Genomic DNA, 57,671 nt, shown 5'->3' on the forward strand with positions numbered 1-57,671 from the left:
CTGTTTTTGGTCAAGTCATCGAAGGTTTAGATGTGGCAGATCAAATCAATATCGTTAGCACAAGTAACGATGTTCCTATTACTGAAATTGTTATCAATAGTGTGACTGAAGCGAATTGCCCAGCAATGTAAATATCTTAAGCTCTTCTGATTAGAACACTTCAAATGCCTATAACTAATTAAGTTGTAGGCATTTTTATTTTCTTCATAAATATGCGTTAGTTCAAACCTAAATAGCAAAATTAGCGCTACCTCCCCATTTGGTATTAAAACTACAAAACCACACAAAACAAGTATGAATATATGATTTTCATCACAAAAAGCAGTGCGTTTGGTTGTTACTTTAACGACAGAAAAGAATTTTATCATTTATAAACTTACGCGTTAAAGAGGTCCATTATGGCTACTAAATTTTTTATCCCAAGTGTTAATGTAATTGGTCAAGGCGGTGTTGACGATGCAATTAATGACATTAAAACCTTAGGGTTTAAGCGTGCATTAATCGTGACTGATACACCACTGGTTAAAATCGGATTGGTGGAAAAGGTCACCAGTAAACTCATTGATAATGGCATTGCCGTTTTTGTGTTTGACGGAGTGCAACCTAACCCAACTATGGGGAATGTTGAGGCTGGTTTAACCATGCTAAAAGCTCACGAATGTGACTTTGTGATTTCTCTAGGCGGTGGTTCTCCGCACGATTGCGCCAAAGGCATTGCTTTAGTGGCAACTAATGGCGGTAACATTAGTGACTATGAAGGGTTAGACATGTCAGCTAAGCCGCAATTACCGCTTGTTGCGATTAACACAACTGCTGGTACTGCTAGTGAAATGACGCGTTTTTGTATCATTACCGATGAGAAACGTCATATTAAAATGGCTATCGTCGATAAAAATACTACGCCAATTTTATCAGTTAACGATCCTGAGTTAATGATAGAAAAACCTGCTGCATTGACAGCTGCAACAGGTATGGATGCTTTAACCCATGCAATTGAAGCATATGTTTCTATCGCTGCAACACCAATCACCGATGCTTGTGCAATCAAAGCTATTGAGTTAATCCAAGCAAACTTAATTAATGCTGTTGAGCAAGGCGATAACATTGATGCTCGCGAGCAAATGGCTTACGCACAGTTTTTAGCTGGAATGGCATTTAACAATGCTAGTTTGGGCTATGTTCACGCTATGGCTCATCAATTAGGCGGTTTTTACGACTTACCGCATGGCGTTTGTAATGCATTGCTATTACCACATGTACAAGCGTACAACGCAAAAGTAGTACCTGCGAAGTTAAAAGATATTGCCAAAGCAATGAGCGTTGATATTGCAGAACTGAGTGATGAGCAAGGTGCAGAAGCGGCAATTGATGCAATAAAAGCTTTATCTGTCGCAGTCAATATTCCGGCTAACCTGACTGAGTTAGGCGTTAACCCTGAGGATATTCCTGTCCTTGCTGACAATGCACTAAAAGATGCTTGTGGTTTTACTAATCCTAAACAAGCAACCCACGCTGAGATTTGTGAAATATTTACTAACGCACTATAAATATAAAGTGACTACACTATACATAACAACTATATGACCTGACGATTATATTGAGTTGTATGGTATTGAGTAGTCACATTTTAATATAGAAATAGCATTAGTTAGCGGCTTTATTAGATATTCGATTAAATAATTTGCGATAACTAAAGCCGCAAGATAGCCATAAATGTCGCTTTATAAAGGAATCACTATGCACATTTGAATGTAAATGTGCATAGGTTTCTACTTGGAAAGTTTTATAGTTGAATTTTCAGCGTTCAATATATGTAGAACAAGCTGCGCGGTACAAAAAACAGGCGTCAGCGCACTTCACGAAAATCATTAAGCAACTGATATTTAACAACTAAAAAAGTTAACGCCAGAACATTTGTTAACTAGATCTAACTTCTATAAATAACCGTTGACCAAAGTTAAATTAGCGGTCTATGATGAATTACATTCTTAAAAAAGTAGGTAAGCTATGACAGCAATCACTCACGTGTACAACTACACCGTAAGATGTCCTCATTACAAAGAAAACGAAAAACCAGCCAGCTGGTTAAATCATATCGAAATCAATCAATCTAGTGAAATCGCATTAAACAGAATCACAAAGTGGCATGATGAACCTGGTACAAAAGCTTTTGAAAACGGTGAGTTTGTCGTAAGAAAATCCAACACCGATGATACTTATTACGCGATGCAAAGTGACCGAATGTTCAACAATGCTCATTCCCTTGTTACCTTTAAAATATTTTTAGATAAATGTTGTCAGGATGCAGATCCTGAAAAGATTATCGCTCACCTTATTGAAGACTATAATGGTCGCCTTGCTAAAGCACAGGATTCATAGTCACAACTTTCTACGTAGCGATTCATTCATAAAACAACGTAGTTAAACTGATGCCGACAAGTTTTCGCTTGTCGGTTTTGTTTTTAAGGTCACATAACTAATCACTGTTAAATAAAGTGATCGATTTCTCATTTATAAAATCTCATCTAATATTCGGTCACACTTTGATGAACTATTTAAGACGAACATTCACTGTTTAATATATAAACACGTCTATATAAATTTCTTAGTCTCCAACTAACATCAAATCCAAACACGCTCTGCCGACTTAAACTGATGTTCAAAGATTTAGCGTAAACGCTATGTTGTTGATTTAACTCTTATGGCTAGTTAGCCACACAAATCAACTCATTCTCAATGATGCAATCAACCAAAATTAACTAAGTCACTCCTTGGGTAATTAGGCTATTGATATAAGAAATTTTACCCAATTCTATTTAATCTCAAGTAAAGGAGCATCACGTGATGCAAGCAGTTCCAAATATCGTCATCATAGGTGGCGGCGCAGGCGGTATGGAAATCGCCACAAAACTTGGCCGTAAAGTTGGCAAAAAAGGCAAAGCAAAAGTCACCTTAATTGACTGCGCAGAAAGTCATGTTTGGAAACCCTTATTACATGAGGTCGCAACAGGTGCACTTGATATTGGTCTTGATGCCATTAGCTATCGAGGCCATGCATCAGATCATGGTTATCATTTTCAGCAAGGGGCGATGATAGATATTAATCGCGAAGAAAAGCACATTATTCTTGCTCCAATTAATGATGAAGAAGGCCAAGAACTACTTCCAGCACGTAAAATCCCATACGATTATGCAGTTATCGCCATTGGCAGTGTTGCTAATGACTTTAAAATTCCGGGTGTTAAAGAACATAGCTTGTTCTTAGACAACACTGAGCAAGCCATGTCTATTCGTAAAATTTTACTGAATAAATTCATGCGTTATGCAAGCCATCATCAACTTGACGAAAAAATCAAAATTGCAGTGGTTGGCGCAGGTGCAACGGGAGTTGAAATGTCAGCCGAAATGCATCACGCAGTTGAACAGCTAAGTGGCTTTGGTTATAAAATTGATACAAGCCTACTTGAAGTGACATTAATCGAAGCTGATGAACGTATTCTGCCAAAAGTCGATAAAGTCGAAATATCAAACTCTGTCACCCGCGAGCTTAAGCAGCTGGGTGTGAATGTGATGACCGATACTCGTATCACGGAAGTGAGTCCAGAAGGTTTATCAACCACTAATGGCAACCTCATTCCTTCAGATATGGTTATTTGGTCAACCGGTGTAAAAGCACCTGACTTTTTGAATAATATTGGTGGCCTTGAAAGCAACCATATTAACCAAGTAATGGTGAAGCAAAACATGCAAACTACACTTGATGACACCATTTTCTCAATTGGCGACTGTGCAGCTTGTCCGCAAGACGATGGCAGCTGGGTGCCTCCTCGCGGTCAATCAGCTAGGCAAATGGCATTGATGACAGCAGACAACATCATTTTGATGTTGGATGGTAAAGAGCCCATTAATAAATACGTATATAAAGATTTAGGTTCACTGGTTAACTTATCAAAGTTTCATACAGTGGGTAACTTGATGTCATTCATGGGTGGCGGTGTGTTAGTGGAAGGTAAGATTGCACGCTTTGTATATACTTCGCTATACCGTCGTCATTTGATTGAATTACATGGTGTGGTAAAAGGCACCTTGATGATGCTAGCCAAGGGTATTGGTCGAATTATTCACCCACACTTAAAACTACATTAGTATAGCGTTTTAGCACCTAGCTTAAATTTGTATCGAGTTTAGTCGTAATCACGATAAATTAAAAAGCCAGCTCCAATCTCATTGAAGCTGGCTTTTACATACCAAGCAGGTTAAGCCGCATTGGCTCTAATACCGTGAGGAACTGGCAATCCTCTTTCATTGATGTTGACGAATACCACTTTATCCACAAAAGCGATTGGCGCATTATTAAAGCTATTCCTTACTTTACAGCGAAGAGTGATCGAGCTTTGTCCCAAACTAATCACTTCCATTCCAAACTCAATCACATCCCCAAGCTTTGCTGGACTCATGAAGTTAATCTCAGAAACCAATTTAGGCATTAACAATTTACTGTGCATTTCACAGCGGGCAAAAAGCGATGTTTCTTGATTCAACCAACTTAATAATTGGCCGCAACAAAGGTTTTTATCAGAATTTAAATCAATAGGTTTTACAATATGACGGCTTATATATTCCATTATATTGATCCTTACATTATGAATACCCCTAAAGAGGTAGCAAAAACGATACCATTATATTAAGTAATTGATATTAAATAACTTACAAAAACACACTTTTAGAATATTCATATTATTGAACTAACTAGAAGCAGATTTTATAACCTTTGCACCAAAAAAAAGCATAACCTCTAATGAGTTATGCTTTGTAAGCTATTCAAGGTTACAGCTTTCGTTTACTTGACTATCGTTTACTTGACTATCGACTACTTAATGACCAATTACTTAACAACCGATTGTGGTAAGCAAGTTTTTAACGCATCAATGAAAGTTAAAATGTCTTGTCGACTGATATCTTTATGCGTAACAAAACGTAATGAGTAAGTAGCACTAATCAGTATCCCCTGCTGCGCTAATAACAAGGTTAAATGGTTTACATCGTAGCGTTTATCTAATTCTGCAAAAACCATATTGGTCTGTACTTGTTTAACATCAACACTTAATTCAGGCATTTCAGCTAAATGTTGCGCGAGTAAAGCAGCATTATCATGATCCTCAGCTAATCGCTCGACTTGATCCGTAATTGCAAGTTCTGCTGCAGCAGCAATTACCCCAGCTTGACGCATTCCGCCACCGAGCATTTTACGCCATCGCACGGCTTTGTTAATTAACCGCTCATCACCTAATAAAATTGAACCTATAGGTGCTGCTAAGCCCTTTGATAAGCAAATAGACACAGAATCAAAGTATTGAGTAATCTCGCTTATTTGAACATTTTGAGCAACCGCAGCGTTAGCAACGCGCGCGCCATCTAAATGGATTTTCAAACCTCGATTGAACGCTAAAGTTTGCGCATCGGCTAAGTATTGTAGCGGTAACACTTTACCACCAATGGTATTTTCAAGACTCAACAAACGAGTTTGCGCAAAGTGAACATCATCAGGTTTTATTGCTGCTTCAATGTCGGTAAATAAGATACTACCATCAGCTTGATTATTAAGAGGCTGGGGCTGAATACTTCCTAACACCGCAGCACCGCCACCTTCAAACTTGTAATTGTGAGCTTGTTGACCACATAAATACTCGTCACCGCGCTCGCAATGACTCATAAGCGCTAATAAGTTCGCTTGAGTACCCGAACTTACGAATAAGGCGCTATCAAAGCCAAAACGCTCTGCAGCCATATCTTGTAAACGGTTAACGGTAGGGTCATCACCATAAACATCATCACCAACCTCAGCTTGAGCCATGGCTTTACGCATAGCATCTGTAGGTTTAGTCACGGTATCACTTCGAAAATCTATCATGTTTATTCTCAACTACATCAAGCTCGTTTAAAAGCAGTTTAAAATTATAAAAAACTCATTCTACCTTAAAAAATATTACCCGCGCTGAGTTAAATGTTGCAAACAAAAAAGCCAGCATTTAATGCTGGCTTTATTTATGTGTATTCAATGTTACTGAGCTGGCATATCTTTTAAATGTAGATCCATTTGCGGGAATGGAATCTCAATATTCGCAGCATCTAGCGCATTTTTAATTTGCTCTAGTAACTCAAAATGAGCTGGCCAGTAATCAGCAGTATTAACCCATGGGCGAACCACAAAGTTAATAGAACAATCTGCTAGTTCACCAAGTGCAACTGTGTAAGCAGGGTCTTTAAGTACATATTGATTACTGTCTAATACAGAAGAGATAACTTTCTTGGTTTCTGCAATGTCAGAGGTGTAACCCACGCCGATAACCAAATCAACTCGACGTGTTTCTTTAGTTGAGTAGTTGGTAATTGTGCCGTCCATCATCGCTGAGTTTGGCGCAATAATAGTTTTATTGTCACCTGTGCGAAGTTTAGTAGAGAAAATAGTAATTTCTTCAATCACACCAGCAACACCAGCTGCCTCAACAAAATCACCTACACGGCACGGACGGAAGATAACCATCAACACACCAGCGGCAAAATTTGACAATGAACCTTGAAGCGCTAAACCAACAGCAAGACCTGCGGCACCAATAACAGCGACAAGAGAAGCAGTTTGGACTCCAATCTGCCCTAAAGTTGCAATGATGGTAAATACAAACACCAATCCCCAAACTAAATTGCCAACAAATGAAGCCACTGTTTCATCGATTTTACGGCCTAACATCATTTTTGTTGTTAGTTTTTTAGCCACATTAGCAAGATATTTACCGACGATAAATATCACAATCGCCATGACAACTTTAAGACCGTAAGTCATTATAAACTCAGGTGCTTGATCCATTAGACCTTCAATATTATCCATTGTTGTACTCCCTTAATAAAAATTATTTTTTAACTACAAATTCTACACGTCTATTTAATTGTCTTTGTTGAGCAGTGTTGTTTTCAACCGCGGGTTCAAGACTGCCTTTACCTAGCACTGTTAACCCGCTTGGCTCAAAATCAAACTGATTAACTAATACCTTTTTTACAGACAACGCTCTTTGCAAAGACAGGTTTAAATTAATTTGTTCAGAGCCGACATTATCAGTATGCCCAACCAATAAAATATTTTGGCTTTCCCGTAAAAGAGGTAACATTTTTTCAATTGTTGGCAATTGTGTGGTTAGAACATCTTCATGGCCAAAATCAAAATAAATTTTTAAACCTTGTTTTGAAGAAACATGACTGATTTTATTTTGCTGCATATCCAAGTTTTGTAATTCACTCTTGGGGATTAAATCAGAAATTTCTTGGCACCCATTAGCTAACACCACAACACCCATTGGAGTCTCTGGACAGGCATCTTTTTTATCAGGTACACCATCTTTATCGGTATCTTCCCAAGCAAAACTTGGCAGGCTGAGACATGTACACACTAACAAGAGTAATAATTTAAAAAACATACAACCTCCAACCTTGTTAGTTACCTGAATTACCGCCAGCAATTGTTACCAAAACATTAACAACTTTCCTCACAACTTGCTTTAGCAACGTAAATCCAATGAGTTGCATTTTATAGCCTTGTTAAGACTTTGAAAAGCAATTACCACATCTAAACACAAGTATAGATTCAATTCTAATACTCGTTCATTGTTCGTTTAAGGTTAAGTACTAAATTATTTGTCATCTTTGCTCCAACTCCACCGCCAATACTTTTAAAGAACAATATTTACAAAACCCCACCGAACCACAACACACGTAACTCAGAATTTGTATTAAATGGTAATTTTGTACAAGTATTTACTCTGCCAGATGCCCCACTAGCATTGACTTCTAGGGGCTTTAAAGGGTATATAAGGTTAGCTTTTTGAGGTTTTCATGATTAAAACATTAAAAAGACGATATTTAATATAATAAATAAACAACAAAGTGATTAATTTTATAGCAACTAAATTGAAACACTAAAAGGCTTAAGCCTGAAAATATCAATACGTTGAAATTAATTACCATTGCAGACAACAATTTCTGTGGCGACCTTTGTCCCGCAGGCAATCACAAGCTTAAGGTGGAAGACTTAATGAGCAATGCAAAACCACAGGGGACCATGCTTGGTCACCCCAAGGGGCTTTTCCTGCTGTTTACAACAGAACTCTGGGAAAGATTCAGTTACTACGCAATGCGCGCCATTCTGGTGTTATATCTTGTAGATAAAGTTCAAACAGAAGGTGGACATGGTCTTGGATGGACACAAGGTGATGCAATCTCACTTTACGGTACTTTCACCGGTCTTGTTTATTTAACCCCACTCATCGGTGGTTGGTTAGCTGATAATTATTTAGGACAACGTAAAGCCATCATGATTGGTGGTGCATTAATGGCAGCCGGTCAATTCATCCTCGCTTTCCCACATAGCTGGATCCCTGGTGCTGAAACTACAGCATTCTATTTTGGTTTATTTACCCTAATCATTGGTAACGGTCTATTCAAGCCAAATATCTCTACTATGGTTGGTGACTTATACGAAGAAGGCGATCATCGTCGTGATGGGGCATTTACTATCTTCTATATGGGTATCAACGTTGGTGCATTCCTTTCTGGTATCATTGTAGGTTCTGTTGTTGCGGCTTACGACGGTAACTTCCAAATGGGCTTCCTTTGTGCCGGTATTGGTATGGTACTTTCTTTAATCATCCAATTTATTTTTGCTCAAAAACTATTGGGTGATATTGGTCGCTACCCTGCAGCTAAACTTGAAAAAGAAAAGCAACAGGAAATGGGTGAAGTGCGTAAAGAGCCACTGACTAAAATTGAACGTGACCGTATTAAAGTCATCATGGTTATGGGTCTATTTACCATCATTTTCTGGGCTGGTTTCGAACAAGCCGGTGGTCTAATGAACTTATTCACCAACGACTTCACCGATCGTATGATTGGCGGCTGGGAAGTTCCTACTACATGGTTCCAATCCCTTAACGCAATGTTCATTGTAATCTTTGCACCTGTGATTGCCTCTATCTGGATCCGCCTCGGTAAGAATGAACCAAACTCACCAGTTAAATTTGCATTAGGTCTGGTGTTACTGGGTATTGGTTTCTTATTCATGATTGGTGCTGTACTTGAAATGGGCGGCGACGCAAATGCTAAATCAAGCATGTGGTGGTTAGTCGGTGCATATTTCTTCCATACAATGGGTGAGCTATGTTTATCTCCAATTGGTCTTTCTATGGTAACTAAACTTGCTCCTCTGCGTATTGCTTCGCTTATGATGGGTGCATGGTTCCTATTCGTTGCTATTGCGAACAAAGTAGGCGGTATCGTTGGTTCATTCATTGGACATGGCGGAGAGAAAGAAGAGCAATTAGCAAACGCTATGGCCATCTTCGCAGGTATCGCAATCACCTCTGCTGTATCAGGTATCATTCTTTACTTTATGGCTGACAAGCTTGTTGACTGGATGCATGGCGCTGAAGGACACAATGAAACTGAAGAACAAGCATTAACTGAAGAAATGGCAGTTACCGCTGAACATGAAGCAATTAAACCTAGCTAAGTACTAAGTTTATTGTTCATAAAAAACCTCGCAATAGCGAGGTTTTTTTATGTTCAAACGACATGTAAATTTACGGTTATCTTATGCATACAATCTACAGCTACAGCTACAGCTACAGAAACATCAGATAACTTCTAGCTCCATAAAACCACCTGCTGGCAATTCTTCATCATAAAATAATCCATCAAATTTATTCTTCATTAATAGATTCCGGTGATGAGAAATATTACTCGCAATACAAATTTTCTCATTTGGCATCAAAGTTCTAAACTGCATGCTCGGCTTATTCCACTCAACAGTACCAAGCTGTAAAGATTCAGAAAGCGCAAGTGGCGCTAAACCATTATCATTTCTTAAGTAACACCTCAACCCGCTACCAGCTTGGCCGATGGCGACTCGAAAGTTCATCAGCTCAATCGCGACATAAACAATATCCACGTAAAGATTCAAACCTGAGTTAACCATTCTATCATTGAGATAACTCAACATATTAAATGGCTCAACCAAGGTCGAACTGAGACCATTTCTATACAATTTTAATTTTTGATTTACGAAACTTCTAAGTAGTACACAACCAAAAGCCGCGCGATTATCTTCAGGGTGAAAGTGAGCCATATACATGATCAAATGATTATCACCGACCATAGTCGAATCAATAAAGTAGGCACTGACGTCGCTATTTTTACACAAGCTATAATGAATTTGAGCCTTGGGATAATGGACATTAGAGGCTGGAAATAATTGCTGCTGAACACTTTTAGCAGCTTCTGCATTATGTTCAAGCAAAGTGAAGTTATCACTGAGCTCTTGATAGGATAAATCTTGACTCATTTTTGCAGCTGAGTTCATCACCGCGTCGCTATCAGTAAAATCTAACGGACCAAATTCTATGCTGTCAAACGATTGCTCAGGTGAATTAGCTGGTGAAATAGCTTGCTCTATTGCTTGTTCAATAATCTTAAAATCAGCAACAGGTTTAACTAGATAATCGCTAGCACCGTAACGCAAAGCTTCGACTACATCAGCCATTACATTGTTGCCAGAAATCACAATAGACGGAATTGCAGGATTTATTTTGAGGATTTGCTTTAACATACCAAGTCCACCTAACCTTGGCATGCTTAAATCAGCAATGACGATATCGACAGTATGTGATTTAAATTCAATGACGCCTTCGTCACCATCACAGGCTTCAAATACAACGGCACCTTGTTGGGTTAAAAAATCCGCGAGTAATTGTCTAAAAACTGAATCATCTTCAACTAAAAGCACTGCGACATCTGTTAATGCCATACAACTCCCTCGGCAGCTAACTGCCGAAGAAGCTTTATACTTCGGCAGGGTTACTCGAGTTCAGATAGGTATTCTTCGAGTAACTCATCGTCATCTTGTTTAGAAGGCACATTACCGTCATAAACTTTGTAATCCATATACTGAAAATAAGCTTCTTTGACAAAGGTATATGGATCAAGCGCATTATCTAATAAACGTTCTTGATCAATAGCAGAAGCACGAGAATCGAGATTTTTTAATCCCCATTTTAAAATAGATTGCCACAATAAGAACTCTGATAAAGGAAAGTATAGACTATCAACCCAATCTGTCGCGAGTTCCCTTGTCACATACGGACCAAAAAAAGGCGCCATAAAATAAGGGCCATTGGGGACACCGTAATAACCTAACACTTCATTAAAGTCGTCCTGTTTTCGAACCATTCCCATCATGTCAGCTACATCCACAACCCCTAGTAAACCTAAGGTTGTATTCACTGTAAAACGCCCTCCAGCATTAGCTGCCCAGCCCCACTTCCCCTGTAAAGCGTTATTTACTAAAGAGCTTGGTTCTTCGAAATTGCGGACAAAATTATTTACACCAGACTTAACGGGAGATGGCAGATAATCGTTGTATCCATGAGCAATAGGACGAAATAGATGTCTATCTAAAATAAGGTAATTAAAGTCCCACATTGCACGGTTAAAGCCTTCGATAGGGTCACGGGGATCAGTATAGATAATCTCCACAGCAGGTTTTTGAACATGCTCGCTCTCAGTACTCTCTGCACTGACACCTTCTGCTTTTATTGAAGCAGAAACACAACCCAACAACAAAGAAAGTAACATCCATTTATACTTCATACATCTCTCTTTACGGGAATAACTAACCCAATACAATCAAAGTTTAATCTACTAAAATTAATTAATAATGCACAAAAGCAATACAGTAACTAACCTGTCTACTACTGAGTAAAGCACAAATTATCACCGACAGGAAATGCACTGAAACATTAAAGCTTCAACATTTCGAGTCGATAAAGGTTAATGTAAAACGAAATAGATTAAATGCAATTTTTGATAACATTCTAGTAAATCAATTATCGCTAAGAATACTGCCGAGACTTCATAGATCAACAATTAATTTGTAATAGAACATATTTTAAGGTGCTATTAGATTTTCCATGACATCAATAAAACACACCATATCAACGGACAAGCAGACTAGTAGAGCTTCGATAATTGAGGCTCAAAACCCTCATGGAGAAAAAATCACTTCTGGTACCAAGGTTACAAACACTGGTTCAAATAGCACTAATATCACCAATAACAATCTCCCTGACCCTTCATCAAATACAAAACAATCAACCAATCAGTTAGCCCAAAGTTCTTTAGCAACTAACACCGTATTACTACCTGCGACAGTAACCAATCAGGCTTCAATTTCTTCGGCTAGTTCAGTTAAGTCAGATAGTATCGCCATTGTGATTGATGGCAGACATTACCAATTTAAGGCTAATGAACAAATTAGTAGGTTAATTCAAACTGGCGCGAAATTAATGCTTAACGCAGGTAACTTACAGCAATTACAAACCATGAATGCACAAGCAGTAAATTCAGCAAATCAGCCTTTGAATCAACAGATTGTTTTAGTTTCTCAAGCAATTAAACTGAATCTTCCAATAGAGATACTAAACTTAGCACAATCAAATGGAGTATCTTCGCAACAACTACTTACTCTAGCCTCTCGACCGCAAGGCTACCCTTTACCTTTAGTAGAGATAAATACAAACCGCTTGCAGTTTGAAAATGGCACTAACGTGATGATTTCACCGCTTAACAAGCTGCCTTTAGGTCACAATTTAGCTCAAATTACCCAATCAGCAGGGCAGCTGCTTTTAAGATTAAGTCCAATACAACTTATCGACAGTGTGAGAATGACGCCAACGTCAAATAAATCTATAGATTTAGCTTTAGTTCAAACAACGAATACCGTCATCAGTAAACAAGAACCAGTACAAGTATTAACCCAATTTTTAAAAAAACTAGAACAGCTCCCCTTTACTGCAAATATCACTAATAACTCATCAGTAAAGTCCTCGACTTCAACAACATCAAATCATGACTTACCACAGAATTTGAATGCTTTATTGCGCCAGCCGTTAAATAGCCAGACTCTTGAGCAATTAACACATCAGTTAAATCAAGGCAGCAAATTAACAGTAAATCAGTTTAAACAATTGGATTTACAAATTACTCAAAACTTGCTCAAGCCAGAAAACACCCTTACAGCTAATCAAGTCAATGAGCTTAAATTACTTGCCAGTAAACTTAACCCTGAACATTCTGCGGCTCAAGCTCGGTTAGATAACGCTTTAAAATCACCAATTGAAGTTCTGAGTCAAAATTTATCTAAAGCGGGTGCATTGCCAATACAAGCCACCCAAGCAAATTCGAACCTGCAGCAAAACCTTGCCACTCAATTGTTAAAATTAATCCCAAGACTCGACCCGTCGCCTTTAACTGAACTTGCAAACCCTGAATTACTCAAAGCAGAGTTAAAAAGTCTAGCAAGCTTAAACTTATCACATGCAGTTTCTGCTTCTAACATCAACCTTTCTGGTAGTGCGATAACCACTCTATTTCAGCTAATTTTAGGTTTTAAATTAAACACTAACAGCTCAGCGATGAGTCCACGATTACAAGCTTATATGGCAAAGCTGCAGCAAAAAGTATTCAATTCAAATTCTACTGCGCCACAATTATTAGCCGCCTTAGATAAAGCTGGCAGCCTTGATGCAATGGGAAAACTTGCCAGCAGTATCGGACTCTATCAGCAAAGCAGTAGCGACTCTAATCAGAACCTAACTTGGTATTTTGCTTTGCCATATTCGATTGGCCAAAGAGATGAGCAATTAGAAGGTAAGTTTGAAAAGGAACCACAAGACGATACTGATAATGAGAAAGCAGCTTGGCAATTGCAGCTTAAGTTTAATCTAGCTCAAGGTCCACTACTGGTGAAGGCTCATAAACAAGGTGATTACCTTGATCTCACCTTTACAGGCAATGATATAAAAGTGCTAGAAAAGGTTGAGCAATATCAAACCTCTCTTGCAAGTAAAATTCAGCAAGTGGGCCTACAAGCAAGAGATATCAGTACTCAAATTGATGTGGTACCAGCAACCCTGTTACCAGGTGATCATTACTTGGTGAAAACCAATGCATAGCCTTCTAAACAAGATAGGTAATCCAAATGACTGAAGTAAAAAAAGCAGTGGCATTAAGTTTTGATGGAAACACTGCCCCTACCATTACAGCTACTGGCACAGATTTGATTGCGGAAGAGATTATATCTTTAGCCCAAGAGGCTGGAGTGTATATCCACCAAGATGAGCACCTAAGCAACTTTTTGCAATTGCTAGAGTTAGGTGAAGAAGTACCAGAAGAGCTCTACACGTTAATTGCAGAGCTTATTGCGTTTATTTATATGCTTGATGGAAAGTTTCCGGAACAATGGAACAACCTTCATCAAAAAATTATCGAAAAAGCATAAATAACAGAATTACTTTTTATGTAACCGAATAATTAACTCCGCTTCTGCTTTTGGCAGCTCACACTCTTGCATCAACTCTTCAATTCCAGCACCTAAACCGACCATTTTAAGGGCTCTAGAGTACATCTTCGATTGCGGATCTTGTTGGCTAGCCTCTTCAATAAGCTCAGATTGTTTGCTAATTTTCTGTTCGAGTTCAACAACTCGTCTACCGACACCGATTGTGCCGCTGCGCAATTCTTGCAATTCTTTTTTAACGGTTTCACGCTGTCGATCATTTTCTTTTACTAATACAGTTAAAGCATCGACTTTGCTCTGTAGTTTTGTTGTCTTTTTACTGAAGAGCATCCAAATGACAGCGCAACTAACAACATAAACAACGGTGATAATGAGCAATTCTTGCGACATTTATTTTCCTTAGTAAATAGAATTAAGACATTAAAACACAAAAGCCAGCAAAAAATAATGCTGGCTTTCATCGGCTAACAACTTAGACTGAAAATATTATTATAACTGAGTAATTTCTGCCCACTCGTCATCTGATAATAACTTATCTAAATCGACTAAAATCAATAGTTCATTGTCACGGTTACTAACACCTTGAATAAACTTAGCGCTTTCTTCTGTGCCTACATTTGGTGCGTTATCAATTTCAGAACGGCGAAGATAAACTACCTCTGCAACGCTATCGACCAATATACCAATCACTTGTTTTTCCGCTTCAATGATAACAATTCTTGAAGAGTCATCCACTTCAGCAGCATCTAAACCAAAGCGTGAACGGGTATCAATGACTGTAACGACATTACCACGAAGATTAATAATACCTAGTACATACAAAGGTGCACCGGGTACTGGTGCAATTTCGGTATAACGCAAGACTTCTTGAACTTGCATAACATTAATACCGTAGGTTTCATTATCTAACTTAAATGTCACCCACTGTAATACTACGTCTTCTTTACCTGCAGCAACTGCCGCAACATTTCTCGAGTCTGTCATAAATAACCTCAGTCAATCGAATCTTGACAACCTAATCCTGCATCTAGCATTTCGATAAGTGCTTGCACGTTCAAAATACCACACATTTGTTCTTTTACTACTCCAGCAAGCCACGGGCGCTTGCCAGGTTTTTCACGCCAATTAACGTGTGATTTATCTATTCTAACTGCATTAACTAGAGATTCGCATGCAAGCCCCCAGTCACTGTCTTCAAGCATCACTAAATATTGATAATCAATGCTATCTGCCAATTCTTTAGTATATTTCTCTGGCATTACCCAACGGCAACTGTCGACTACATTTGCCTTTTGATCCCGATGAGTTTGAACACCTAAAAACCAATCTGGACGACCAATTAAATGATTTATATGCTCTATTTTAACAATACCACCCAAACTTACCAATGGCACAGCAAGGGTTAACCCCGCAACATTAAAAAATAAAACCTGAAACTCATCATCTAATACATCTTGTAAATTACGCGTAATACTTGGCGGTATAGCCGACTGCTGAAGCTTTGACGGTTGAATGTCTATTGAATCAGCTTCATTGTCAGTCTCACTAATATTAGTTTCTACTTTATCTAGATTTATATCGGCTGAAATTTCAGATTCTTTATTATCGATAGCAGATAAAGTCTCAATTTTCTCGCTTACAGCTTTTTCTGCAATGACTTGACTGAGTTGTTGCCTAACTAATTGAGCTTTCGATTTAATATCATCTTGCACTTGTTGCTGCGTTCTTTGAGCTGGTGCAGTACTTGCTTCTACCGTACCTGAACCTTTTACTGCAGAATCTTGCTCTAGTTTGATAGCGGGTTTCGATACCGCTGACAATAATTTTGAAAGTGCTGCTTTATCGACCTGAGGCTCAGCAAAGGTTTTTTTCGCTTCAGAAGGATCAACTTTAACCGTTTGGGCTGCCCCCACCGGCTTATACTTACCCGTAAGCTCATTATCATTAAGCTGAGGGTTGCCATTAAGCTGACTCTGAATATTGGGTTTGGAGATGGTTTTAGAATGCTGTTTTTTTAAGCTGACCGAATCTATTTTAGAGAATTTCCCACTAATTTTTTCATTCGAAGAAGCTAAATCAGACGCTAACGTATCTGCCACTGATGCTTCATGAATTGGAGCATCATCAATCGGAGCGTCATGAATCGGAGCGTCAATAGCCGGCTCTTGTAATAGAACTGAGAAGAAATCAAAAACAGTCTCGTCAACCGATTTTGACATGCTTAAACTCCTTCGCTAACAAAAAGTCTAATAATCGATTATAAGCTTTCATGCCGCGAGAACTAGGAAAAAAATGCGAAACAGGCACATGGGCTAAACTGGCATCTCTAAATTTAGTGTCAACAGGAATAACATCCGGCCATAAAGTATCAGGATAGGTTTCTTCTAAGGACTTTAGCGCTGTTGGTGAGGCTTTGGTGCGGCGGTCAAACATGGTCGGTAAAATAGTGAAACTATAAGATGTTTTTTTAGAACGTCCCATTAACCCCATAGTTTTGACCATCCTCTCTAAGCCTTTAATCGCCAGAAACTCAGTTTGTACAGGAATAATAATGTGCTCACTTGCAGCAAGCGCGTTTACCATTAATACGCCCAATATCGGCGGACAATCAATAATAGCGACATCATACTTATCTTCAAGTAATGAAATCACATTGCGAAGTACTAACCCCATCCCTTCTTGATGACCTAAAGCGCGATCTAATGTTGCTAATGCCATTGTCGCTGGTATTAAATCTAAACCATCAATCGATGTAGGAACAATATGTTTTTCAACAGCATCTAGTGTAAGGCTTTTATGCGCAAGAAAAATATCGTACAAAGAACTAGGCACTTGCTCAGAATCAATACCTAGATAATAACCCAGTGACGCGTGAGGATCGGTATCAATCATTAATACTCGTTGGCCTCGCTTAACCAAAGCACCAGCAAGACTCGCAACCGTTGTTGTTTTACCAACTCCGCCCTTTTGATTAGCTATTGTCCATACTTTCAAATCACGCCTCGTCACTCAGTATTAATTGCACTATTTATTATTAGGTGATTCTGTTTCTCGCGTTGTCACGCGGATCCCACCATGGGGCAACGTGATAACTTTTACACCTTGTGCATTTTCAGTGACTGCTTGACTTGAAAGTGCAGGATTAGTTGTTTGTTTATTGCTTAAAAATGGAGCTGCTGAATCAGGACTGACACGTTCAGTCCCTGGGCCAAATGCCATAGTGATATCTTCACCTTTAGCCGCCCTTGCAGCCATAGCTTTGGTTTGCTCAGGATATTTTGCTAACCAATTAGCAATGTCTTCAGCCTGTTCGTCAGGAACCATTAACAAAACTTGTGAAGCTTTTAACTCAATGACTTCAGCGTTAAGTTCTCGATTTTTTTTGGCTAAATCAAAATATAAACTCCCCAAACAAATCACAGCAATAACCAATAGAAACACCAGTAGCATTTGCTGTGTCGACATTGATTGCTTAACCTTAGCCACGAGCAGTTTCTTTTATTATAGCTTCAGCCATATTTTCTAATGCAATTGAATGACTAGAAATACCCGCAGAAGCAACGGCTTGGGGCATACCATACACTACACAACTTGCTTCATCTTGAGCCCAAATGGTAGAACCAGCCGTTTTCAACATTCTAGCACCTTCGCGGCCATCAGCCCCCATACCGGTTAATACCACCGCCATAACTTCGCTACCAAAAGCTTTAGAAGCTGAAGCAAAAGTGATATCCACGCTCGGTTTGTAATTCATATCAGCATTACCGGCAATTACTTTCAAACGACCAAGACTGCCACTTTTTTCTACCATTAACTGCATACCACCTGGCGCAAGATAAGCGCAGCCTGGCTTTAATACATCGCCAGTTTGTGCTTCTTTAACTTCAATCTTGCATAAGCTATTAAGCCTGCTTGCAAATGCTGGAGTAAATGCTGCAGGCATATGCTGAATTAATAAAATAGGATGGGGGTAGTTAGCAGGAAAAGCCGTCAATATTTTTTGCAATGCAACTGGGCCGCCTGTTGACGTACCGATTAATAGAGCTTTATATTTTTTACCGCTGGCTCTAATCGAAGCCACAGAGGTAGAATTAGAGGCACTATTCAATTGACTTGCAGAACTTGCAGTCGTTGACCTAGCACTCAAAGATGGTTTAACACTTGTTGCTGCATTGCCAAGGCTAGAGCCTACAACTCTTGAGGTAGTGGAGCTGGTTCTTGGTTTATATAAACGACGACGACCTAATGCTTTTACTCTTTGTTGTAAAAGCTTAATCGCATCATCTTTATTTGATGCAATATCTTCAAAGCGTTTAGGTAAAAAATCTAACGCGCCAGCATCTAATGCATCAAGTGTTGCTTTAGCACCATCATGGGTTAGCGAAGAAAACATCAATATTGGAGTTGGATTTGCAGCCATAATTTTACGCACGGCTGTGATACCGTCCATTACAGGCATTTCTATATCCATCGTGATAACTTGAGGTTTCAATTGGGCAGCCATATCAACGGCTTCTTGACCGTTTACAGCAACGCCCACAACTTCTAAGTCAGGATCTTGATTAACAATCTCACTGACCCGTCGTCTAAAGAAACTTGAATCATCAACAACTAAAACTTTAGTAGCCATTTAATTCCTTAAATAATGGAACTTTTACTTCTTACTTTTGGCGTAATATTTTAATAAACCTGGCACGTCTAAAATGAGTGCGATACCGCCATCTGAAGTAATTGTCGCTCCTGCCATACCTGGCGTACCTTGCAACATACTGCCTAGAGGCTTAATCACCACCTCTTCCTGCCCAATAAGTGCATCAACAACAAAACCAATTTGCATGGTACCAAGCTGCACAATAACCACATGCCCTTGTTTTTTATCACCATGAGTAAAGTTAGTCTTATTTCGATGTAGCCACTGCTCAAGATAAAATAGCGGTACGGCTTTATCACGAACGATAACGGTTAATTGACCATCTACTACATTTGTTTTAGTTAGATCGAGATGGAAAATTTCATTAACGCTTGAAAGAGGTAAAGCGAATACTTGCTTAGCAACATCAACCATCAGAGTTGGCATAATTGCTAATGTGAGTGGGACTTTAATTTCTAAAATTGTTCCCTTGCCCTGAACTGAGTCGATATGAACCGTACCGTTTAGTTGGGTTATACGAGTTTTCACCACGTCCATACCAACACCACGACCAGAAATATCTGATATTTCTACTTTTGTAGAAAATCCAGGAGCAAAAATTAGATTATAAGCCTCGTTATCAGTCATACGAGCAGCAGAATCTTCGTCTAGCACTCCGCGACTAATTGCGATTTCTTTTAGTTTACCTGCATCCATACCCGCGCCATCATCTTCAATTTTAAGAAGAATGTGATCGCCCTCTTGGCTTGCTGATAAGGTAATAGTACCCGTTCTTGGTTTGCCATTCGCTTCACGCGTAATGGGCATTTCAATACCATGGTCAACCGAGTTTCTTACTAAATGGACCAAAGGATCGGCAAGAGCTTCAACTAAGTTTTTATCAAGGTCGGTATCTTCACCCACCATGATTAAATCAATTTCTTTATTAAGCGTGCGCGCTAAATCCCTTACAACACGTGGGAAACGACCAAATACTTTTTTGATCGGTTGCATACGTGTTTTCATCACTGCGCCTTGAAGATCGGCAGTCACTAAATCTAAATTTGCTAACGCTTTAGACATTTCTTCATCATCACGAGAAATACCTAAACTGACTAATCGATTACGAACTAATACAAGTTCACCAACCATATTCATAATTTGGTCTAAACGTGAAGTGTCGACACGAACAGTCGTCTCGCCTTGAGGCATGGCACTTTGCGCTTTAGCTGGTTCTGCTTTTTTCGTTGCTGGAGCAGGTGCTTTAGCAGCAGGTGCGGTCTTTGCTACTGGCGCTTTTGGTGTTTCTGCAGGAGCTGGTGATTTAGGAGCGGCTTTAGCTGGTTCAGCTGGTTTGTTAGTCTTAGGAGGACTAACTGGAGCAGCAGAGGCTGAAGGCGTTGGCGTAACAGCTGCTGGCGCTGAGCCTTTGCCATGTAACTCATCAAGTAATTTTTCGAATTCATCATCAGTGATGTCATCAGCGTCAACTTTAGGCTCTTCTGCTACAGGAGCAGGCTCACTAGCCTTGGGGGTTGATTGAAATCCCCCAGAACCATGAAGCTCATCAAGCAATGCTTCAAACTCGTCGTCAGTGATTTCATCGCTAGCGGTGCTTTCAGTGTTCTCTGTCGCTACAGGAACAACTGCTTCTACAACTGGTGCTTTTGGCGTTGCAGTAGGACTCTTACCTTGTCCGTGTAAAGCATCAAGTAATGCTTCAAATTCACTTTCATCAATATCATCAATGCTGCCTGCGGAGTCTGCATCAGCGGCAACACTTTCTATTGTGCTTTCAACAACAGCTTCAGCGACGGTTGGTTCTTCGATGATGGCTTCTATGAGCTCTTCGACCGCTGCGGGTTCTGCAGAGGGTTCGCCAAGTTCAGAAGGAAGAGGAGCACCAGAGCTCAGCAGCTTAAGCTTTTCGAGTAACGTAGGATCAGCATCGTCTTGCTGCTGCCCTTGCTGAGTTTGTTCAAACATACTATTGATAGCATCAACAGCCTGTAAAATGATATCCATTAACTCTGCGTTTACTTGACGCTTGCCGGTTCTCAATAGATCAAAGGTATTTTCAGCTTCATGACAAACATCGACCATTGGTCCCAAGCTTAAAAAACCTGCACCACCTTTTACAGTGTGGAAACCTCTAAAAATAGCGTTAAGTAAATCAGCATCATCAGGATTATTTTCAAGAGCAACGAGCTGCTCTTGTAGAAGCTCTAAAATTTCACCAGCTTCAATCAAAAAGTCCTGGAGTATCTCTTCATCAACATCAAAAGACATTAAATTTGACTCCTAATTAGAAACCCAGACTTGATAGCAGATCATCCACCTCATCTTGCCCTGTCACCACGTCTTCTCGTGTTTCAGCATTCAAGATGGGGCCTTCTGCTTCAATTTTATTTTCATCAACGACCCGTGCGGAGTCTGCTGCATTCTCGCCAAAGATAGTGAGCATTGAGACTAAACTGCTCTCTACTTCTCTGACTAAATCAATAACACGACGGATCATTTGCCCAGTTAAATCTTGGAAATCTTGCGCCATCAAAATTTGATTAAGCAATTCCTTTAATCGTCCTGAGTCATGCTCGCTATGAGACATAATGTGTTGAACGTCATGGCACAGAGATTTAAATTCGCTTAAAGCGATGTCTCTACGCATCAATTTGTCCCACATTGGCGTGACCGATTGAATGTTATTAATTATTGTATCGGCCAAAGGTAAACATTCTTCAACTGCATCCATGGTTTTATTTGCAGCTTGCTCTGTCATGTCGATGACAAAGTTCAATCTTTCTTTTGCGTCAGGTATTTCACTGTTGGCAAGTTCAGCTAATCGCGTATCAATTTGGAATTCATTTAATGAACTATGAAGTTGACGGGTCAACTTACCTACTTCATCAAATAACTCTCGCTGAAGAGGGGCTGATAAGTCACGAATGACTTCATCTGCTTGTTCTTGCTGCCCTTCTTCAAGTAACTTTACGAGTTGCTTGGCTTGTTCAAGATCAATTAACCCCGATGTGGCTGCCTGCATAACTTATCCTTAGCTTATGCTAAACGCTCAAAGATCTTATCGAGTTTTTCTTTCAAAGTTGCAGCGGTAAACGGTTTTACTACGTAACCATTCACACCAGCTTGTGCTGCTGCAATAATTTGCTCACGTTTTGCTTCTGCAGTTACCATCAATACTGGTAAATGCTTGAGTGAATCGTCTGCACGAATCGCCTTAAGCAAGTCAATACCTTGCATTCCTGGCATATTCCAATCCGTTACAACGAAATCGAATTCGCTTTTTTGTAACATTGGTAAGGCGGTCGAGCCATCATCTGCTTCTTGAGTATTGTTGAATCCCAAGTCTCGCAACAAGTTCTTGATGATACGTCTCATTGTTGAAAAATCGTCAACAATAAGAATCTTCATATTCTTGTCCAAGGTTTCCTCCGGTGAGCTTTACACATTGTGCTCTATATGAATAATTATACCTGTGTCCAATGCTTGAGTTTGCCTTTAAGACGCAACATTGCCTGACTTAATATCTGACTAACACGCGACTCGCTGACCTCAAGAATGGCACCGATTTCTTTTAAATTTAATGCTTCGTCATAATATAGCGACAAAACTAACGCATCTCTTTCGGGTAATGTGGTAATTGCTTCCGATAATGCAGATTTAAATTGCATTTCAGCTAACGAATCAAAGCTCTCATCATGAGTTGATTCTTCCGTTACGATAACATCCTCAGAAACACCAAGATCTTCTATCCCAATGATTTTACCTACTGAAACATCATTCAATATGTGATGATACTCTTCTAGAGTCATCTCTAACTTTTCTGCTATTTCAGTATCTTTAGCATCACGGCCAAGCTCTTGCCCTAACTCATCAATAACCTGTGCAACTCGGCGCTGATTACGATGAACAGAACGGGGAACCCAGTCGCCACGACGAATTTCATCAATCATAGAGCCACGAATTCGAATACCTGCAAAGGTTTCAAACTTAGCCCCTTTACTACCATCAAACTTCGATGATGCTTCCAATAACCCCATCATCCCTGCTTGTAATAAGTCATCTAATTGCACTGATGCCGGCAGCCGTGCCAACATGTGATGTGCAATTCTTTTTACCAACGGAGCATACTGTTCAACAATTGAAGTTTTATTATCAAACTGAGTATACGCTGCGGCTTTATTCACTCGTCGAGTCCTCTTGTGTATCTTTACGCTGAACTAAACGTTCAACAAAGAATTCAAGATGGCCGCCAGGTTGTTGCGGAACAGGCCAGCTCATAATTTTATTTGCTAAGCCATGGTAAGCAATTGCCGCAGGTGACTTAGGAAATGCTTCGATAACCAACTTCTGTTTACGTACTGATTTACGTAAGTTTTCATCGAAAGGAACCGTTGCCACTAATTCTAAAGCAACATCCAAAAATCTATCAGTCACTTTACTGAGTTTTGCGAATAATTCCATGCCTTCGCGCAAACTTCTAACCATATTAGCCACAATTTTAAAACGAAATACGCCATGTTCGCGGCTCAGAATTTTAATTAAGGCATATGCATCGGTAATAGATGTCGGTTCATCACAAACCACAATCAATACATCTTGTGATGCGCGTGAAAAACTTAAGACCATATCAGAGATACCAGCTGCGGTATCAACGATTAAGATATCGAATTGAGTTTTCATCTCGCTGAAGGCGCGAATAAGGCCGACATGTTGTGCTTGAGTCAGTTCAACCATAGCCTGAGTACCTGAAGTCGCTGGCACAATACCAATCCCTTTAGGTCCACGAACAATAATATCATCTAATTCAGCTTCACCAGATAGTACATGTGATAAGTTGCGCTCAGCTCTAATACCTAACATCACATCAACGTTCGCTAGGCCTAAATCGGCATCAAGTACTAAAACCCGTTTGCCTTTTTCAGCGAGTGCCACAGCCGTGTTAATTGACACACTGGTTTTACCCACGCCGCCTTTACCACCACTGACTGCAATTACTTTTACTTTTTCGTTATTTGGTTGATTCATCATACGTAAACCACTTGCTTGATCTCGGGTCATATTTTTACTCGAATGCGTAGGCCATGTCATTTGACCACGCAGTGTCATGTGACGTTTGAGGTTTGGTGTCGTTTAATGCTGCTAACGCTTGTTTTGCCAGCATCAGCGTATCGGCAACTTGCATATCTTCAGGAACACGTTGGCCATCGGTTATATAGCTCAATGGTAACCCATTTTGAATCAATACACTTAACGCGCCAGCAATCGAAACTGATTCATCTAGTTTGGTTAAAATTACTCCAGAGAGTGGAATTCTTTTAAAATGCTCTACAGCATCTTGCAATACTCTTCTTTGAGAGGTTGCTGACATCACTAGATAACTTCTAATCGGTATTCTTGTATTTGCCATTAAATCGTCTAATTGCTGATAAAGGCGCATATCACGCTGCCCCATACCAGCCGTATCTATTAATACTAACTTACGATTCTTAAACTGATAGAGAATTTGTTCTAATTCAGCAAGATCATGAGCCTGTTTAACCGGACATCCCATTATTTTGCCATAAGTTGCCAATTGCTCATAGGCTCCAATACGATAATGATCTGTTGTAATCAGTGCAACCTGCTCTGGGCCGTGATGAGCTGCAAATCTTGCCGCTAATTTAGCAAGCGATGTTGTCTTGCCAACTCCTGTTGGGCCAACAAATGCAACCACGCCACCAGTGCGAACAATATCATCACCTTGGTTATCTAGAAGGTTAGCTAAACTTTGCGGTAAAGCCCGCACTAGATCAGCAGGTGTATATTGTTGACTCAATCCTGCAAGCTTTGCTGCAACGGCTGGAGAAAACTCAGCATTAATCAATTTACTTTCAAGCATAGCCCCTACAGGGTCAGTGCGTTTTTTCTGGTCTTTCATTAACGATGACACTTGATGAGTTAATAACCCACGCAATGACGCCATTTCTTCTCGCATTGCTTCAATTTCAGCAGACTGACTTTTATTCGATGTTCTTGGTTGAGCAAATTGCTGTTGCTCAATTTTAGGCTCAACTTTCGATGTCTTGGTATCTTGTAATTGCTTTGCCCAATCAGGTAGTTCAGGTTCTTCAACTCGCTGCGAAATTTGTTGCTGCAAACGATTATGCTGTTTTTCCAGCAAAGCTTGTAATGAGTCAGCAGCCGGTGGAGGACTCACTTTCGTTTGTGCTTTCACTATAGGCTTACTTTGCCCAAGTGATACTTGGTCATCGCTGACATTCATAAATCCAGGTACTGGCGAATTCACAGCGACATCCGCTTTAGGCTCATCGTAGTCAACTGCCGCAACGATTTCTATACCGCCTGTGACTTTTTTATTAGACATAATAACGGCATCTGAACCCAAAGTTTCTTTTACTTGAGCTAATGCAGAACGCATGTCTTTGGCAAAAAATCGTTTAATTTTCACTACGCACCTCTTTCAAACAGAAAGTCATCGCTATTGCCCTACAGCAGATACTATGCGTATTTGCTTTTCATCAGGTATTTCTTGGTAAGAAATAACCCGTAAATTCGGGATAGTATATTTAACAAATCGTGACAGCGTTGACCTTAGCATGCCTGATGTCAATAAAATGGCTGGTTGTCCAACCATCTCTTGCTTCTGAGAAGCGTCTAATAATGACTTCTGCATGCGTTCTGCAAGGCCAGGTTCTATATTTGGCCCTTCACCGCCTGTCGCTTGCATAGACTTGTGCAACATCTGTTCCAACTCTGGTGCCAATGTTATGACAGGAATTTCTAATTCCGGACCAGAGATCTCTTGAACAATCATTCGCTTCAATGCAATTCGAACAGCAGCTGTTAATACTTCCGTATCATTACTCTTTGTACCGTATTCTAACAGGGTTTGCACGATTGTGCGCAAATCGCGAATAGAAACTCCTTCATTAAGAAGGTTTTGCATTACTTTAACGACTGAACCTAAAGGCATGATGTCAGGAATAAAGCCATCAATTAATTTAGGTGAGTTTTTACCTAACATATCCATTAACTGCTGTACTTCTTCATAGCCTAGTAGTTTCGCAGCGTTGTTAGTCAATAACTGGCTTATATGAGTGGCGACAACCGTTGCGGTATCCACCACGGTATAGCCTAAGGTTTGTGCATGCTCTCGCTGCTCTGGAGCTATCCAAACTGCTTCTAAACCAAATGCAGGATCAGTTGTTTCAATGCCATCTAGCTTGCCATAAACCTGCCCAGGATTAATCGCAAGCTCGCAATCGTGTCTCACTTCAGCTTCACCTACAACGACTCCCATTAATGAAATCCGGTAGCAATTCGGTGACAAATCGAGGTTGTCACGAATATGAACTGCAGGCACTAAGAAGCCAAGTTCTTGAGATAACTTTTTACGCACACCTTTAATTCTACCGAGTAATTCACCACCTTGACCTTTATCGACTAATGGAATCAAACGGTAACCAACTTCAAGCCCTATAGTATCGACATGCTGTACATCTTCCCAACTTAACTCTTTTGGCTCAGTATCTTTTACTTCTGCAGGATTTTTCACTGCTTGCTCAAGAGCAGCTGTTTTGTTGTCAATATTACGCTTATAAATCATATAGGCAGCAAAGGCTGTAATAAAAGCAAACGTTAAGAATGCAAAATGTGGCATTCCAGGCACGATGCCCATAATAAACAATACGCCTGATGCAATCGCCATCGACTTATGGCTGACAAACATCTGACTTATCATCATGCCACCCATATCACCAGATTCATTTTGGCGAGTCACCATCAATGCTGCTGCGATAGATAACAATAGACCTGGTATTTGTGCCACAAGGCCATCACCAATAGTCAAAAGAGTATAGATTTCAACCGCGCTAGAGAAATCTAACCCATGCTGAACCATACCGATAACAAAACCACCTAATATATTAATGACCAAAATCATGATGCCAGCAATAGCATCACCTTTTACAAATTTTGACGCACCGTCCATCGCACCATAAAAGTCAGCTTCTTTAGTGACTTCGGCGCGGCGAACTCGAGCTTGATCTTGGGTCAGCGTTCCAGCGTTTAAGTCAGCATCAATGGCCATTTGTTTACCTGGCATTGCATCCAAAGTAAATCGAGCACTAACTTCAGAAATACGACCAGCACCTTTGGTTACAACGGCAAAGTTGATGATAATAAGAATAAGGAAAACCACTAAACCCACGGCATAGTTGCCACCAATGACTACAGAGCCAAAAGCTTCAATAACCTTACCTGCAGCATCACCACCGTTATGACCTTCTAATAGTACGATTCGAGTGGACGCTACATTCAATGCCAATCTAAGTAAGGTGGCGACTAAAAGTACGCTAGGAAATGCGGCAAAATCGAGTGGTCTATCAGAATAAATAGCAACAAGTAACACAACTAGCGCTAATGCAATATTGAATGAAAATAGAATATCTAACAGGAAGGCAGGCATGGGTAATACCACCATACCTAGAGCAGCAAGCACTAATAATGGCGTACCAACACCTTTAAAAGTACTGAACCTAACTTGCTTAACTTGACCTAATGCTGCTTTTACATCCATCAGTAGGAAACCTTTATAGTAATATTCTTGACGCCGACCTAGTCAAAATGCAATTACTAAGCCAAAAGAATATTATTAAAAGAACAGCAAGTTTAATTGAAGATTTTGTAAACGATTTAGTGTTTTAAATCATCTGGTATGGGTTGATTCAAAGGAATAGGTTTTGGACGCTTACCTTTGCCTTTTTGATATTGTTTTAACTGAAAAACATAAGCCAAAATTTGCGCAACAGCTGTAAATAATCCTTCAGGTACTTGTTGCTCAATTTTAGTAGTGTGGTAGATTGCTCGCGCCAAAGGCGGTGCAGAAACAATAGGAACTTCGTGCTCTCTAGCTATTTCACGAATTCTAAAAGCAACATCATCAACTCCCTTAGCAATTAAAAATGGTGCAGCAGATTGACTAACATCATATTTAACTGCAACTGCATAATGTTCAGGGTTGACCACAATAACATCAGCATTTGGCACCTCAGACATCATTCGCTTATTAGCCATTTCATGCTGCATCTGCCTAATTCGGCCTTTTACCTCGGGTTTACCTTCAGTGTCTTTGTATTCATCTTTAACCTCTTGCTTGGTCATTTTAAGCTGTTTATTGTGATTCCATATTTGAAACGGTACATCAATCACCACAATGATTAGCATTGAAGAACACAATAAAATGAACATCCAAACAAGCAGTTCTAATGCGTGATAAACGTTGCCGGGTAAATGATCGCTCGATAATGTCATTATCTCAAAGAAGTAAAAACTCAATAAGAAATAAGCTGACACCGCAACAACCGCAAACTTGGCAATCCCTTTTGTTAACTCAACCAAAGCTTGTGTGCCAAACATCCTCTTGAACCCTTTTGCAGGATTCATTTTGCTGCCTTTTGGCATAAAAGCTTTAACAGAGAAAGTCATTCCGCCTAAGATAATATTGCCAATAAATGCTATCAAGGCCAAAAAAGCGATAAAGCTAATGAGCGGAAAAGCAAGTTCATTACCTATCACGCCCCATACAAGAAACATTGAATTGGTATCGAATATTTGATCCCGTTCCATGGTCAACATTTGGGTCATCACACTATGCAAACTACGAGCTAGATTGGGCCCTACAATAGCAAAACCTACAGCAGATGCTAATAACACTGCTGCAGTGCCTAGCTCTTTGGAGCGCGCCACCTGTCCTTTATCTCGCGACTGCTGCAGTCGCTTGGCGGTGGGGTCCTCTGTGCGTTCTTGACCTGTATCTTCTGCCATCAGTAACCTACTGAGTTATTGAGCCGTCAATTTGACAGGTCAGTAGCAAAATATCACACATCAATATTTGGCCTTGTAGCCAAACCTCATCGAAATGAGCCATGATGGGTCCTAAAGTTAGCCATAAAATTAATAGCCCTGTCACCATAGTGACAGGAAAACCAATGGCAAAAATATTCAACTGTGGTGATGCACGGGTCATCACACCAAATGATAAGTTGATAAGTAACAGCGCCACAATAGCAGAAATAGACATGGTTAACGCTGCGCCAAACATATAACCACCAAATTCAGCTAACTTACGATAGTTAGTAATACTGAAACCTTGATTTGAAATTGGAATGGTATCAAAACTTGCCACCAGCATTTTGAACATTAGTAAATGTCCGTCTACCGCCAAAAAAATAAGTGTTGCTAGTAGTAAAAAGAAGTTACCCACTACAGGCGTTTGTTGCCCAGAACCTGGGTCAACCATAGATGCAAAACCTAAACTGGTTTGCATACCAATAATTTGACCTGTGAGTACAAAAGTCTGCATCACCAAAATGGTAACAAACCCCATCGCTGTGCCGATTAAAATTTGCTGAGCTGAAATAAACACAGCGCCTAATGAGAATAGTTCTATTGGTTCGACTGGAGCAGGCAAAACAGGTGCCACAGCGACTGTGATTGCAACTGATAAAAACAAACGAATTCTGGCGGGTGTGGTATTGGCGCCAAAAACCGCCATCACCATTAACATGGAAGATATTCTAAATAATGGCCACACATAGGCTGCTATTGTGCGGCTGATTTCTTCAAATAAAATTTCCACCAGTTAACCTATCACCATAGGGATCATATCCACCATGTTATAGAAAAAGTCCATCATGGTTTGTACTAACCAATGGCCTAAAAACATTAATGAAAATAGTGTCGTTAATAGTCTTGGAAGGAAGCTCAAGGTTTGTTCGTTAATCGAAGTCGCAGCTTGAAATACTGCCACAATTAAGCCAACAAATAGACCTGGTAAAATAATTGCCGCTACAATCAATACAATAACAGACAGGGCTTCACGAAAAATATCAATCAGTGACTCAGGTGACATCAGTAACGCTCCCTAGGTGCCGAAACTGTTTGCTAGCGTGCCCATGACTAATCCCCAACCATCTACTAGAACAAATAGCATAATTTTAAATGGCAGCGACACAATCATTGGCGATAACATCATCATCCCCATGGCCATTAAAATACTCGCCACCACCAAATCTAATACTAAGAATGGCACAAATAGCATAAAACCAATTTGGAAAGCGGTTTTTAGCTCACTAGTAATAAAAGCCGGAACCAACACACTCATTGGGGCTTGCTCAGGCGAGGTAATATTGGTGTAGCCAGAAATCTCTATAAAGGTTTCTAAATCAGTGGTTCTCACTTGGGAAAGCATAAATGCACGAAGAGGCTCTTTACCTACCTCGTAGGCTTGTTGCATGGTCAGTGATTCATTGATGTATGGCTCCACTGCTTGATCATAAATTTGATCAAAAACCGGCGCCATAATAAAAAATGTCATGAACATACTCATGCCTATGAGTACTTGATTAGAAGGTGTTTGCTGCAAACCTAAGGCTTGACGCAAAATAGATAGTACAACGATTATCCGCGTGAATGAGGTCAGCATTATCACCATTGCAGGGATAAAGCTCATTGCAGTCATCAGCAGCAATATTTGCATCGTTACTGAGTATTCAGTGCTGCCATCAGCACCAGTAGATACAGTAACGGCTTTTAAAATACCTTCTTCAGCAAAACTAAAAGGTGTAAAAAAAACAGCGGCAAATAAGGCAAGTACTATCCACTTTTTCATTATTGCTATTCCTTAGCCTGATCTTTTGCTTGCTGTTTTGCTTGCTTTAATCGACTGGCAAATGATGCTGTTTCGACATTAACTGCAGTATCAAGTTTTTCAATCAGGTTAACTTGTTGGGCTGTCACCCCAAGTAAATACTGCTGCCCTTCTAGCTCAACCAACACCAACTTTTCTTTTTGACCTAATGGTGTCATGGCGACAGTTTTGATGACACCTTGATTTGACTGAACCAAGTTAAGCTTTTTGACGATATAAGCTAATACAAAAATTATCGCAATAACAAGTATTAACCCTCCCATCATGCTAGATAATGCAGCAATATTTGATGTTTCAGCTCCACGAATTGCAACTTCCGAACTAACTGGTTCTGACGCTGTAACTTCGGTGACAGCAGCACTGGCAACGGTGAATAAACTAACTGCATTTAGCACAGGTGAATCCTTAACGCTTTTTATTGAGAATAGAGATTACTTTAGTTTTTTAATTCGTTCAGTTTGACTGATGACATCGGTTAAACGAATACCGAACTTGTCATTCACGACTACCACTTCACCATGAGCTATCAAGGTGCCATTGACCATTACATCTAAGGGCTCACCTGCCACTCTATCAAGCTCAACTACTGAACCCTGATTTAACTGAAGTAAATTACGGATACTGATAAAACTTCGTCCCACTTCCATTGAGATAGTGACAGGAATATCCATAATGCTATCAAGCTTGTCTGCTTCATCTTGAGAAATAGGCGCTGATTCATCCACTAATTCATCAAGTTCAACTTGCTCGGCAACATTTGCCTCTTCAAGGGCTTGTTCAGCCATTGCTGCAGCCCAATCGTCAGTATCATCACTCATTTTGTCACCTTATAATTCTGAAATATCACGCGCTTTGCTACTTTTGCGCGTAATTAGTTGTAACTCTGATTTAGCCGTTTCAGGGCGAGGAATTTTCTCGCTAATTTTCAACGCTAAATTATCTCGTGATTTACCCAATTTACATCGGTAAGTTGGTAAATCCTCAATGCGCATCATGATGTGTTCAGGTAGTTCAATCGGGATGACATCGCCTGCTTTAAATTCCATCACGTCTCGAAGTTTTACTTCGTGTTCAATAATATTTGCATCAATACCAACCTGTACATCCATAATCTCATCGCGTAATGCTTGTCCCCAACGCATGTCAGTATCTTGCTTATCACTTTGTACACCAGCATCAAGCAATTCGCGGATGGGCTCAATCATCGAGTAAGGCATTGTGATATGAAAATCACCGCCACCACCATCCACTTCAATATGAAAAGAGTTAATGACCACTACTTCTGTTGGACTAACGATGTTCGCCATAGCTGGGTTGACTTCTGAATCCAAATATTCAAATTCAACGTCCATCACTGGCGCCCAGGCATCTTTATAATCTTCAAAAATAATTTTTAACAGTAACTGAACAATACGTCTTTCTGTCGGGGTAAATTCACGACCTTCAATTTTTGCATGAAAACGACCATCACCACCAAAGAAGTTATCCACCAATATGAAAACAAGTCGTGCTTCCATTGTTATTAGTGCGGTACCTTTGAGTGGACTGAAACGCACCATATTAAGACTGGTCGGAACAAATAAGGTGTGAACATATTCACCGAACTTGAGCATTTGCACGCCATTAATCGATACTTCAGCAGCTCGGCGCATCATGTTAAACATGCTAATGCGTAAATGGCGGGCAAAACGTTCGTTAACGATTTCCAGCGTTGGCATCCGCCCACGAACAATTCGGTCTTGTGATGAGAAATCATAAACGCGCGTGTCTTCACCATCGTTTATGTCATCTTCATCAACATCATCGACCCCATGAAGTAGCGCATCAATTTCGTCTTGGCTTAATAAATCACTCACATCATCACCTTGTCTTATTTACTGGTGTTATTGCATAACAAAACCAGTAAATAGTACTTTCTCAACTATTTTTCGGCCAGCTACTGGTTGTAATGTATTTTGCACATTTAACAGCGCCAGTTGCCTTAATTCATCCTTACCAGCCTGAGTACTTAACTTTTGCACATCTGCAGCACTAAAAGTCGTTAATAAGGCATCTTCAATCAATGGAATATGCATTTTCGCAGTTTGACCATCGTCACCTCGCACCATTAGCTGCACTTTGATTTCAACTAAGCGTGCTCTGTCTACGCCAGGTAAATTAAATAGGAAAGGTCTCGGCATACCAACATAATTGGCTCTACCCTTTTTTGATTCATCAACAACAGTTTCAGCCGTAGCTGCGGTTCCAGGAGTTGCAGGAGTAGACTCGTCATCCCCACCTAAGAAAAATAATGCAACTCCAGCAATTAATGCTACTAACACTATGCCAATAACAATAAATATAATGAGCTTCTTCTTACTTTTCGGTTGATTATCCGTTGTTAACTCTAGAGATTCTTCTTCAGCCATCATTTATTCCATTTATGTGTTGCCATTTTGCTGTCAATCTTGTCCCGATTATCACACGGCTTTGACTGTCTTAACTTAATGGCTATAGATTACCGACTTAGGCGTAATAATCTATAGCTGAGTTACTACTCTTTGCATGTTTTGTCACTATGTCGAGCTCTTGTGCTGATATTTCATCCAACATGTTATCGCCAGTGCTGCTTTGTTCATCATATTCAGAGTTTTGCTGATTGTCGCCATCTTGAGAAACCTGACTATCTGCAAGTTGTAAGCCTTCTTCAGCCAACATGTCTCGTAACTTAGGAATTGCTTGTTCTATTAAGTCTTTTGTTTGCGACTGAGCAACTTGGAATTGCACTTGGGTTTGTTCACCATTAACTTGAACCTTCACCACCATATGCCCCAACTCAGCTGGATCAAGACGTATTTCAGCGTGTTGAACACCTTGGCCAACCATAGTGATCAATTGTTGTTTCATGACCGGAGCAAACTTTTGAATCATATCTTGCATTTGTACTGCAGACTCTGCACCTTGGCGTAATGAAAGTTGAAATTGAGGAACGTCACTTTTGTGTTGCGGAGTCAAACTGCTTTGGTTTTGTATAACCTGATGTTGAAGTGACTTTGAATCTACTGCATCACCTTCTTTTCCCGTTTCAGTCACTAACCCATTAATAGTGGAGTTACTTGCCGCATTGGCTAATGCATTATTAAATGCCACTTTTGATGTCGGTTGTTCTAACGAAACACTTAACTCGGCCTTGCTAAGATTGACTGGGGTACTATCTTTGTCTGCATTTTTTGAATTCAATTTATACGCTTCAGAAATCACTTTATCTTCAGCAATAGTTTTTTCTGCACTCGTAACTTGAGCAGCTGTAATTTGAGCATTAGCTATGGTTTGAGTCGTATTAGCTTGAGTAACGTTTACCTGAGTAGTGTTTACCTGAGTAGCAGTAGATTGGCCTACGTTTGATGGAATAGCAGCTTGAGTAGTTGCATCCCCTTTTTTACCTGCAGCAACATTTGATTCAGCAATACTATCTTCACCTATAGTATTTGTAGCAGTTTCAGCATTAGGTTTTACATCTGGTATTAAAGGTAAAGCCTGAGCACTTGCCGAATCAGTCTGCTGATTAAAGCTCATAATTAATGTGTTCAATTCGGAAGGGCTCAATCCTGCAAGCTCTTGCTCACTCATAGATGAAAACTGACTTAATGCATCTAATTGTTCAGTAGATAATCCATTTAGGAATGATGCGGTTAAAAATTCACTATCTTGACCAATAGAATCAACAGGTATATCAATATTCAACGAATCTTTATCTGTTGAATGCTGCGTTTCATCGACTAATGCTAATTCGCTACCTGTTTGAGAAAGCTCTCCTTGAGACAGCAACTGTAAGGAAAGTGCAGTCTCCGACGGCAAACCTTTGCCACCAACCTCAATATCAGATGTTGACTCAAAGTTTTCAGCTAAACCTATTTGAGCAAAAATCAACTCAACATCACCTTCTTTTGATAACGATTCTTTACTATTTTCTGCTGAAGTTTTTGCATTAGTTGTTAGCTTCGTTTTATCAACATCAGTTTGTGATGCTTGATTAAATGCTGATAAAAATGATTTACTTTCAGCATCTTGCACTGAGTCTGCAACTTGTGTATTGGCTGCTTTACCACTATTCCCAAGTAAAATACTGCTCATTTGTTGCATAATGCACTCCACTAACAATCATTCAAAATGAACTAATTGGCATAAAATCAAATTCAGAATAACAGTCACAAAGCTGACACTTTGATGACTAACTCTACAAGTAAGCAAATAAAATGCCAGCTTCACAAACTATGCGTATATAAGTAGCGAGTTATCCGTTCATTGGATATTAGTTGGCATGATGACTTAACAAATAAATGAGGCAGAATATGTCTATCGAGGTGTTTTGCGAATGAATTGCTGCATGGCAAATTCATCTGAGGCTTTTTGTTCACGTTTATTTTCAATCAACTGCGCTTTCAATGCGTTTTTATCGAGCAGCATTTCTACCGCTTTACGCTTTTGTTGTTTTTCTTGCCAATGCACTTGACGATAACCAGTTTGCTTTTCCGCTTCTTTTACAGCATTGACTTGTTGAATAAGGGCTTGATCGACTTGCTTAATGAACTCATGAAAAGAGTGATATTCACTGGCACTTAAGGTTTTCCCTTGGGTATCCCCCATTTGCTTCATGTATTCAAGGCGATAATTATTTAATGCATCAAGCTGACCTTGGCACTTTTGCTGCTCTAACTGAGCCGACTTTAATTGCAAGGCAGCTTGCTCTTCTGCTTCTTTATTTATTTTTAAGACTGTTAGTAAAGGGTCTGCGCGGCGCATTATTTACATTGGGCAGCGATTTGCCCAACCATTGTTTGGCTATCATTAAATGAAATAACGTCTTTAAAACCTTGCCTTAAAAACGCGTTCATTGCAGGCTGTAATCTAATGGCGTTATCGATACGAGGATCGCTACCTTGAGAATAGGCACCAATTGAAATCAAGTCGCGGTTTTGTTGATATGTAGAGTACATTTGCTTTACTAAACGCATCGACTCTAGGTGCTCTGGCGAAATGACCATCGGCGCAACACGGCTAATCGACTGTTCAATATCGATAGCTGGATAATGACCAGAATCAGCCAGGGTTCTGGATAAAACGATATGCCCATCCAAAATAGCCCTAGAAGCATCTGCAATAGGATCTTGCTGATCATCACCTTCTGTTAAAACTGTATAAAATGCAGTAATGGAACCTTGTCCAGGCCCACCATTACCCGCACGTTCCACTAAGCGAGGTAACTTAGCAAAAACTGAAGGCGGATAACCTTTGGTGGCTGGCGGCTCACCAACTGCCAGTGCAACTTCACGTTGGGCTTGAGCATAACGGGTTAAGCTATCCATTAATAATAAGACGTTGTAACCTAAATCTCGAAAATACTCAGCAATTCTAGTAGAGGTTTCACACGCTCGAAGACGCATTAATGGTGAGGTATCGGCAGGCGCTGCAACAACAACTGAGCGTGCACGTCCTTCTTCACCTAGAATTTCTTCAATAAACTCTTTCACCTCACGGCCACGTTCACCGACTAACCCTACAACAATGATGTCAGCTGTTGTTCCACGGGTCATCATGCCTAATAACACACTTTTACCCACGCCAGAGCCTGCAAACAACCCCATACGTTGCCCTTTACCCACAGTGAGCATGGCATTAATTGCTCGAACCCCTACATCTAAGGGTTCTGATATAGCTCTTCTTGCTAAAGGGTTAATTGGCGGCGCATGACGAGAGGCTTGTTGATCTGTATTTAACGGTCCTAAACCATCAAGGGGCATGCCACTACCATCGAGCACTCTCCCAAGTAAACTTAATCCAACATTTAAACCTGATTGCTCACCTAGTGGTTGCACTCTAGCACCAGGTAAAACACCTCTTAATTCATCAACAGGCATCAAGTATAATAGTTCGTCATCAAAACCTACCACTTCAGCAACTAGTTCCCCCGCCATCGTTTCAATAGAGCATAAACTGCCTACGGGCGCTCTACAGCCAGTGGCTTCGAGCGTTAAGCCTACTACTCGTACTAGCTGACCACTCGCTACCGGTCTTAGAGGATTTACTTTTTGACTTTGAACTTTAAGTTTATTCAGTAGCTGATGTTGACGGTTTTGCATCGTCTCGTACCTCATCAGTTTCTAACACTTTGGGTTGCTTGTCTGCGCCATTTTCAATTGCTGTGGTGTGATGAGATTCAACTGAAGAATCTGCAACCTGGAAACTTTGATCTTTTATAGGTGATTCTTCTATTAATGGATCATGACGACCTGGTTCTTGCAAACTTGTATCATTTTCACTGATTTCTGCTTCAGTAGCTTCAGTAATTTGAATATTTTCCGTCGTTAAGCTTGAAGATTGCCTTTCGGGTAAATGATCCACGACCTCAGTCGTATATTGAGGGTGTTCAGCTTTTATCGTTTGCACATTAGCCTGAATCCCCCTGGCTTGTTCCTGAAGCTCATGGAGTACCTGACGCATTCTTTCTTCAACACGGAGATCGACACTTGAACGCAAACTGTTAATAATGCAATCACCCGGATTAAGGGATGGGTCAGCTTCAATATCCCAATGATTTTTCTGTAATTGTGCATCACTGTATAATTCAGTCACTAAAGTCGCATCATCAGGATGTAATCTAAGCTTAACCTGCTGATCTTTTATAGGGAGAGAGTCAACACCTTGACGAAGCACTGATAAGATATGTTCGGGATGAGTTTTAAGTTCGTGACCGACAATTGATTTTGCAAGATTAATAGCCAAATTTAGAACTTCTGCTTCAATTTCAGCATCAAGTAGCATCAGGGGTTGCTCAAACTGTTGAACGAGTTGAGTTAACCGTTCAAGTACTTCATTCGCTTTAACTTGGCCAACTTCGTAGCCTTGTTGCTCACCTTGAGCAAAACCCTCAGCATGCCCCTGTTCCAGCCCTTCAAGTTTACCTTGCTCAAGGCCTTGGTTATGACCTTCAATTTTACCTTGCTCGAAGCCCTCTTGTTCAGCTTCGACTCGTATTTGCTCAATCTCAGCCATAGTTGGCGGTAATAGTGGTTTTTCATCAGTTTGAGCGGGCGAATTTTGACTACCAAGATGACCAAATAAATTCGAAGGTGAATCCGTTTGCTCTTCGGTCACATCAGGCAATTGCCAGTGACTGAAATCTAAGTCATCATTTTCGATTGATTTTTTGGTTTTAGATTCCGTCATGAACTGGCCTAATTTTTACAGCAATTAATTGATATTATTGTGCGGTTCTTCGATGAGAGTGCCTTGTCGTAAATATTACAAGAATTCTTCACCACCACCACCGCCAAGCATAATTTCACCACTATCACTTAAGCGACGAGCAATTGCGAGAATTTCTTTCTGCGCCATTTCAACTTCACTGATCCTGATTGGACCCATTGCTTCGAGATCGTCTCGTAATAGTTCGCCAGCGCGCTTAGACATATTACCGATAATTTTATCTGATAATTGGTCATCAGCTCCTTTTAATGCTTTCATCAGTACATCTTGCTGCACTTCGCGTAGTAAGACTTGAACACCGCGATCATCAACATCTAGCAAGTTTTCAAACACAAACATAAGATCTTGAATTTGTTGCGCCATTTCTTCATCAGACTCACGCATAGTTTCCATTATTTGGCTTTCAACACCTGTATCAAGGAAATTCATAATATTAGCAGCAGCTTTAAGGCCACCCATTTTCGCCGCTTGCGCGCCGCCTTGGCCAGCAAACTGTTTCTCCATAATATCATTTAGCTCTTGCAGTGCGGCAGGCTGAACTTCTTCTAAGTTAGCAATACGCATCATCAGATCTAAACGAGTATTTTCCGGAAACTGGCTGAATATTTCAGCGGCTTGATCAGGCTCTAAATAAGATAAAACAATGGTCTGAATTTGAGGGTGTTCGTTTTGAATAATGGTGGCAACTTGGCGCGCATCCATCCACTTCAATGAGTCTAGGCCCTTAGCACCGCTGCCCATAATAATTTGTTCAATTAAATTGCCAGCTTTGTCTTCGCCAAGTGCTGCAGTTAAGGCTTTTCTGACAAATTCTTCACTATTAAAGCCAATAGATGAGAACTTTTGAATTTCCTCAAGAAATAACTTATGTACCCCGATGACTTTCTCTTGACCAAAGTCCTCCATGGCCGCCATCGACATACCCACTTTCTGAACCTGTTTAGGCTCTAAGTGTTTTAAAATTGAAGCGGCGTCAGCTTCACTTAGACTTAACAGTAAAATAGCCGTTTTTTCAGTACCGGTTAAATCATCAGGGTTAAACCCTTTAGTAGCCTCTGCTACTGCAACGTCATCATTTGCCATCGTCTTGTAACCAACTCTTAATTACTTGGGTAGAAAGTTCAGGTTCATTTGCTACTAAAGCCCGAATTGATTTAATCATATCATCATCTTTATGCAGATTAGGTATTTGAATTGAGCCATCGTCTGCATAACTGTAATCAGCTTGATTAGTATTAAGCATCCCTAAAGTGTCTGCTGCATATTGATCTTCAATCTCAGCAAGCTCATGACCCAAACGTGCTTCTTCAGGCATTTCAACATCATTTGTTTTCAGCAATTTATTCAGCATAGGGCGAATAACAAACAATATGAGCACTAAAACTAAAAACGCACCGAGTACCAGTCTGACAGCGCGCCAGAACCAAGGCTGCTCCCAGAGTTCAGGCTCAGGTAAAGCTTCAATAAGCTGATCCATAAATGGTACTGTCACTACTTCTAAGGTATCCCCGCGCTGACTTGTAAAGCCCATTGCACCTTCTAGCAAGCGTCGAATATTTGTCAATTCTTGTTCGGTTCTCGGTATTCTTGTTACCACACCATTTTCATCAACAGGCCCTGGTTTATAATCAACTGCGACTGACACACTCACTCGTCTAACCTGCCCAACTTGCTGACGTGTATGACTAATAGTGGTATCCAATTCAAAATTTCTTGTGGCTTCGCGGTGACTATCTCCGGTTGTTGAAGTTGTTTCTGCTGCTCCGGCTTCTTGAGGAATATCAGATTCCATTGGCGGCTGGTTTGATAATGCCCCAGGTATACCGCCCATCGATTGACCAGATGAATTACGCTCAACTGTCATTTCACTACGAATCGCAGGTAAATCTGGCGAGAAACGCTTAGCGGTTTGCTCTACCGCGGTAAAGTCCATGTTGACGTCAACTTGAGAAGTGAAATTCTCAGGGCCTAAAATCGGCATTAAAATTGAGTCAACTTTATTGCGATACTCTGATTCTTTCTGTTGAACCAGCTCTTGTTCACGACGGGCTCTAGAAGAAGCCGCATCTTGGCTACCTGAATTGAGTAAACGCCCATTTGAGTCAGTAACGGTAACTCTCGTAGGATCTAAACCTTGTACAGCAGAAGCAACAATATCAACTATCGAATCGATTTCTTCTTGCCCTAGACTACCGCGACGAACACTGACAACCACTGTCGCACTTGGCTTTGACTTGTTGCGCGCAAATACATTCTCTTTTGGTAAGGCTAGAATCACTTTGGCGCGGGTAACACTTTTTAGCTCTTCAATCACTCTCGCTAAATTAACTTCTTGGCTTTGCTTTAAACGGGCTTGTTCCATTCGTTGGCTCACACCAAAACCGCTATCTTTGCTTAAATAATCTGTTGGTTGGCTTGACGCTTCTACACCCGCACGACCTAATAATAATTTCACATTTTGGTATTTGTCTTCAGGAATACTAACCACATCACCAGAAATTTTATAAGCAATTTTATTTTTATCCAAAACGTCCAGTACTTGGATCATTTCGTTAGTTTCCATTTGCCCTAAAGGTCTAAACTCTGGTTCTTGCGCCCATATCATCATAAATACAGCCAATACTAAACACACGGCTAATGCCAAGATCATAGTAATTTGACGCATAAAATCAGCACTACCAAAAGAACTCATCAAACCAGGTTTATTCTCCTGCTGAATCCCTGTGCCACTCACGGTATCTGAATCTAATACGAGGTCTGTACTCACAATAATTACCTACTTTCTAATCTAATAAAGAGGCCTAAACAGGCATGCTCATAATTTCTTTATAAGCTTCTACAAGCTTATTTCTTACCTGTACTGTCGCTTCAAAAGCCACACCAGATTTTTCTCGAGCAATTACGGTATCTGATAAGGTCACAGTCGAGTCCCCCATTTCTAAACGGGTGGCTAAGTTGGCAGAGTTTTTTTGCAACTCTGTCACACCACCAACCGCCTGAGAAAGCAATTCTCCAAAGTCAGCACCTGAAGTATTGCCAACTTTTTGGATCATTTCCGGTTGCATTGGAGAACGAAGATTAGGTGAAATTTCACCGCGAAGAGATTGCATCTCTTGTAAGAAAGGGTTCGAGCTAATCTGCATTGTAATCTCCTATTCGTCGGATAATTGACGACTAAAAACCAGTTACAATAGATTTAGCAAGTAAGATGCCAACAATCGAGTTAAGCCTACAGATGATGTTGATTTGTCATTTAGATGGGACAGTTTGGCTAGCAAATAACCAACAAACCTAATCAGCACATGATTAGGTTCGTTAAATTAAACTTAAAAGAATTTATACAAGCACTTTCTATGCGGGCACCTGAATGCCCATATCGCGCATTTTTGCCATTTTATAACGTAAGGTTCTTGCGCTAATACCTAGTTTTTCAGCCACGTCTTTACGGCTACCATTACATTGGTTTAACGTCTCTAAAATAATGACATGCTCTTGCGCTTTTAACTCTCCACCTAAACCGTCATTTTCAGCAGCAGTTTTCGACTGCTTCGGTTCAGGTTGTTGTAAATCAACTTCACTGGAATCTAGGATAATATCATTGGTTGAAATGCCATCCCCTGAGTGAAGGATAAGCGCTCGTTGAATAACATTATCAAGCTCACGCACATTACCCGGCCAGCGATAAGTCAATAAACGCCTGCATGCGACTTCATCTAAAGCTGGAGTTGGAGAGATATTGGCGTTTTTAGCATGTTTAACCAACAAGTGACGCGCCAAGGGTAAAATATCAGCAGGACGTTGATTTAATGCTGGCCAAGTTAGTGGAAAAACATTAATTCGATAATATAAATCTTCCCTAAAACCTCCAGCAGCGACCATTTCTTTTAAATCACGATTTGATGTTGCCAAGACTCGCACATCTAATGAGATGGTTTTGCGACCACCTAAACGTTCAACTTCGCGCTCTTGCAGCACCCTTAACAATTTAGCTTGTAAGCCTAATTCCATCTCTGAAATTTCATCTAATAAAATGGTGCCGCCTTGGGCTTGCTCAAACTTACCTGGACAAGCTTGATATGCGCCAGTAAACGCGCCTTTTTCATAACCGAATAACGTGGCTTCAAGCATATTTTCAGGAATTGCAGCACAATTAATAGCTATAAAAGGTTGTTCTGAACGGGTACTATTTTGATGTACATAACGTGCGAGTACTTCTTTACCTGAACCACTTGGCCCCATAATCATAACTGATGCATCAGAACTTGCCACTCGTTGTGCTATAGACAGTAATGCCAAACTTTTATCGTCAGCAACCACTGGTTGATCTAGATTTTGTTTCAATGGTAGATAGCGTGACACTTGATTTAGTAGGACTTCTGGCGCAAAAGGTTTTGCTAGATAATCTACAGCACCTAATTTTATCGCACTGACAGCACTGTCAATTGTGGCGTAGGCTGTCATTAGCAATACGGGAACTTTATTATTTTGTTGCTGTAAGTAATTAAGCAATCCGATCCCACCAATGCCTTCCATTTGCACGTCACTGATCACCATATCAAATTCAGCTGATTTTAACGCAATAATGGCATCTTCAGCAGAAGCAACATCGACACATTCATAGCTTGCTAAAAGCAGTGTATCAAGCAAGGCCTCACGTAAAGATTCATCGTCTTCAACGAGTAAGAGTTTTGCTTCAACCATGTGATGTCTCCACACCTGTCAACTTTGCAGTTAAAGGTTCACTATTAATAGATTCTTTCGCGGCAAGTTCGGCCGCTTGTGGTTTTATTGCTTGATAAATCGGAAATGAAAGTCTTATCAAACACCCTTTATTAGGTTGTGATGAAACTTGTACTGTCCCATTATGGTTTCTAACCACGGTTTGCACCACAGCAAGTCCTAAGCCGGTTCCTTGACTTTTAGTGGTAAAAAATGGCTCCAAAATTTGTTGCTGCATTTCCGCAGCTAACCCTTTGCCATTATCAATCACATCGATATGAATATGAGTACCTGATGAAGCCGTGATAATCCTAATTTCAGTTGCATTAGCTTCCAAGCTATTCATCACTAAATTATTAATTGCAGAACTTAACGCATTTCCATTCGCTAGTATTTGCTCGTTGCTATTGTTGAAGTAATTTAGCTTACATTGTTTATTCTCTGCAATGGGTTCACAACTTGCTAAAACAGGTTCAATAATATCCTCTGCTATCATAGGTTCAGAAGCATCATCTTGTTTATTTTTTGCCATTAACAACATGTCATTCACTTGACGCTCAAGCTCATTTAATCTGTCAACTAGCTTAGTTTGAAAGCGTTTTCTAGCAGTATCGTTTAGTTTGGGACTCGCAAGGTTTGATGCGTACAACATCGCAGCGGACAATGGCGTTCTCACCTGATGTGCCAACGTCGCTACCATCTTACCTAGCGCTGACAAACGTTGCAGATGAGACAAGTTCTTTTGCAATAGACGAGTCTCGGTTAAATCGGTTAAGACTATTAATTGCCCAGGTTCAGGCGTTAGAGGAGTAATAGCGAGTTTTACTCTCCGACCATTTCTAAGTGAGACTTCATGTCCGTCGTCTTCTTGAGGAGAGAAGGCACGATTAATGATATCGAACCATTTAGCCCCTTGTAATGGTCGGCCTAGAAGTTCAGTTGCTACTGGGTTAGCCAAAGTGACTAAGCCATCGCCATTAATAATCACAACCCCAGATGGCATTGCTTGAAGAATGTGTGCCATTTGATTCGACATATTCGCCGCCTTTTGCGGTGTTGAACGTCCGATATGTTCAGCATTATCTCTGTTAACTTCCGTTTTGACGGTTGCAGAACGAATAACGAAACTCTCAGATTTTTTAGAGACGTTTCTATTACTATCATTAGAAAGTTGAACCTCTGTACTCATAGCTTCAGCTAGGGAGCTTGGCTCTACCATAGTTTGTGCTGAACTGCTGTGCCCGAAAAACATAGCCACTCCGTCAAAATATTAACTCTTAAAAGAGCTAATGCATTTGATGTGCCAAAATACTGATTAAGAGTATAGCTTATGATTTTCGAACATAAAAAAAGCATGCCATTTGGCATGCTTTACTGTAACAGTTAATTGTAAAAACGGTTAATCTTTGCCCATTCCATACTTTCGCATTTTTTCAACAAGTGTTGTTCTTCGAATGCCCAGCATTTCAGCAGCTCTAGCAACCACATTATCTTGTTGTTCTAGTGCCTGGCGAATCATATCTATTTCTAATTCGGCCAACAAATCTTTAAGATTTACACCCTCTGGCGGTAATTCACTTGGAAAGCGTGTCTCAGGAATTTCAATCGGTTCATCATCGTTGAAAATTGACGCTAATGCATCGCGTTCCTGTTGTTCTTCACTAATTTCAACACAGTATTCAGGTACATCTATGTAACGATATTTTCGAGGTAAGTCATTAACATCAACAAGACCACCTGGAAATAAAATCGTTAATCTTTCAACTAAATTCGATAGTTCGCGGACATTTCCAGACCAGTTATGTTCCTTTAATGACTCTATCGCGCGTTGAGTGAAACGGATTTTTCCGCGGCCTTCATTAAATACTCTGCTGACGAGTTCTTGTAATAATAGTGGCACATCATCACGTCGCTCTCTGAGTGATGGCATTTCAATAGGAAACACATTTAAACGATAATAAAGGTCTTCACGGAATAAGTTGTCGGTAATCATCGTTTCTAAATCTCGATGAGTCGCCGCAACCACTCTGACATCGGTAGTAATGGTTTTTGAACCACCAACTCTTTCAAAAACCTTTTCCTGCAAAACACGCAGTAATTTAACTTGCATTTGCAGCGGCATATCGCCAATTTCATCTAAGAATAAGGTACCATTTTCTGCTAGTTCAAAGCGCCCTTTACGAGTCGATATAGCGCCTGTGAAAGAACCTTTTTCATGACCGAAAAGTTCACTTTCTAGCAACTCAGGAGGAATAGCACCACAATTGACTGGAATAAAAGGCCCATCACGACGCTCAGACATATAATGAATATTACGCGCGACCACTTCTTTACCTGTACCGGATTGGCCCAACACTAGCACTGTGGCATCAGAACAAGCAACTTGACTTATTAGGTGGCGAACATTGGCAATGCCTTCGCTTCGTCCAACAAGAGATCTAAATAACTTTGTTTGGTTCGCGCTAGTGGGTATTTGAGGTTGTTTGGCTTGACCATATACCTGACAAAAATGAAGTAGCTCAGTTAACTGTGGATAATTAACCGGTTCATCGATTGTACCTAGAATATTGGCGCCATTAATATCTAGAGAGCCAATTAACAATACAGGTTGCCAAGGTATTGAAGACTGAACATCTTTAATAAATTCAGCAGGAACAGATTCAGTATCAATGACCAAAGCTCTGAAACGAGATTCGCGTGTTAACGAAGCAAGGTCATCTGTCGTAATGACATGATATTTTTCATCTAAGAATTCAAAAATACAACAAAGACGAGATACACGCTCAGAAGGTTCAGCAACAATTAAAATTCGTTGTTCTATTTGCATCATTCAGAAGGCCAAAGCTCTAGTTATTAGTTATTCAAGGTCATATTCATGTTACAGGCTCTATCTCACCCCAGAAATCAGAGGCTCGACTTGAATATTTATTAAGCTGCTATATTTATTTGTGTCAAGTGACACAATTATAATATAAACATTAACATAGCAGAATGCATACTCATATTTTTTAATCTTTACTTAAATATAGCTAAACCTGCAATAAAGTTTAAACGAATACTCAAAATTAAATATTGTATTATCAGAGCAGGAGAATCAAGCATCACATGGCATTATTCTACCATGCTGTTGATTTAAGTCACTAACAGCTCATTTTATATGCAACAGTTAACGCAGACTTTCGAGTGTAGCTGCTTTTCTGCTAGCTTTGAGTTTTAAGCTCACTAATAAAAAAGACGCCTATGGCGCCTAATCAAACTTAGAGTAACAAGCTTTATCAGCTAGCTTCTGAAGTCATTTGATGCATATCTTGGGGAATAGCATCCCAACCTTCTTTAATGGTTCGCAGAATGCCTGTTACATCATCAATGGCTTTTACATCGTTATTCATATTGGCTTCTGAAATACGGCGTAACATAAAGTCATATAAATCACTCAAATTACTGGCTACGGAGTCTTTTACATCCATGTTCAAGCTATTATTTAGGCCATTAATAATCCCAATGGCTTTATTGATTGCAACACCTTTGCCTTGTAAATCTTGAGTTTCAATTGCGTAGCGACTTTGAGCTAAACGCAATAAAGCACCATCGAACATCATTTGAATAATACGATGTGGGGAAGCAACAGCAATCTCACTATCTAGAGATACTTTGCGGTATGATTTTATTGAGCCTCTCATAGGTCACCTTCGCTACTTATTTGAATCGATTGACTGATATACATTTATTTGGCGCTGATTTTTCTTTCTGGCCTGAAGCAAAGATTGAATATGTTGCTGCAATTTAAACACTTTCTTTTCAAACAATTTTCCGAGAGAAATTTGCTCTGTTAGCATTTTCCTTTCATGTTCAACATTGTCAATTTTCAGGTCGTCGAGTAAAATTTGACGCTCTCCAATAAGTACAAGCAAGTTAGATACCAACTCGTCAGAAGCTTCATTTTCGGACGGAGTATTTTCAAGAGTATTCAACACCTCTTCTATCTGTGCGTTTTTATCTGTTAGTTGTTTCATATACATTCAGTTAACTACTTGGAACCGAACCAGGAAGCGAGTTTAAACGTTCAACTAGTCCTGAGCTCTGCTCATTTAATTGAGCAACCACTAGGTCCATCGCATTAAATTGTTTAAATAACCTTGCTTCTAACAATTCCATTTTCAACGAGAAAGCTTCCCGTTGATCATCTAAACGGCTTTTCTCACTTGTCAAACTGTTGTTACGTGTATCAATTAATCCACCCGTTTTTACATAACCTTCAACAACCGAGTCAAGACTACTGGCAATACCTGTATCAGGAGTCGTGAATAAGCCTTCAACTAAGCTCATGTTCTCACTTAATGCAGTATCAAGCTTTTCACTATCAATAGACATTTTACCGTAGCGATCTGTTTCAATCCCTATATCATATAAAGCAACCGACTGACCGTCGACATCGACTCGGTTACTGATCATACTCCGCATTTGAGACTCAATCGAGCGGATCATAGAGTCGCCTTGCAAAGCTGCTGCTTCTTCATTTTCTACATCGTACTTTGACATATCACTAATTGACGTCACCAAAGTATTATAAGCATCAACAAACGCCTGAATGTTCTCTTTAACCAATTCATCATCTTGTTCTATTTTCAATGTTGATGTTTGAGATACATCCGCACTTGTTAGAGATAGTGTTACACCTGCAATGGCATCTGTTACTTCATTTGATTGTGAAGTCACTTTTTGCCCATCAATGTACACAATGGCATCTTGTGCATTTTGCAGCGTAGTGAGATTTCCCGTCCCAAACATATCATTAAGACCTGTACCTGCTGTATCAGTCGCTGATACTGATACTTGGTTATCTGTACCTGATTCATCAGAGCTAAATACGAGTCTGCTACCAGCATCACTTTTAATAATCGTTGCTGTAACACCAACATTATCAGAAGCACTATTAATCTTGCTGGCGATATCTTCAAGTGAATCAGTCGCTTCAACATCAATTGAAAATGCTTCACCATTAACCGATAAATCAAGGCTGCCCGTTCCCACCCCAAGACTTGGATCTGCAACATTTGTTCCTGCCACTTTATGTGAAGAAGCAAGTTGTTCAACTTGAATTTGATAACTACCTGATTGTGCATCTTTACCGGCTTCAGCACCAAAATAAATACTATCGCCTGTAGACACTTTTCGAATATTTAACGCTTCAGAATCTGTTAGTTTTTCTAGTGCATCTTGAAAAGTCGACAATTTACTTTTTAATGATCCAATAGCAGAAACTTTGGCATCAATTGTGGCTTCATTTTTATCAAACAAAGCTTCTTTTGGTAGTTTTTCAGCGTCAACTAACACTCCAACAATCGTGTTGATATCTAAGCCTGAGCCAATACCCGTTGCTGTTAATGCCATAATGTCCTCTCAGATATAACTTTCAGGTTAATTTATCAAACTTTGTAAGACAAAAAGTTGATTTATGCCTCTGTATTAAGCAATAAACCTGCCACCTCAGCCATTTTTTTAGATAGTTCTAGTGCTTCTTCATTTGGGATTTGTCGGATAATATCACCCGAATCGATATCCATCACGCTAATCACATTCTGCCCAGAATCTTCATCTAATTTAAACGCTAATCCTTTTCGGACGAGTGAATCAATATTGTTCAACTCTTCTGTAAACTCAGCTAGTTTTTCATCTTTAGCTTTTTGATTAATTATAGCTTTATCTGCCAGTTTTTCAGATTGTTGTTCAGTTTTAGATAATTCAGACACTTTCAATTGTGCTTTTTCTGCTTGGGCGTTGCTGTCAGTAAGTTGACGGGTTCCCAAATTATCAATATGCGTATTTGCAGCACCTGTTAAATTGATATCTATCGCCATGTCTTACCTCCAGATTTTGTAATCTATTTAAATCAGTTTGGTTTTAACAACAAAAGGGAGACCACTTAAGATCTCCCTTTTAAATTGTTTTACTACTGTTTGACGAAGTCAATTATAAAAGGGATAGTGCAACTTGCGGTAGCTGGTTAGCTTGAGCAAGCATTGAAGAACCCGTTTGCTGTAATACTTGATTTTTAGTCATTTCAGCTGTTTCTTTAGCAAAGTCTACATCAACAATACGTGATTTAGCATCAGCAACGTTTGCTTGAGTATTAGCACTGTTAGCAATGTTGTGAGCTAGGCGATTTTGTTTCGCACCTAAATCTGCACGTTGATTATCAATTGTCGTAATAGCTGCATCAATAGCGGTAAGCGCAGCAGTTCGATCACCTGCAGATGCATTATCTAAAGCACCAACAGCTAAAGAGCTAGCATCAGTTTTTAATACTGTGATACTAATTGTTTCGCCCGCCTGATGACCTACTTGGAAGTTTTTACCTGCTGCAAAACCACCACTCATTAATTTAGTATCACCAAAAGCAGTATTATTACCAATTTCAGTAATTTCTAACGCTAACTCATCCATTTCCGCTTTAATGGCATCTAAATCTTCAGCGCTATTTGCACCATTCTCAGATTGTACAGTCAAGTCACGCATGCGCTGAAGCATGTTTGTCTGCTCTTGCATCGCACCTTCTGCAATTTGAGCAATTGAAATCGCATCATTTGCGTTACGCATACCCACTTCTAAACCATTGACTTGAGAGTTTAAGCGATTTGAAATTGCTAAACCAGCAGCATCATCCTTTGCACTATTAATGCGTAAACCACTAGATAGACGTTCCATTGAAGTTGCTAAATTTGAACTTGAAGCATTTAAGTTCTTTTGCGCTTTCATTGACGTTACGTTTGTATTAACTGTAATTGCCATAATTTAAGTCCTCTTCACCTGGTTTTAAATCTTGCCTGCTTATATCCAGGCTCGTCTTTTAAGTTACTAATTATGTAACGGCAGCAATTTAAATTACTTTAGAAGTTTTTGAATGTTTTTTCAGCAGCTCAAACTTGAACTTCTTCTTCGACAAAAACAAATTTCAAAAATTAAAAAACCTCACTTGTCATGGCAAATGAGGTTTTCATAAAGTACCTTTATATTGCTAAATGGGTTTATAACAATGAAAGTGCAACTTGTGGCAATTGGTTTGCCTGTGCCAGCATCGAACTACCCGTTTGCTGTAGTACTTGATTTTTAGTCATTTCAGCTGTTTCTTTAGCGAAATCCACATCTACAATACGCGATTTTGCATCTGCGACATTTGCTTGGGTATTAGCACTGTTTGCAATGTTATGGGCAAGTCGGTTTTGTTTTGCACCTAAGTCTGCACGTTGAGTATCAATTGCTGTAATTGCTGCATCAATCGCAGTTAATGCAGAGGCACGGTTAGCAGATGTAACATTCGTTAAAGCGTTAACTGAAAGGCTAGTTGCATTAGTTGTTTCAACAGTGATTGAAATTGTTTCTCCAGCCTGGTGACCTACTTGGAAGTTTTTACCACCAGAGAACCCACCTGCCATCAACTTGGTATCACCGAAGGCTGTATTGTCACCAATTTCAGTAATCTCCAATGCTAACTCATCCATTTCAGCTTTAATTGCAGCTAGATCATCATTACTATTTGCACCATTTTCAGATTGCACAGTCAAATCACGCATACGCTGTAGCATGTTTGTTTGTTCTTGCATCGCGCCTTCAGCAATTTGAGCGATTGAAATTGCGTCATTGGCGTTACGCATACCCACTTCTAAACCGTTAACTTGAGAATTCAAGCGATTTGAAATAGCTAAACCCGCTGCATCATCTTTTGCGCTGTTAATTCGTAAACCACTTGATAAACGTTCCATCGATGTTGCTAAGTTCGAGCTAGAAGCATTTAAGTTTTTCTGCGCTTTCATTGACGTTACATTGGTATTTACTGTAATAGCCATAATTTGATTCCTCTTTACCTGGCTTTAAAACTTGCCTGTCTTTATTTCCAGGCGGGTCTATTGGGTTACAAATACTTTAACGGCAGCAAATTTAGATACTTTAGCTTTTTTTGAACATTTTTCGTTCAAAACCTTAGTATATTAAAAATCAATAACTTACAGAAACAAAAAAGCCATATTTATCTTAAATAAGAAAATATGGCTTAATTTAATGACTAACGAATAAGTTGCGTATTAGCTTAACTCGTTTATTAACCTAATAATGATAGCGCGACTTGTGGTAATTGGTTAGCTTGAGCCAACATTGAACTACCCGTTTGTTGCAACACTTGGTTTTTAGTCATTTCAGCTGTTTCTTTAGCAAAATCAACATCGACAATACGTGACTTTGCATCTGCAACGTTTGCCTGAGTATTCGCACTGTTAGCAATATTATGTGCTAATCGGTTTTGCTTCGCACCAAGGTCCGCACGCTGTGTATCAATGGTTTTGATTGCCGCATCAATCGCTGTTAATGAAGCTGAGCGGTCACCAGCAGATGCATTATCTAATGCACCAACCGCCAGTGAACTAGCATCTGTTTTTTTCACGCTAATAGATATTGTCTCACCCGCTTGATGACCCACTTGGAAGTTTTTACCTGCAGAAAATCCGCCAGTCATTAATTTAGTATCACCAAATGCCGTGTTATGACCGATCTCACCAATCTCTAAAGCAAGCTGATCCATTTCAGCTTTTAGCGCTGCTAAATCTTCAGTACTGTTTGCACCGTTTTCCGATTGTATCGTCAAGTCACGCATACGCTGCAACATGTTGGTTTGTTCTTGCATCGCACCTTCAGCAATTTGAGCAATCGAAATAGCATCGTTAGCATTTCGCATACCAACATCTAAACCACGAACCTGCGAGTTCAAGCGGTTAGAAATTGCTAAACCGGCAGCATCATCTTTTGCACTGTTAATACGTAAGCCACTTGATAAACGTTCCATCGAAGTGTTTAAACCTGAAGTTGCGGTATTTAAGTTTTTCTGCGCTTTCATTGATGTAACATTGGTATTTACTGTAATAGCCATTTTAATTCCTCATTCTTAGTTTTGTTGCCAAGACTTTGGAGCTTGGCTAAATTTTACAATTTAACGATGGTTATTCTTGTTAATTACTCTATGCATAAAATTGCTAGATATAATCAAACAATGAAATTGAACCCACTTTGCCGAATACACTCGACACGGCATTTAATGCCAGTTGCTGTTTCTCAAATTCTGTAATAGCAGCGGCATAGTCCAAATCTTCAAGCATGGATAGCGCACTATCGTTCACAATTTTTTCTTCAGCGTGGTTGGTAGAAATACTTTCTAAGCCTTTCAAGCTATTGCCTGCAATACTCCTTGCCGCACTGACTTGATTTTGACCACTATCGATATTATTCAATAGCTGTGCCAACTTTGAACTTCCTTGCGGAGTATTTGCTAAAGATGGGTCTTCTAGGAGTGCTATGGCCTCATTCATACTGTCTAAAATACTGACAGTCTCTTGAGGTTCCATGGTAAAAGAGTCGCCTGCGACCGGGGATCCAGACAGTTTCACTTCTATGCCATTAAAGCTCACAGGATTATTTGGATCAAAATTGGGTACAGTAGAAACTACCGCGCCGCCAGAATCTTCAATTTGTAAATCAAGCACGCCAGCATTATCGACAAACTTAAAGGTATAGGTATCTTCAATATGTGCAGCTGAATCAAAAATAGCCGCCTTTTCAACAGTGAACTCGCCTTGTTGGGATGGCAAATAATTGACGCCATAATCACCTAGAGGGTTTAAGGCATTCATAAACACAGTATCACCTGGCACATTTGTTCCTATAGTGACACCTGAGGCAACAACACTTTGCCGCACACCGCTATCGCCGCTATAAACTATTTGGCCATTACTATCAAAAGCAAAAGGTGGATTATTGGTATCGTTACCAGCAAAGATATAATTCCCCGACTCATCACGGGTATTTGCGATAGACATGAGTTCTTCTAGGCTACCGCGCATTTCATCGGCAATCATTTGCCGCTCATTTTGTGCCAAGCTGCCGTTCGCGCCGCGTTGTAGTTGCTCACGCATACTCGCCATCAGAGTCTCGGTGCTGCCAAGCTTACTTTCACTTAAACCTAGATGTTTTTGAGCGTAATCTATATTTTTGACATACTGATCAACTAATGAGTTTTTCTGCCTTAAATTATCAACACCAATTGCTGCAACAGGATCGTCACCCGCGGTATTAATCTTTTTACCACTAGCAAGTTGTTCAAGGATTTTATTGGTTGCCGACTGTCCTTTGGAGAGACTCGTCGTATTCTGGTTAAACATTTGTGCAGTTGAGATACGCATGACTAACTCTCCTAACGAACCGAACTAAGCAATGATTCAAACATTTGCTGAGCTGTAGACATTATTCTGGCGGAAGCTTGATAAGATTGTTGAAAACGCATGAGGTTTGCCGCTTCCTCATCTAAATTGACCCCTGACTCACTTTGTACTCGGTTATAAGCTTGCAAATAAACCGCTTCATTTGACGAAAGTGAAACTGCAGCAGCTTTAGTTTGGCTGCCGATATCTAATTTACTGCCCTCAAAAACACCCGCTAATGTTGTCGAACCGCCATTCATTAATTTGGCATCAGATAGTTTCGCCATTTCAACCATATTGCTGTTATCGCCTTCAGCAAAAGACAAATCGAAGGTGTATGTGTCAATCACGCCACTTGTTGAACTGTCATCAATTTCAAAATCAAATCCATAAGGGGTGCTGATTTGAGGTGGAGTAAATGCAGTAGGCCCACCAACGGCAGCTCCAGTTGAATCAAAAGCTTGATAGGTATTAGTGACAGTATCAATTTGAAACGTTAATTCACTGTCAGTAATTGGGAAATTAGGGTTGGTTCTATCAATACTGGTCAATTTTACGCTAGTGTCGCCTGAATTCGTTGGCTCAGCAGTAATTTGTGGCCCAGCTGCTGCAATACCTTTGGGGTCGGTCATCACCACCCCTATACCGGCAGCTGCGCCTGCGTTAGGTCTAATTTCAAAGGTATCGCCATCAGCAAAACCTGCAGGGACTGAATCAATTTGAATAGAGAAACCGTCAGCACCAGTTAATTGGTTGTTAACAGCATCATAAGTTAACGCCTGCACATCACCTGTTTTAGTATCTTTTAACTCATAGGTCGAAGGTGCAGTAAATGACAATTCATATGAACTTCCTGTTAATTGACTGACGTCATCGATGTTGACTCTTAATTTTGCCGTACCAGTATTACCTTCGTATTCACCAACACGACCCGCTGCCATGGTAGGATCATTGATATCAGTAAAAATGTTTTCACCAAGCTCACCGTTTAAATCAAACCCTTTAGACTGCATTTCGTTAAACGCATCTGCAATACCGAGTGCTAACTGACCTAGTTCCTGGTTGACAGGTATTAACGTTTCATCTCTAAATTTGAAAAGTTCACCGAGCTGCCCGCCTAACTTTGACCCATCAATGACTAATGTTTGATTGCCTGTAGAAGTCGTTAACCTCACTTCATTTGGATAAGGATCGCCAGTTGTTGTCCCCACTTGCATGGCTACTTCGCCAGAAACAAGCATCACCGAGCCACCTAACATGACACTTTTACCACCGTTATCTAGTGGTATTACATTCACTTCAGAGTATTCACTTAGTTCAAGGATCAATGCATCTTGTTGATCAAGTAGCTGACTATCTTGATTACCACTTTTCATCAACTCTAGATTGATATTTGCCAGTTCATTACTAATTTCATTAATACGATCAGCTACGGCGCCAATTTGACTGTTGGTTTGCTTCATTTGTGAATCAAGATGTGATTGCATTTGATTCAAGCTTGTCGCTGTTTGCTGCGCAGCGCCTAACATGCTGTCGCGCATTCCAAGATCGGTTGGTAAATCTGCCACACTGTTAATACTGGCAAAAAAATCATTAAGTCTGTCAGGTACCATAGAACCAATTTGCGAGTACAACTGGTCCATTTCATTCATTTTGGTATATCGCGTTTCAGCGCCACTCATTGCAGTTTGACCAATCCGCAACTCACGGGCTGCAAAGTCGTTATAAATGCGTTTTACATCGGATACATAAGTACCTTGGCCATAAAAACTACTACCAATTTTTTGAGATTCTAACGTCGATTGCTCGGCAACTTGGCGGTGATACCCCACTGTATTGGCATTAGCAATATTATTACTGGTCACCCCCATTTGAGATTGAGCAGCCAGTACACCCGTTCGGGCAATATTCAGTAAATCAACAGCCATTAGTTAGTCTCTCCTGGTAATACAGACTTAAGTCCATTGGTCACTGACTCCATCACTTTCAGCACCTTTTGTGCATATTGAGGGTCAGTGGCATAACCGGCTTTTTGCAATGCATTAATAAACTTGGCAGGTTCTGCTGCCACTTTTTTAGCTTCTTGATACCGTTCGCCATTTGAAATAAATGACACAAAATCATTAAAACTTTGTTCGATGTTGTCATACATCCTAAAATCTGCTTTTTGCTTCACTGCAACCCCTTGTTCATATTCAAGGGTATTAACAGAGGCTTTATCTCCTTGCCAACGTCTATCAGCCTTAATGTTGAACAAGTTATTACTTGCGCTGCCATCGTTACGGCGGATCATCTTTTGACCCCAACCGGTTTCAAGAGCCGACTGAGCTAACAACACTTCAGGAGTTGTACCCAATGCTTTAGCGGCTTTTTCAGCATGAGGGTATAACACAGCAACAAAGTGCTCTGGATTTTCAAATTCGTTTGGTGCTTGATTCAATGATTGCGGCAATTGATTGCCACTAGAGGCAACTGAAGTCACAGCTTTACCGGCCAGAATTTGCTTAATCGCAGCTTCATCAATCGCATCGTGATTTGACGATAGTTGCTGAATATTGATATCAGGCTGCTGGCTAGTATTAGCCGCTGCATTCATTGATTGAAGTGGCGATTGAAATGCAGATTGCTCTAATGGGGAGTTAGTATTTGGGCCAGTTTTGTCATCGAACATCGCATGACTGATTTTCGCATCAATATCACCACGTAGCACAGATGCAGGTTTAAATGGGGTATCTTGCGGAGATAACTGCTGAACCATTAAATCAGCAATACCCAGCATTCCCTTATCAGACAAGTCCACCGACATTTGTTGATCACGCATGTTTTCAAAAAACTCGGTGGTTTGGCTATTCATCGGACTATCGGACTTAAAAGCAGCATTGGCATCTCGCATGCTTTTCATTAGCATTTGAATGAAGATGCCTTCAAACTGCTTTGCGACTTCTTTAAGTGCCCCTTTCTCGTCCTTCTGGGCTTGAGAACGTAATGAATCTAGTCCTCCTAGATCCAGAAAGTGCGATGAATTTGACAGCTTTTCCATAGTCGTACCGACAATTTTTAGATGATGATAAGTTCACCATGCAAAGCGCCTGCCATCTTTAACGCCTCTAGTATTGCAAGTACATCAGAAGGGGCGGCACCAACCAAGTTTACCGCTCTAACTAGCTCATCTAGGGTCGTACCGGGGTCAAATAGGAACATACGGCTATCAGCTTCTGCAACATCAATAGTACTGTCAGTAGTGACAACGGTTTGACCATTAGCAAAAGCATTAGGCTGGGATACCTGTGTCGCTTCAGCAATCGTAACCGTTAAGCCACCATGCGTAACCGCAGCGGGCATCAATTTAACGTTTTGCCCAACGACAATGGTGCCAGTACGAGAATTAACAATGACTTTTGCCGACTCACTTGCAATCTCTACTTCAACATTTTCAAGAGTAGCTAAAAATGACACCCGCTGGGATGCATCACGTGGCGCACTGACTTGAATAGAAGTACCATCAAGAGCACGAGCCATGCCTGGGCCTAAAAAACTATTAATGGCATCAGCCATACTTTTCGCGGTAGAGAAGTCAGAACGGTGTAGATTAAAGGTTAGATGATCGCCCGTTGCAAACGGCGACATAACGCTGCGTTCCACCATGGCTCCACCAGGAATACGGCCAACGGTTGGTGTATTTTGAATGACTTGCGAGCCATCTAAACCTTCAGCACTAAAACCACTAACGACTAAACTGCCTTGAGCTATGGCATAGACATTACCATCAACACCTTTCAAGAATGTTTGAAGTAATGTGCCACCGCGTAAGCTTTTGGCTTCACCAATACTGGAAACCGTTATGTCAAGATTTTGACCGGGTTTGATAAAAGCAGGCATTTCAGCATGCACTGCAACCACTGCCGCATTCTTGGTTTTTGGACTGACGTTATCAGGAAGGTTGATACCAAAGTTTTTCAACATGGTTCTAAACGTTTGTTCGGTATAACGGGTTTTCTCGCCTGTTCCGGGTAAACCTACTACTAGGCCGTAACCAATTAGCTGGTTACTACGTACCCCTTGAACATTGGCAATGTCTTTAATCCGTTGAGCATGACTTGGGGCCGATAACGACAGTGTTGCAACGGTAACAGCTGAAATCACTGCACTGATAAATAATGATTTAATCTTCATGGCATACTCCTTAGAAAGGCCACCACTCGCCCATGAAGAATGAGCTTAACCACCCTACTTTTTGGACATCTGCAAAGGTGCCTGTGCCACTGTATTGAATCCGAGCATTAGCAACTCGAGTTGACTCAACTGTATTTTCTGGGGTGATATCCTGGCTACGAACCATACCTGTGACACGAATAAACTCGTCACCATTGTTAATCGAAATCCATTTTTCACCACGAATAACTAAGTTACCGTTACTCAATACTTGCATGACATTGGCAGAGATACTGCCATCTAAACTGTTTGATTGATCGGCATCTGACTCACGCTTGGTATTCATTTCATCTGAGTAACGTAAGTCGAGCGGTACCCCTTTGATCGTGACATTGCCTCCACCGGCATATATCGGATCTACACTTAAATTCGAGTCTTTCTTAATTTCGTTGTTGGCGCTTTTTTTAGCTTGGGTCGACTCATTAAGTAGCACAGTAATAATATCGCCAACTTTATGGGCTCGAATATCCGAATATAAACTCGACGATTGATGAT

General features: G+C 40.2%; 56 protein-coding genes (2 of these 56 cut by a window edge). 7 read left to right on the forward strand and 49 right to left on the reverse strand.

Going from position 1 to position 57,671, the window contains the following annotated elements; translation table 11 throughout:
• The 4 genes from QPX86_RS14395 to QPX86_RS14410 form a co-directional block, all read left to right on the forward strand.
• A protein-coding gene (locus tag QPX86_RS14395; RefSeq protein ID WP_220754830.1) for a peptidylprolyl isomerase crosses the window boundary here: on the forward strand, nt 1-131 show its final stretch. Its footprint begins 490 nt before the window's first position; the window shows 131 of its 621 coding nt (coding positions 491-621); the start codon falls outside the window, past its left edge; it ends in the stop codon at nt 129-131.
• 267 nt (nt 132-398) lie between these two features.
• On the forward strand, nt 399-1,547 hold the full coding sequence (yiaY, locus tag QPX86_RS14400) for an L-threonine dehydrogenase (RefSeq protein ID WP_285163065.1): 1,149 nt from the start codon (nt 399-401) through the stop codon (nt 1,545-1,547).
• Between the two features lie 460 nt (nt 1,548-2,007).
• Complete coding sequence (locus QPX86_RS14405; protein ID WP_220754832.1) at nt 2,008-2,379, forward strand: cytoplasmic protein; 372 nt, start codon at nt 2,008-2,010, stop codon at nt 2,377-2,379.
• A 465-nt stretch (nt 2,380-2,844) separates the two neighbouring features.
• The gene (locus tag QPX86_RS14410; protein ID WP_220754844.1) at nt 2,845-4,146 is read left to right on the forward strand and encodes an NAD(P)/FAD-dependent oxidoreductase; all 1,302 of its coding nucleotides are present in this window, start codon (nt 2,845-2,847) and stop codon (nt 4,144-4,146) included.
• 110 nt (nt 4,147-4,256) lie between these two features.
• Here QPX86_RS14410 and QPX86_RS14415 read toward each other — a convergent pair whose 3' ends face one another.
• The 4 genes from QPX86_RS14415 to QPX86_RS14430 form a co-directional block, all read right to left on the reverse strand.
• Nucleotides 4,257-4,625, reverse strand: coding sequence for a hotdog domain-containing protein (locus QPX86_RS14415; protein WP_285163066.1), 369 nt, complete (start codon nt 4,623-4,625; stop codon nt 4,257-4,259).
• A 260-nt stretch (nt 4,626-4,885) separates the two neighbouring features.
• The gene (gene ltaE, locus QPX86_RS14420; RefSeq protein ID WP_220754834.1) at nt 4,886-5,911 is read right to left on the reverse strand and encodes a low-specificity L-threonine aldolase; all 1,026 of its coding nucleotides are present in this window, start codon (nt 5,909-5,911) and stop codon (nt 4,886-4,888) included.
• A gap of 150 nt (nt 5,912-6,061) precedes the next feature.
• A complete protein-coding gene (locus tag QPX86_RS14425) occupies nt 6,062-6,886 on the reverse strand; it encodes a mechanosensitive ion channel family protein (protein WP_220754835.1) in 825 nt (274 codons plus the stop codon).
• Nucleotides 6,887-6,908: 22 nt separating this feature from the next.
• Entirely contained in the window at nt 6,909-7,469 is a 561-nt protein-coding gene (locus QPX86_RS14430) for an OmpA family protein (RefSeq protein ID WP_285163067.1), read from the reverse strand.
• A 614-nt stretch (nt 7,470-8,083) separates the two neighbouring features.
• Here QPX86_RS14430 and QPX86_RS14435 point away from each other — a divergent pair.
• A complete protein-coding gene (locus tag QPX86_RS14435) occupies nt 8,084-9,556 on the forward strand; it encodes a peptide MFS transporter (protein WP_220754837.1) in 1,473 nt (490 codons plus the stop codon).
• A gap of 123 nt (nt 9,557-9,679) precedes the next feature.
• On the opposite strand, the gene QPX86_RS14440 is transcribed toward QPX86_RS14435, so the two are convergent.
• Both QPX86_RS14440 and QPX86_RS14445 read right to left on the reverse strand, forming a co-directional pair.
• Nucleotides 9,680-10,849 carry a response regulator gene (locus QPX86_RS14440; protein WP_220754838.1) on the reverse strand — a complete coding sequence of 390 codons (1,170 nt, stop codon included), beginning with the start codon at nt 10,847-10,849 and terminating at the stop codon, nt 9,680-9,682.
• 50 nt (nt 10,850-10,899) lie between these two features.
• Entirely contained in the window at nt 10,900-11,691 is a 792-nt protein-coding gene (locus tag QPX86_RS14445) for an MlaA family lipoprotein (RefSeq protein WP_220754839.1), read from the reverse strand.
• Nucleotides 11,692-12,011: 320 nt separating this feature from the next.
• On the opposite strand from QPX86_RS14445, the gene QPX86_RS14450 reads away from it, so the two are divergent.
• Both QPX86_RS14450 and QPX86_RS14455 read left to right on the forward strand, forming a co-directional pair.
• Nucleotides 12,012-14,054: a hypothetical protein gene (locus tag QPX86_RS14450; protein ID WP_285163068.1), complete on the forward strand. Its 2,043-nt coding sequence runs from the start codon at nt 12,012-12,014 to the stop codon at nt 14,052-14,054.
• 26 nt (nt 14,055-14,080) lie between these two features.
• Complete coding sequence (locus QPX86_RS14455) at nt 14,081-14,380, forward strand: EscU/YscU/HrcU family type III secretion system export apparatus switch protein (protein WP_220754841.1); 300 nt, start codon at nt 14,081-14,083, stop codon at nt 14,378-14,380.
• 9 nt (nt 14,381-14,389) lie between these two features.
• On the opposite strand, the gene QPX86_RS14460 is transcribed toward QPX86_RS14455, so the two are convergent.
• From QPX86_RS14460 to flgH, 43 genes are all read right to left on the reverse strand, one after another.
• Entirely contained in the window at nt 14,390-14,788 is a 399-nt protein-coding gene (locus tag QPX86_RS14460; protein WP_285163069.1) for a DUF2802 domain-containing protein, read from the reverse strand.
• Nucleotides 14,789-14,887: 99 nt separating this feature from the next.
• On the reverse strand, nt 14,888-15,382 hold the full coding sequence (locus tag QPX86_RS14465) for a chemotaxis protein CheW (protein WP_102529032.1): 495 nt from the start codon (nt 15,380-15,382) through the stop codon (nt 14,888-14,890).
• A gap of 8 nt (nt 15,383-15,390) precedes the next feature.
• Complete coding sequence (locus QPX86_RS14470) at nt 15,391-16,617, reverse strand: chemotaxis protein CheW (protein ID WP_285163070.1); 1,227 nt, start codon at nt 16,615-16,617, stop codon at nt 15,391-15,393.
• Nucleotides 16,601-17,392: a ParA family protein gene (locus QPX86_RS14475; RefSeq protein ID WP_220754748.1), complete on the reverse strand. Its 792-nt coding sequence runs from the start codon at nt 17,390-17,392 to the stop codon at nt 16,601-16,603. The genes QPX86_RS14470 and QPX86_RS14475 overlap by 17 nt, the downstream gene beginning before the upstream one ends.
• 30 nt (nt 17,393-17,422) lie before the next feature.
• A complete protein-coding gene (locus tag QPX86_RS14480; protein WP_220754756.1) occupies nt 17,423-17,863 on the reverse strand; it encodes a membrane anchored protein in chemotaxis locus in 441 nt (146 codons plus the stop codon).
• Nucleotides 17,864-17,876: 13 nt separating this feature from the next.
• A complete protein-coding gene (locus QPX86_RS14485) occupies nt 17,877-19,028 on the reverse strand; it encodes a protein-glutamate methylesterase/protein-glutamine glutaminase (protein WP_220754747.1) in 1,152 nt (383 codons plus the stop codon).
• 24 nt (nt 19,029-19,052) lie between these two features.
• Nucleotides 19,053-21,317, reverse strand: a complete 2,265-nt coding sequence (locus tag QPX86_RS14490) for a chemotaxis protein CheA (RefSeq protein WP_285163071.1) — start codon at nt 21,315-21,317, stop codon at nt 19,053-19,055.
• A gap of 16 nt (nt 21,318-21,333) precedes the next feature.
• Complete coding sequence (locus tag QPX86_RS14495) at nt 21,334-22,071, reverse strand: protein phosphatase CheZ (RefSeq protein WP_220754745.1); 738 nt, start codon at nt 22,069-22,071, stop codon at nt 21,334-21,336.
• Nucleotides 22,072-22,085: 14 nt separating this feature from the next.
• A complete protein-coding gene (gene cheY, locus QPX86_RS14500; protein WP_080916243.1) occupies nt 22,086-22,469 on the reverse strand; it encodes a chemotaxis response regulator CheY in 384 nt (127 codons plus the stop codon).
• A 44-nt stretch (nt 22,470-22,513) separates the two neighbouring features.
• Complete coding sequence (locus QPX86_RS14505; RefSeq protein WP_220754744.1) at nt 22,514-23,233, reverse strand: RNA polymerase sigma factor FliA; 720 nt, start codon at nt 23,231-23,233, stop codon at nt 22,514-22,516.
• Entirely contained in the window at nt 23,226-24,107 is an 882-nt protein-coding gene (locus QPX86_RS14510; RefSeq protein ID WP_259651356.1) for a MinD/ParA family protein, read from the reverse strand. Before QPX86_RS14510 ends, QPX86_RS14505 begins: the two co-directional genes overlap by 8 nt.
• Before the next feature lie 4 nt (nt 24,108-24,111).
• Nucleotides 24,112-25,497, reverse strand: coding sequence for a flagellar biosynthesis protein FlhF (flhF, locus tag QPX86_RS14515; RefSeq protein WP_220754743.1), 1,386 nt, complete (start codon nt 25,495-25,497; stop codon nt 24,112-24,114).
• A gap of 30 nt (nt 25,498-25,527) precedes the next feature.
• Nucleotides 25,528-27,627, reverse strand: a complete 2,100-nt coding sequence (flhA, locus tag QPX86_RS14520; RefSeq protein ID WP_220754742.1) for a flagellar biosynthesis protein FlhA — start codon at nt 27,625-27,627, stop codon at nt 25,528-25,530.
• A gap of 116 nt (nt 27,628-27,743) precedes the next feature.
• The gene (gene flhB, locus QPX86_RS14525) at nt 27,744-28,874 is read right to left on the reverse strand and encodes a flagellar biosynthesis protein FlhB (protein WP_220754741.1); all 1,131 of its coding nucleotides are present in this window, start codon (nt 28,872-28,874) and stop codon (nt 27,744-27,746) included.
• 7 nt (nt 28,875-28,881) lie between these two features.
• Entirely contained in the window at nt 28,882-29,688 is an 807-nt protein-coding gene (gene fliR / locus QPX86_RS14530) for a flagellar biosynthetic protein FliR (RefSeq protein WP_220754740.1), read from the reverse strand.
• A 3-nt stretch (nt 29,689-29,691) separates the two neighbouring features.
• Entirely contained in the window at nt 29,692-29,961 is a 270-nt protein-coding gene (gene fliQ / locus QPX86_RS14535; RefSeq protein WP_220754739.1) for a flagellar biosynthesis protein FliQ, read from the reverse strand.
• Nucleotides 29,962-29,973: 12 nt separating this feature from the next.
• A complete protein-coding gene (fliP, locus tag QPX86_RS14540) occupies nt 29,974-30,720 on the reverse strand; it encodes a flagellar type III secretion system pore protein FliP (protein ID WP_220754738.1) in 747 nt (248 codons plus the stop codon).
• 5 nt (nt 30,721-30,725) lie between these two features.
• Nucleotides 30,726-31,154, reverse strand: a complete 429-nt coding sequence (gene fliO / locus QPX86_RS14545; RefSeq protein WP_407696591.1) for a flagellar biosynthetic protein FliO — start codon at nt 31,152-31,154, stop codon at nt 30,726-30,728.
• 36 nt (nt 31,155-31,190) lie between these two features.
• Complete coding sequence (gene fliN, locus QPX86_RS14550) at nt 31,191-31,577, reverse strand: flagellar motor switch protein FliN (RefSeq protein WP_220754737.1); 387 nt, start codon at nt 31,575-31,577, stop codon at nt 31,191-31,193.
• Nucleotides 31,578-31,586: 9 nt separating this feature from the next.
• Nucleotides 31,587-32,615, reverse strand: coding sequence for a flagellar motor switch protein FliM (fliM, locus tag QPX86_RS14555; protein WP_220754736.1), 1,029 nt, complete (start codon nt 32,613-32,615; stop codon nt 31,587-31,589).
• A gap of 27 nt (nt 32,616-32,642) precedes the next feature.
• On the reverse strand, nt 32,643-33,167 hold the full coding sequence (gene fliL, locus QPX86_RS14560; RefSeq protein ID WP_285163072.1) for a flagellar basal body-associated protein FliL: 525 nt from the start codon (nt 33,165-33,167) through the stop codon (nt 32,643-32,645).
• A gap of 97 nt (nt 33,168-33,264) precedes the next feature.
• A complete protein-coding gene (locus tag QPX86_RS14565) occupies nt 33,265-34,881 on the reverse strand; it encodes a flagellar hook-length control protein FliK (RefSeq protein WP_285163073.1) in 1,617 nt (538 codons plus the stop codon).
• Between the two features lie 213 nt (nt 34,882-35,094).
• Nucleotides 35,095-35,541 (reverse strand): flagellar export protein FliJ, encoded by a 447-nt coding sequence (gene fliJ / locus QPX86_RS14570; protein WP_285163074.1) that lies wholly within the window; start codon nt 35,539-35,541, stop codon nt 35,095-35,097.
• Nucleotides 35,541-36,878 carry a flagellar protein export ATPase FliI gene (gene fliI / locus QPX86_RS14575; protein WP_285163075.1) on the reverse strand — a complete coding sequence of 446 codons (1,338 nt, stop codon included), beginning with the start codon at nt 36,876-36,878 and terminating at the stop codon, nt 35,541-35,543. Before fliI ends, fliJ begins: the two co-directional genes overlap by 1 nt.
• Entirely contained in the window at nt 36,847-37,965 is a 1,119-nt protein-coding gene (fliH, locus tag QPX86_RS14580; RefSeq protein ID WP_285163076.1) for a flagellar assembly protein FliH, read from the reverse strand. The genes fliI and fliH overlap by 32 nt, the downstream gene beginning before the upstream one ends.
• A gap of 75 nt (nt 37,966-38,040) precedes the next feature.
• Nucleotides 38,041-39,087: a flagellar motor switch protein FliG gene (gene fliG, locus QPX86_RS14585; RefSeq protein ID WP_220754730.1), complete on the reverse strand. Its 1,047-nt coding sequence runs from the start codon at nt 39,085-39,087 to the stop codon at nt 38,041-38,043.
• Entirely contained in the window at nt 39,077-40,696 is a 1,620-nt protein-coding gene (fliF, locus tag QPX86_RS14590) for a flagellar basal-body MS-ring/collar protein FliF (RefSeq protein ID WP_220754753.1), read from the reverse strand. Before fliF ends, fliG begins: the two co-directional genes overlap by 11 nt.
• A 109-nt stretch (nt 40,697-40,805) precedes the next feature.
• A complete protein-coding gene (fliE, locus tag QPX86_RS14595; RefSeq protein ID WP_220754729.1) occupies nt 40,806-41,147 on the reverse strand; it encodes a flagellar hook-basal body complex protein FliE in 342 nt (113 codons plus the stop codon).
• Nucleotides 41,148-41,355: 208 nt separating this feature from the next.
• Complete coding sequence (locus QPX86_RS14600) at nt 41,356-42,705, reverse strand: sigma-54-dependent transcriptional regulator (protein ID WP_285163077.1); 1,350 nt, start codon at nt 42,703-42,705, stop codon at nt 41,356-41,358.
• Nucleotides 42,698-43,975 (reverse strand): sensor histidine kinase, encoded by a 1,278-nt coding sequence (locus QPX86_RS14605; RefSeq protein ID WP_259651355.1) that lies wholly within the window; start codon nt 43,973-43,975, stop codon nt 42,698-42,700. Before QPX86_RS14605 ends, QPX86_RS14600 begins: the two co-directional genes overlap by 8 nt.
• Nucleotides 43,976-44,122: 147 nt before the next feature.
• Nucleotides 44,123-45,553, reverse strand: coding sequence for a sigma-54 dependent transcriptional regulator (locus tag QPX86_RS14610; RefSeq protein ID WP_259651354.1), 1,431 nt, complete (start codon nt 45,551-45,553; stop codon nt 44,123-44,125).
• A 445-nt stretch (nt 45,554-45,998) separates the two neighbouring features.
• Nucleotides 45,999-46,403, reverse strand: a complete 405-nt coding sequence (fliS, locus tag QPX86_RS14615; protein WP_220754727.1) for a flagellar export chaperone FliS — start codon at nt 46,401-46,403, stop codon at nt 45,999-46,001.
• A 12-nt stretch (nt 46,404-46,415) separates the two neighbouring features.
• Complete coding sequence (locus QPX86_RS14620; protein WP_285163078.1) at nt 46,416-46,736, reverse strand: hypothetical protein; 321 nt, start codon at nt 46,734-46,736, stop codon at nt 46,416-46,418.
• 10 nt (nt 46,737-46,746) lie between these two features.
• Complete coding sequence (gene fliD / locus QPX86_RS14625) at nt 46,747-48,114, reverse strand: flagellar filament capping protein FliD (RefSeq protein WP_220754725.1); 1,368 nt, start codon at nt 48,112-48,114, stop codon at nt 46,747-46,749.
• A 62-nt stretch (nt 48,115-48,176) separates the two neighbouring features.
• Entirely contained in the window at nt 48,177-48,581 is a 405-nt protein-coding gene (locus tag QPX86_RS14630) for a flagellar protein FlaG (RefSeq protein ID WP_220754724.1), read from the reverse strand.
• Nucleotides 48,582-48,693: 112 nt separating this feature from the next.
• Complete coding sequence (locus QPX86_RS14635) at nt 48,694-49,512, reverse strand: flagellin N-terminal helical domain-containing protein (protein ID WP_220754723.1); 819 nt, start codon at nt 49,510-49,512, stop codon at nt 48,694-48,696.
• A gap of 236 nt (nt 49,513-49,748) precedes the next feature.
• Nucleotides 49,749-50,567 (reverse strand): flagellin N-terminal helical domain-containing protein, encoded by an 819-nt coding sequence (locus QPX86_RS14640; protein WP_285163079.1) that lies wholly within the window; start codon nt 50,565-50,567, stop codon nt 49,749-49,751.
• A 251-nt stretch (nt 50,568-50,818) separates the two neighbouring features.
• Entirely contained in the window at nt 50,819-51,640 is an 822-nt protein-coding gene (locus QPX86_RS14645) for a flagellin N-terminal helical domain-containing protein (RefSeq protein WP_220754721.1), read from the reverse strand.
• A 103-nt stretch (nt 51,641-51,743) separates the two neighbouring features.
• Nucleotides 51,744-52,946: a flagellar hook-associated protein FlgL gene (gene flgL / locus QPX86_RS14650; protein WP_285163080.1), complete on the reverse strand. Its 1,203-nt coding sequence runs from the start codon at nt 52,944-52,946 to the stop codon at nt 51,744-51,746.
• An 11-nt stretch (nt 52,947-52,957) separates the two neighbouring features.
• Nucleotides 52,958-54,892, reverse strand: coding sequence for a flagellar hook-associated protein FlgK (flgK, locus tag QPX86_RS14655; RefSeq protein ID WP_220754719.1), 1,935 nt, complete (start codon nt 54,890-54,892; stop codon nt 52,958-52,960).
• Nucleotides 54,892-56,004 (reverse strand): flagellar assembly peptidoglycan hydrolase FlgJ, encoded by a 1,113-nt coding sequence (flgJ, locus tag QPX86_RS14660; RefSeq protein ID WP_220754718.1) that lies wholly within the window; start codon nt 56,002-56,004, stop codon nt 54,892-54,894. Before flgJ ends, flgK begins: the two co-directional genes overlap by 1 nt.
• A 17-nt stretch (nt 56,005-56,021) precedes the next feature.
• Entirely contained in the window at nt 56,022-57,137 is a 1,116-nt protein-coding gene (locus tag QPX86_RS14665) for a flagellar basal body P-ring protein FlgI (protein ID WP_220754717.1), read from the reverse strand.
• Nucleotides 57,138-57,147: 10 nt separating this feature from the next.
• Nucleotides 57,148-57,671 carry the 3' portion of a flagellar basal body L-ring protein FlgH gene (gene flgH / locus QPX86_RS14670; RefSeq protein ID WP_220754750.1) on the reverse strand. It continues 151 nt past the right edge of the window, so only the last 524 of its 675 coding nucleotides appear in the window; its start codon lies off the right edge, out of view; its stop codon occupies nt 57,148-57,150.

The sequence above is a fragment of the Shewanella goraebulensis genome (genome assembly GCF_030252245.1).
GTDB lineage: Bacteria > Pseudomonadota > Gammaproteobacteria > Enterobacterales > Shewanellaceae > Shewanella > Shewanella goraebulensis.

Bases quoted from the DNA above. Each gene is read 5' to 3' on its own strand.
- QPX86_RS14450 (WP_285163068.1), top strand. From the start codon at position 12,012: ATGACATCAATAAAACACACCATATCAACGGACAAGCAGACTAGTAGA.
- fliN (WP_220754737.1), bottom strand. From the start codon at position 31,577: ATGAGTGATGATACTGACGATTGGGCTGCAGCAATGGCTGAACAAGCC.
- QPX86_RS14470 (WP_285163070.1), bottom strand. From the start codon at position 16,617: ATGTCAAAATCGGTTGACGAGACTGTTTTTGATTTCTTCTCAGTTCTA.
- QPX86_RS14600 (WP_285163077.1), bottom strand. From the start codon at position 42,705: ATGGTTGAAGCAAAACTCTTACTCGTTGAAGACGATGAATCTTTACGT.
- QPX86_RS14430 (WP_285163067.1), bottom strand. From the start codon at position 7,469: ATGTTTTTTAAATTATTACTCTTGTTAGTGTGTACATGTCTCAGCCTG.
- QPX86_RS14605 (WP_259651355.1), bottom strand. From the start codon at position 43,975: ATGTTTTTCGGGCACAGCAGTTCAGCACAAACTATGGTAGAGCCAAGC.
- QPX86_RS14485 (WP_220754747.1), bottom strand. From the start codon at position 19,028: ATGGCTACTAAAGTTTTAGTTGTTGATGATTCAAGTTTCTTTAGACGA.
- QPX86_RS14645 (WP_220754721.1), bottom strand. From the start codon at position 51,640: ATGGCTATTACAGTAAATACCAATGTTACATCAATGAAAGCGCAGAAA.
- flhA (WP_220754742.1), bottom strand. From the start codon at position 27,627: ATGGATGTAAAAGCAGCATTAGGTCAAGTTAAGCAAGTTAGGTTCAGT.
- fliQ (WP_220754739.1), bottom strand. From the start codon at position 29,961: ATGTCACCTGAGTCACTGATTGATATTTTTCGTGAAGCCCTGTCTGTT.
- QPX86_RS14440 (WP_220754838.1), bottom strand. From the start codon at position 10,849: ATGGCATTAACAGATGTCGCAGTGCTTTTAGTTGAAGATGATTCAGTT.
- yiaY (WP_285163065.1), top strand. From the start codon at position 399: ATGGCTACTAAATTTTTTATCCCAAGTGTTAATGTAATTGGTCAAGGC.
- QPX86_RS14445 (WP_220754839.1), bottom strand. From the start codon at position 11,691: ATGAAGTATAAATGGATGTTACTTTCTTTGTTGTTGGGTTGTGTTTCT.
- QPX86_RS14425 (WP_220754835.1), bottom strand. From the start codon at position 6,886: ATGGATAATATTGAAGGTCTAATGGATCAAGCACCTGAGTTTATAATG.
- QPX86_RS14405 (WP_220754832.1), top strand. From the start codon at position 2,008: ATGACAGCAATCACTCACGTGTACAACTACACCGTAAGATGTCCTCAT.
- QPX86_RS14410 (WP_220754844.1), top strand. From the start codon at position 2,845: ATGCAAGCAGTTCCAAATATCGTCATCATAGGTGGCGGCGCAGGCGGT.
- fliE (WP_220754729.1), bottom strand. From the start codon at position 41,147: ATGCAGATTAGCTCGAACCCTTTCTTACAAGAGATGCAATCTCTTCGC.
- fliI (WP_285163075.1), bottom strand. From the start codon at position 36,878: ATGCAAAACCGTCAACATCAGCTACTGAATAAACTTAAAGTTCAAAGT.
- QPX86_RS14630 (WP_220754724.1), bottom strand. From the start codon at position 48,581: ATGGCGATAGATATCAATTTAACAGGTGCTGCAAATACGCATATTGAT.
- QPX86_RS14640 (WP_285163079.1), bottom strand. From the start codon at position 50,567: ATGGCTATTACAGTAAATACCAATGTAACGTCAATGAAAGCGCAGAAA.
- QPX86_RS14415 (WP_285163066.1), bottom strand. From the start codon at position 4,625: ATGGAATATATAAGCCGTCATATTGTAAAACCTATTGATTTAAATTCT.
- fliP (WP_220754738.1), bottom strand. From the start codon at position 30,720: ATGAAAAAGTGGATAGTACTTGCCTTATTTGCCGCTGTTTTTTTTACA.
- fliD (WP_220754725.1), bottom strand. From the start codon at position 48,114: ATGGCATTAACAGCAACGGGTATTGGCTCAGGCTTAGATATCAACACG.
- QPX86_RS14435 (WP_220754837.1), top strand. From the start codon at position 8,084: ATGAGCAATGCAAAACCACAGGGGACCATGCTTGGTCACCCCAAGGGG.
- QPX86_RS14610 (WP_259651354.1), bottom strand. From the start codon at position 45,553: ATGATGCAAATAGAACAACGAATTTTAATTGTTGCTGAACCTTCTGAG.
- QPX86_RS14465 (WP_102529032.1), bottom strand. From the start codon at position 15,382: ATGACAGACTCGAGAAATGTTGCGGCAGTTGCTGCAGGTAAAGAAGAC.
- QPX86_RS14495 (WP_220754745.1), bottom strand. From the start codon at position 22,071: ATGCAGGCAGCCACATCGGGGTTAATTGATCTTGAACAAGCCAAGCAA.
- fliG (WP_220754730.1), bottom strand. From the start codon at position 39,087: ATGGCAAATGATGACGTTGCAGTAGCAGAGGCTACTAAAGGGTTTAAC.
- QPX86_RS14510 (WP_259651356.1), bottom strand. From the start codon at position 24,107: ATGACCCGAGATCAAGCAAGTGGTTTACGTATGATGAATCAACCAAAT.
- QPX86_RS14490 (WP_285163071.1), bottom strand. From the start codon at position 21,317: ATGTCTTTTGATGTTGATGAAGAGATACTCCAGGACTTTTTGATTGAA.
- ltaE (WP_220754834.1), bottom strand. From the start codon at position 5,911: ATGATAGATTTTCGAAGTGATACCGTGACTAAACCTACAGATGCTATG.
- QPX86_RS14665 (WP_220754717.1), bottom strand. From the start codon at position 57,137: ATGAAGATTAAATCATTATTTATCAGTGCAGTGATTTCAGCTGTTACC.
- QPX86_RS14460 (WP_285163069.1), bottom strand. From the start codon at position 14,788: ATGTCGCAAGAATTGCTCATTATCACCGTTGTTTATGTTGTTAGTTGC.
- fliJ (WP_285163074.1), bottom strand. From the start codon at position 35,541: ATGCGCCGCGCAGACCCTTTACTAACAGTCTTAAAAATAAATAAAGAA.
- flgJ (WP_220754718.1), bottom strand. From the start codon at position 56,004: ATGGAAAAGCTGTCAAATTCATCGCACTTTCTGGATCTAGGAGGACTA.
- QPX86_RS14455 (WP_220754841.1), top strand. From the start codon at position 14,081: ATGACTGAAGTAAAAAAAGCAGTGGCATTAAGTTTTGATGGAAACACT.
- fliH (WP_285163076.1), bottom strand. From the start codon at position 37,965: ATGACGGAATCTAAAACCAAAAAATCAATCGAAAATGATGACTTAGAT.
- QPX86_RS14635 (WP_220754723.1), bottom strand. From the start codon at position 49,512: ATGGCAATTACAGTTAATACAAACGTAACGTCAATGAAAGCGCAAAAG.
- flhB (WP_220754741.1), bottom strand. From the start codon at position 28,874: ATGGCAGAAGATACAGGTCAAGAACGCACAGAGGACCCCACCGCCAAG.
- fliL (WP_285163072.1), bottom strand. From the start codon at position 33,167: ATGGCTGAAGAAGAATCTCTAGAGTTAACAACGGATAATCAACCGAAA.
- flgK (WP_220754719.1), bottom strand. From the start codon at position 54,892: ATGGCTGTTGATTTACTGAATATTGCCCGAACGGGTGTACTGGCTGCT.
- QPX86_RS14480 (WP_220754756.1), bottom strand. From the start codon at position 17,863: ATGTCGACACAGCAAATGCTACTGGTGTTTCTATTGGTTATTGCTGTG.
- fliF (WP_220754753.1), bottom strand. From the start codon at position 40,696: ATGAGTTCTTTTGGTAGTGCTGATTTTATGCGTCAAATTACTATGATC.
- QPX86_RS14620 (WP_285163078.1), bottom strand. From the start codon at position 46,736: ATGAAACAACTAACAGATAAAAACGCACAGATAGAAGAGGTGTTGAAT.
- flgL (WP_285163080.1), bottom strand. From the start codon at position 52,946: ATGCGTATCTCAACTGCACAAATGTTTAACCAGAATACGACGAGTCTC.
- fliS (WP_220754727.1), bottom strand. From the start codon at position 46,403: ATGAGAGGCTCAATAAAATCATACCGCAAAGTATCTCTAGATAGTGAG.
- QPX86_RS14565 (WP_285163073.1), bottom strand. From the start codon at position 34,881: ATGCAACAAATGAGCAGTATTTTACTTGGGAATAGTGGTAAAGCAGCC.